At 38.6% G+C, this 57,671-nt stretch carries 49 protein-coding genes and 1 riboswitch (2 of these 50 cut by a window edge); of the genes, 20 read left to right on the top strand and 29 right to left on the bottom strand.

Annotation, left to right across the window (positions count from 1 at the left end; genetic code table 11):
- The 3 genes from carB to E0W68_RS09150 all read left to right on the top strand — a co-directional run.
- Window positions 1-897, top strand: partial view of a carbamoyl-phosphate synthase large subunit gene (gene carB / locus E0W68_RS09160; RefSeq protein WP_135219125.1) — the 3' end only. 1,956 nt of this gene lie to the left of the window's left edge; only the last 897 of its 2,853 coding nucleotides appear in the window; its start codon lies beyond the left edge, outside the window; its stop codon occupies window positions 895-897.
- A 115-nt stretch (window positions 898-1,012) separates the two neighbouring features.
- The gene (locus E0W68_RS09155; protein ID WP_135219124.1) at window positions 1,013-1,975 is read left to right on the top strand and encodes an ion channel; all 963 of its coding nucleotides are present in this window, start codon (window positions 1,013-1,015) and stop codon (window positions 1,973-1,975) included.
- A 118-nt stretch (window positions 1,976-2,093) separates the two neighbouring features.
- Window positions 2,094-2,669, top strand: a complete 576-nt coding sequence (locus E0W68_RS09150; RefSeq protein ID WP_135219123.1) for a T9SS type A sorting domain-containing protein — start codon at window positions 2,094-2,096, stop codon at window positions 2,667-2,669.
- An 82-nt stretch (window positions 2,670-2,751) separates the two neighbouring features.
- Here E0W68_RS09150 and E0W68_RS09145 read toward each other — a convergent pair whose 3' ends face one another.
- From E0W68_RS09145 to rmuC, 5 genes are all read right to left on the bottom strand, one after another.
- Entirely contained in the window at window positions 2,752-4,776 is a 2,025-nt protein-coding gene (locus E0W68_RS09145; protein WP_135219122.1) for an FG-GAP-like repeat-containing protein, read from the bottom strand.
- Window positions 4,777-4,815: 39 nt separating this feature from the next.
- Window positions 4,816-5,913, bottom strand: a complete 1,098-nt coding sequence (locus tag E0W68_RS09140; protein WP_135219121.1) for a hypothetical protein — start codon at window positions 5,911-5,913, stop codon at window positions 4,816-4,818.
- 132 nt (window positions 5,914-6,045) lie between these two features.
- Window positions 6,046-7,137 carry a hypothetical protein gene (locus E0W68_RS09135; RefSeq protein ID WP_135219120.1) on the bottom strand — a complete coding sequence of 364 codons (1,092 nt, stop codon included), beginning with the start codon at window positions 7,135-7,137 and terminating at the stop codon, window positions 6,046-6,048.
- A 58-nt stretch (window positions 7,138-7,195) separates the two neighbouring features.
- Window positions 7,196-7,747, bottom strand: a complete 552-nt coding sequence (locus tag E0W68_RS09130; protein ID WP_135219119.1) for an acyl-CoA thioesterase — start codon at window positions 7,745-7,747, stop codon at window positions 7,196-7,198.
- A 2-nt stretch (window positions 7,748-7,749) separates the two neighbouring features.
- Window positions 7,750-9,147 carry a DNA recombination protein RmuC gene (gene rmuC / locus E0W68_RS09125; protein WP_135219118.1) on the bottom strand — a complete coding sequence of 466 codons (1,398 nt, stop codon included), beginning with the start codon at window positions 9,145-9,147 and terminating at the stop codon, window positions 7,750-7,752.
- 109 nt (window positions 9,148-9,256) lie between these two features.
- On the opposite strand from rmuC, the gene E0W68_RS09120 reads away from it, so the two are divergent.
- The 3 genes from E0W68_RS09120 to E0W68_RS09110 all read left to right on the top strand — a co-directional run bounded on the left by E0W68_RS09120 (window position 9,257) and on the right by E0W68_RS09110 (window position 11,157).
- Entirely contained in the window at window positions 9,257-9,904 is a 648-nt protein-coding gene (locus E0W68_RS09120; RefSeq protein ID WP_135219117.1) for a hypothetical protein, read from the top strand.
- A 93-nt stretch (window positions 9,905-9,997) separates the two neighbouring features.
- Window positions 9,998-10,696 (top strand): HAD family hydrolase, encoded by a 699-nt coding sequence (locus tag E0W68_RS09115; protein ID WP_135219116.1) that lies wholly within the window; start codon window positions 9,998-10,000, stop codon window positions 10,694-10,696.
- Between the two features lie 20 nt (window positions 10,697-10,716).
- Window positions 10,717-11,157: a DUF6526 family protein gene (locus E0W68_RS09110; RefSeq protein ID WP_135219115.1), complete on the top strand. Its 441-nt coding sequence runs from the start codon at window positions 10,717-10,719 to the stop codon at window positions 11,155-11,157.
- A 10-nt stretch (window positions 11,158-11,167) separates the two neighbouring features.
- On the opposite strand, the gene E0W68_RS09105 is transcribed toward E0W68_RS09110, so the two are convergent.
- From E0W68_RS09105 to E0W68_RS09095, 3 genes are read right to left on the bottom strand one after another with little or no spacing between them, the layout of a single operon-like run.
- On the bottom strand, window positions 11,168-11,953 hold the full coding sequence (locus E0W68_RS09105; RefSeq protein ID WP_135219114.1) for an ABC transporter ATP-binding protein: 786 nt from the start codon (window positions 11,951-11,953) through the stop codon (window positions 11,168-11,170).
- A gap of 10 nt (window positions 11,954-11,963) precedes the next feature.
- Window positions 11,964-12,998, bottom strand: a complete 1,035-nt coding sequence (locus tag E0W68_RS09100; protein ID WP_135219113.1) for a FecCD family ABC transporter permease — start codon at window positions 12,996-12,998, stop codon at window positions 11,964-11,966.
- 6 nt (window positions 12,999-13,004) lie between these two features.
- Entirely contained in the window at window positions 13,005-14,144 is a 1,140-nt protein-coding gene (locus tag E0W68_RS09095) for an ABC transporter substrate-binding protein (RefSeq protein WP_135219112.1), read from the bottom strand.
- A gap of 54 nt (window positions 14,145-14,198) precedes the next feature.
- Window positions 14,199-14,403: riboswitch (cobalamin riboswitch) on the top strand.
- A gap of 32 nt (window positions 14,404-14,435) precedes the next feature.
- Between E0W68_RS09095 and E0W68_RS09090 the strand changes: the two genes are divergently transcribed.
- Complete coding sequence (locus E0W68_RS09090; RefSeq protein WP_135219111.1) at window positions 14,436-16,259, top strand: TonB-dependent receptor plug domain-containing protein; 1,824 nt, start codon at window positions 14,436-14,438, stop codon at window positions 16,257-16,259.
- A gap of 7 nt (window positions 16,260-16,266) precedes the next feature.
- A complete protein-coding gene (locus tag E0W68_RS09085; protein WP_135219110.1) occupies window positions 16,267-17,340 on the top strand; it encodes a DUF5074 domain-containing protein in 1,074 nt (357 codons plus the stop codon).
- Window positions 17,341-17,429: 89 nt separating this feature from the next.
- Here the strand turns inward: E0W68_RS09085 and E0W68_RS09080 are convergent, their stop codons facing one another.
- A complete protein-coding gene (locus tag E0W68_RS09080) occupies window positions 17,430-18,875 on the bottom strand; it encodes a S41 family peptidase (protein ID WP_135219109.1) in 1,446 nt (481 codons plus the stop codon).
- 121 nt (window positions 18,876-18,996) lie between these two features.
- Here E0W68_RS09080 and E0W68_RS09075 point away from each other — a divergent pair, with 121 nt between their 5' ends.
- From E0W68_RS09075 to E0W68_RS09055, 5 genes are read left to right on the top strand one after another with little or no spacing between them, the layout of a single operon-like run.
- Window positions 18,997-19,512 carry an RNA polymerase sigma factor gene (locus E0W68_RS09075; RefSeq protein WP_135219108.1) on the top strand — a complete coding sequence of 172 codons (516 nt, stop codon included), beginning with the start codon at window positions 18,997-18,999 and terminating at the stop codon, window positions 19,510-19,512.
- On the top strand, window positions 19,493-19,945 hold the full coding sequence (locus E0W68_RS09070) for a hypothetical protein (RefSeq protein ID WP_135219107.1): 453 nt from the start codon (window positions 19,493-19,495) through the stop codon (window positions 19,943-19,945). The genes E0W68_RS09075 and E0W68_RS09070 overlap by 20 nt, the downstream gene beginning before the upstream one ends.
- Window positions 19,942-20,409: a DUF4252 domain-containing protein gene (locus tag E0W68_RS09065; protein WP_135219106.1), complete on the top strand. Its 468-nt coding sequence runs from the start codon at window positions 19,942-19,944 to the stop codon at window positions 20,407-20,409. The genes E0W68_RS09070 and E0W68_RS09065 overlap by 4 nt, the downstream gene beginning before the upstream one ends.
- Window positions 20,410-20,443: 34 nt before the next feature.
- Window positions 20,444-20,968 (top strand): DUF4252 domain-containing protein, encoded by a 525-nt coding sequence (locus E0W68_RS09060; RefSeq protein WP_135219105.1) that lies wholly within the window; start codon window positions 20,444-20,446, stop codon window positions 20,966-20,968.
- Window positions 20,969-20,970: 2 nt separating this feature from the next.
- Window positions 20,971-21,507, top strand: a complete 537-nt coding sequence (locus E0W68_RS09055; protein ID WP_135219104.1) for a DUF4252 domain-containing protein — start codon at window positions 20,971-20,973, stop codon at window positions 21,505-21,507.
- A 76-nt stretch (window positions 21,508-21,583) separates the two neighbouring features.
- On the opposite strand, the gene E0W68_RS09050 is transcribed toward E0W68_RS09055, so the two are convergent.
- From E0W68_RS09050 to E0W68_RS09035, 4 genes are read right to left on the bottom strand one after another with little or no spacing between them, the layout of a single operon-like run.
- Window positions 21,584-22,033 (bottom strand): sterol desaturase family protein, encoded by a 450-nt coding sequence (locus E0W68_RS09050; protein ID WP_135219103.1) that lies wholly within the window; start codon window positions 22,031-22,033, stop codon window positions 21,584-21,586.
- A gap of 10 nt (window positions 22,034-22,043) precedes the next feature.
- A complete protein-coding gene (locus tag E0W68_RS09045) occupies window positions 22,044-22,883 on the bottom strand; it encodes a phytoene/squalene synthase family protein (protein WP_135219102.1) in 840 nt (279 codons plus the stop codon).
- Window positions 22,880-24,376: a phytoene desaturase family protein gene (locus E0W68_RS09040; protein WP_135219101.1), complete on the bottom strand. Its 1,497-nt coding sequence runs from the start codon at window positions 24,374-24,376 to the stop codon at window positions 22,880-22,882. Before E0W68_RS09040 ends, E0W68_RS09045 begins: the two co-directional genes overlap by 4 nt.
- Window positions 24,377-24,418: 42 nt before the next feature.
- Entirely contained in the window at window positions 24,419-25,318 is a 900-nt protein-coding gene (locus E0W68_RS09035; RefSeq protein WP_135219100.1) for a MerR family transcriptional regulator, read from the bottom strand.
- A 233-nt stretch (window positions 25,319-25,551) separates the two neighbouring features.
- On the opposite strand from E0W68_RS09035, the gene typA reads away from it, so the two are divergent.
- Window positions 25,552-27,351, top strand: coding sequence for a translational GTPase TypA (gene typA, locus E0W68_RS09030; RefSeq protein ID WP_135219099.1), 1,800 nt, complete (start codon window positions 25,552-25,554; stop codon window positions 27,349-27,351).
- A gap of 93 nt (window positions 27,352-27,444) precedes the next feature.
- Here the strand turns inward: typA and E0W68_RS09025 are convergent, their stop codons facing one another.
- The 11 genes from E0W68_RS09025 to E0W68_RS13975 all read right to left on the bottom strand — a co-directional run bounded on the left by E0W68_RS09025 (window position 27,445) and on the right by E0W68_RS13975 (window position 44,580).
- Window positions 27,445-27,810, bottom strand: coding sequence for a hypothetical protein (locus E0W68_RS09025; protein WP_135219098.1), 366 nt, complete (start codon window positions 27,808-27,810; stop codon window positions 27,445-27,447).
- Between the two features lie 7 nt (window positions 27,811-27,817).
- Window positions 27,818-31,168: a T9SS type B sorting domain-containing protein gene (locus E0W68_RS09020; protein WP_135219097.1), complete on the bottom strand. Its 3,351-nt coding sequence runs from the start codon at window positions 31,166-31,168 to the stop codon at window positions 27,818-27,820.
- 105 nt (window positions 31,169-31,273) lie between these two features.
- Complete coding sequence (locus tag E0W68_RS09015; RefSeq protein ID WP_135219096.1) at window positions 31,274-34,612, bottom strand: T9SS type B sorting domain-containing protein; 3,339 nt, start codon at window positions 34,610-34,612, stop codon at window positions 31,274-31,276.
- Window positions 34,613-34,650: 38 nt separating this feature from the next.
- Window positions 34,651-36,957, bottom strand: a complete 2,307-nt coding sequence (locus E0W68_RS09010) for a choice-of-anchor L domain-containing protein (protein WP_135219095.1) — start codon at window positions 36,955-36,957, stop codon at window positions 34,651-34,653.
- A gap of 16 nt (window positions 36,958-36,973) precedes the next feature.
- A complete protein-coding gene (locus E0W68_RS09005; protein WP_135219094.1) occupies window positions 36,974-37,813 on the bottom strand; it encodes an ABC transporter permease in 840 nt (279 codons plus the stop codon).
- A gap of 14 nt (window positions 37,814-37,827) precedes the next feature.
- The gene (locus tag E0W68_RS09000; RefSeq protein WP_135219093.1) at window positions 37,828-38,733 is read right to left on the bottom strand and encodes an ABC transporter ATP-binding protein; all 906 of its coding nucleotides are present in this window, start codon (window positions 38,731-38,733) and stop codon (window positions 37,828-37,830) included.
- A 97-nt stretch (window positions 38,734-38,830) separates the two neighbouring features.
- Window positions 38,831-40,678 carry a BamA/TamA family outer membrane protein gene (locus E0W68_RS08995; RefSeq protein WP_135219092.1) on the bottom strand — a complete coding sequence of 616 codons (1,848 nt, stop codon included), beginning with the start codon at window positions 40,676-40,678 and terminating at the stop codon, window positions 38,831-38,833.
- Window positions 40,679-40,819: 141 nt separating this feature from the next.
- Window positions 40,820-41,878 carry a nucleoid-associated protein gene (locus E0W68_RS08990; RefSeq protein WP_135219091.1) on the bottom strand — a complete coding sequence of 353 codons (1,059 nt, stop codon included), beginning with the start codon at window positions 41,876-41,878 and terminating at the stop codon, window positions 40,820-40,822.
- Window positions 41,879-41,946: 68 nt separating this feature from the next.
- Window positions 41,947-42,315, bottom strand: a complete 369-nt coding sequence (locus E0W68_RS08985) for a four helix bundle protein (RefSeq protein ID WP_135219090.1) — start codon at window positions 42,313-42,315, stop codon at window positions 41,947-41,949.
- A gap of 43 nt (window positions 42,316-42,358) precedes the next feature.
- Entirely contained in the window at window positions 42,359-42,895 is a 537-nt protein-coding gene (locus E0W68_RS08980; RefSeq protein WP_135219089.1) for an IS1096 element passenger TnpR family protein, read from the bottom strand.
- Window positions 42,896-42,987: 92 nt separating this feature from the next.
- Window positions 42,988-44,580, bottom strand: a complete 1,593-nt coding sequence (locus tag E0W68_RS13975) for a lipid A-modifier LpxR family protein (RefSeq protein WP_225990351.1) — start codon at window positions 44,578-44,580, stop codon at window positions 42,988-42,990.
- Window positions 44,581-44,683: 103 nt separating this feature from the next.
- Between E0W68_RS13975 and E0W68_RS08965 the strand changes: the two genes are divergently transcribed.
- Complete coding sequence (locus E0W68_RS08965; protein WP_135219088.1) at window positions 44,684-45,193, top strand: hypothetical protein; 510 nt, start codon at window positions 44,684-44,686, stop codon at window positions 45,191-45,193.
- 79 nt (window positions 45,194-45,272) lie between these two features.
- Here the strand turns inward: E0W68_RS08965 and E0W68_RS08960 are convergent, their stop codons facing one another.
- Window positions 45,273-45,536 (bottom strand): hypothetical protein, encoded by a 264-nt coding sequence (locus E0W68_RS08960; protein ID WP_135219087.1) that lies wholly within the window; start codon window positions 45,534-45,536, stop codon window positions 45,273-45,275.
- Window positions 45,537-45,884: 348 nt separating this feature from the next.
- Here E0W68_RS08960 and E0W68_RS08955 point away from each other — a divergent pair, with 348 nt between their 5' ends.
- The 4 genes from E0W68_RS08955 (at window position 45,885) to E0W68_RS08940 (ending at window position 51,268) form a co-directional block, all read left to right on the top strand.
- Window positions 45,885-48,074, top strand: a complete 2,190-nt coding sequence (locus E0W68_RS08955; protein ID WP_135219086.1) for a glutamine synthetase III family protein — start codon at window positions 45,885-45,887, stop codon at window positions 48,072-48,074.
- 100 nt (window positions 48,075-48,174) lie between these two features.
- Window positions 48,175-48,942, top strand: a complete 768-nt coding sequence (locus E0W68_RS08950) for an OmpA family protein (protein ID WP_162845820.1) — start codon at window positions 48,175-48,177, stop codon at window positions 48,940-48,942.
- A gap of 52 nt (window positions 48,943-48,994) precedes the next feature.
- The gene (locus E0W68_RS08945; RefSeq protein WP_135219084.1) at window positions 48,995-49,885 is read left to right on the top strand and encodes an OmpA family protein; all 891 of its coding nucleotides are present in this window, start codon (window positions 48,995-48,997) and stop codon (window positions 49,883-49,885) included.
- Window positions 49,886-50,074: 189 nt separating this feature from the next.
- Window positions 50,075-51,268, top strand: coding sequence for an AIR synthase related protein (locus E0W68_RS08940; RefSeq protein ID WP_135219083.1), 1,194 nt, complete (start codon window positions 50,075-50,077; stop codon window positions 51,266-51,268).
- Window positions 51,269-51,492: 224 nt separating this feature from the next.
- Here the strand turns inward: E0W68_RS08940 and E0W68_RS08935 are convergent, their stop codons facing one another.
- A complete protein-coding gene (locus tag E0W68_RS08935; RefSeq protein WP_135219082.1) occupies window positions 51,493-54,615 on the bottom strand; it encodes a choice-of-anchor Q domain-containing protein in 3,123 nt (1,040 codons plus the stop codon).
- 176 nt (window positions 54,616-54,791) lie between these two features.
- On the opposite strand from E0W68_RS08935, the gene E0W68_RS08930 reads away from it, so the two are divergent.
- Window positions 54,792-55,229, top strand: a complete 438-nt coding sequence (locus tag E0W68_RS08930; protein WP_135219081.1) for a hypothetical protein — start codon at window positions 54,792-54,794, stop codon at window positions 55,227-55,229.
- Between the two features lie 56 nt (window positions 55,230-55,285).
- Here E0W68_RS08930 and E0W68_RS08925 read toward each other — a convergent pair whose 3' ends face one another.
- From E0W68_RS08925 to E0W68_RS08915, 3 genes are all read right to left on the bottom strand, one after another.
- Window positions 55,286-55,822 carry a carboxymuconolactone decarboxylase family protein gene (locus tag E0W68_RS08925; protein WP_135219080.1) on the bottom strand — a complete coding sequence of 179 codons (537 nt, stop codon included), beginning with the start codon at window positions 55,820-55,822 and terminating at the stop codon, window positions 55,286-55,288.
- A 109-nt stretch (window positions 55,823-55,931) separates the two neighbouring features.
- Complete coding sequence (locus E0W68_RS08920; RefSeq protein WP_135219079.1) at window positions 55,932-56,780, bottom strand: helix-turn-helix domain-containing protein; 849 nt, start codon at window positions 56,778-56,780, stop codon at window positions 55,932-55,934.
- Between the two features lie 96 nt (window positions 56,781-56,876).
- A protein-coding gene (locus tag E0W68_RS08915; protein WP_135219078.1) for a peptidylprolyl isomerase crosses the window boundary here: on the bottom strand, window positions 56,877-57,671 show its 3' portion. 315 nt of this gene lie beyond the right edge of the window; the window shows 795 of its 1,110 coding nt (coding positions 316-1,110); its start codon lies off the right edge, out of view; the stop codon is at window positions 56,877-56,879.

Here is a 57,671-nt window from a genome sequence, read left to right as displayed (position 1 = left end):
GGACAAACCGCCCTTAAACTGGCTGAGAAATTAAACCGTTACGGTATCAAGATATTAGGAACAAGTTATGATGCCTTAGACCTTGCCGAGGACAGAGGGCGTTTTTCGGAGTTATTGAGGGAACTGCATATTCCTTTCCCTAAATTCGGGGTAGCCGAGAGCGCGGAAGAAGCAGTAAAGCTTTCTGACGAGCTTGATTTTCCATTACTGGTACGTCCTTCCTATGTATTGGGCGGGCAGGGTATGAAAATAGTTATCAACAAGGAAGAACTTGAAGAGCATGTTATTGACTTATTAAAAAATATACCGGGCAACAAGCTACTGTTAGACCATTACCTTGATGGCGCTATAGAGGCTGAAGCGGATGCTATATGTGATGGCGAAGATGTTTACATCATCGGTATTATGGAGCATATAGAGCCTTGTGGTGTACATTCCGGCGATAGTAATGCTACATTGCCACCGTTTAATCTTGGTGAGTTTGTAATGCAGCAGATAAAAGATCATACTAAGAAAATTGCACTGGCACTACGTACAGTAGGGCTTATCAATATACAATTTGCCATAAAAGATGATACGGTATATATTATAGAAGCCAACCCAAGGGCATCGCGTACTGTACCCTTTATCGCTAAGGCGTATGGAGAGCCGTATGTAAACTATGCTACAAAAGTTATGCTTGGCGAGAAAAAAGTAAAAGATTTTACTTTTAATCCGCAACTGAAAGGGTATGCAATCAAGCAACCGGTATTTTCTTTCAATAAATTCCCCGGTGTAAATAAAAAACTGGGACCTGAAATGAAGAGTACGGGTGAAAGCATCCTTTTTATAGAAGATTTGAAAGACGACCAGTTTTATGAGCTGTACTCACGCAGAAAAATGTACTTGAGCCGATAGTTAATATCGTACTTATATTTAAAGGAGCTGTCTAAAAAGTTAGACAGCTCCTTTCATTTTTATTAATGGAAAAAAATGAATTTTTATATTTGATGAATTAATTTTACGATAACCAATGAACGTATTTAAAAAAATAAACCCCAAAGCCAAAACCAGTAGCAGTACAGGATTTGGTACTAATCCGGGTAGTTACGGCGGACGCTTTATTAATAAAAACGGTACAGCCAATATAGAGAAACACGGCGTATCTTTTCTTGCCCGTACCAGTTGGTATCATACCATGCAGGGATTGCCTGCTTGGAAGTTTATAGGGATTCTTTTTCTGTTCTATGCAGGCATCAATTTTATATTTGCCGGGTTATATTATATCATAGGTATAGAATATCTTGATGGTATAGAGACAACCTCAAGCTCGGAATGGGTAAAGTTTGGGAAAGCCTACTTTTTTAGCGCTCAGACTTTTACTACGGTTGGGTATGGGCATATAAGCCCCAATGGTTTCTTTACCAGTGCGCTTGCCGCTACTGAGGCTTTAACAGGGCTGCTTAGCTTTGCGATAGCTACAGGCTTATTTTACGGCAGGTTTAGCCGACCTCGTGCTTTTTTAAAGTTTTCGCATAACGCGGTAATAGCTCCGTATAAAGGTATAACGGCGTTTATGATACGCATGGCTCCGTTTAAAAATACCAACCTGATTGATGCGGAAGCCCGTATGACACTGGGTATGAGTATTCAGGAAAACGGGGTTATGGTAAATAAATTTTATACGCTTGAGCTTGAATTGCAAAAAATAAATGCCCTTACGCTAAGCTGGACTTTGGTACATCCTATTACCGAAAACAGCCCCTTTTTTGGATTCACCAAAGAAGATTTTGAAACAACCGAAGGCGAGATTATTGTATATATAAAGGCTTTTGATGATGTTTTTAGCAGTACCGTTTCTACAGGGACTTCCTATGCCTTTGAGGAAATTATATACGGGGCGAAGTTTGATATGATGTATGAAGAAAATAAAGATAATACTAAAACATTGCTTCATTTAGATAGGATTGGTTCCATTAAAAAAGTTACGCTATAGCAAATACTTGGCTGTAACCTGTATATACTAACTGATAATGCTTTAATACTAAATAGCTGCAATTTCTTATTTGATTATAGGATTACTTTGTCATATAATTAAATAAAAAATAAAAGCTATGAAAGCAAAATTACTATTAGTATTATTATTGGCAGCCACAGGGCTTAGTGCACAAACTACGCATACGATAAGCTGGTTTATGGGAGTTCCGTCGAGTCAGACGACCATGACTATAGAGGTGGGCGATACTGTTAAATGGACTTGGGATGATACTGCGCCACATACAGTAACCAGCCAGGCAGGCGGAGCAGAATCGTTTAACAGTGGTACGCTTACGGGGAATGATAAAGAGTTTTCTCATACTTTTACAGTAGAAGGAAGCACCTCTTATCGTTGTAATATTCATGCTTCCATGCAAGGCACTATTACTGTACAAAGTGTTGCCGCAGTAGGTGATAACAAGGTTATTGATTTTCAATACTATCCTAATCCCGTTACTGATGTTTTAACGATAACTTCGGGTAATATTATAAACAAAGTTACTGTATATGATATGACAGGAAGAGTTATTATGACAAGTACTGCTGATACTCCTAATGTAAAAATATATATGGACTCTTTTGTAGCCGGTACTTATATTGTTACTGTAAACAGCGAAAAAGCATCAAAAAATATTACAGTAGTAAAAAAGTAAATAAATGTGTGTAATTCGAAAAAAGCCTGCTCTTTACTTTTAGAGCAGGCTTTTTGTTTTATACTATTTATTAAAGCGAAATTTATTCTTTAACAATTTTTGCAGCATGATGCCTGCCGCTTTCATCTTTTAGAATTAGCACATAAGTACCTGCCGAAAGTTCCTGTACAGGGATGCTTTTAGCAGTAACAGCCTGAGAAATTATCAATCTTCCTGAAAGGTCATAAACATAAGCATGTGTTATTGCTATGTTAGCATCAGTATTAAACTGTATTACATTTTTTACAGGGTTAGGATATATACTGAAGATGTTGCTGTTCACGTCATTTCTACCAAGTATAAAAGAACCTTCTGTTACCATTAAAGCCTCGTTAATATCAGGATTTTCAATAACATCTGTAATTCCCGAAGGCCATTTTACAACAACCCGGTCTATAGCGTCGGTTTGTCCAAGTCCAAAATGCGCATTCAGTGAGCCCATATATTCAAACCCGTCGCCACTCCTTATTTCCCGAATCATTTTATCATCTGGCGATGTATATACTTCTACACGCGCGCCAATACCGTTGCTGTTACTTTGCAATCCTTTAAGGTGAACTTTCAGCCAGTTGTTACCATTGTCATAGCCAAGGTGCAGTAAAGTACCATTCTGTATGTCAAGGAAACCGTCGTTGTTAAGGTCGCCTACAGGACCCGATCCCGGTGCTCCATCCGCGACAGTAAAAGTCATATCCCCATTGTTGTATAAAATATAATGACCGCCGCCAAGGATATCCAAATATCCGTCGTTGTTGAAATCGTGGGTTACATAATCCCTGCTGGTTCCGTTAAAAGTGTCCAGTCCTGATCCTTCGGTTATATTAGTAAACGTCCCGTCGCCATTATTTCTCATCAGTTTTTGGGAAAACAGCGATCCGTCAAGCCCGGCATTGCTGCCTACCAGTACGTCCATGTAGCCATCATTGTCAAAATCCCCCCATGCGCTCGACCACGCCTGGTGGTAGTCAGCAAAGTCCATTTCCTGAGCTACGTTCGTAAAGGTTCCGTCCCCGTTATTTCGGTGCAGTTCATCTTTGGCAGCATCATTATTTGCGCCCCTGCATTTTGCAATAAACAAATCCATGTCGCCATCATTGTCATAATCCGTCCATAACGAGGCATAATTGCCACCGGAAACATATGTTCCGAGGTCGGGCGAACCATCGAGGCCACTACGCTTAAACTCACCGCCTCCGGCGCCATCGTTCAAGAAATATACGTTAGGTGCATTATCATCGCATATAAAGGCATCCAGCTCGCCATCATTGTTTATGTCTACAAAGTTGGTACGCTGTGAAAGGAAACTGTCAGGTGTTTCAAGTTTTGTGCTAAATGCCGTTCCGGTATTGTTAGATATCATTATCGCTGCTCCGTTACCGCTGCCATACAGCAAGTCGTTATACCCATCCTTATTGTAGTCTCCCGCAGCTATGCTCCAGCTAGGCGAAATAACCGAGTTTTGGGCAGGAACATCTACAGGTGTAAAGCCACTCTCTGTCTGGTACAGTATGTGCACTACGCCGTCATCCACACCTACAATGTCATCAAGGTAGTCGCCATTCATGTCTGCCACACAACTCAGAGTTCCGCTTATCGTTACAGATTGCTGCGTAAAGGCCGGTGCAACGAACTCTGCTTCTGTAAGGGTAAATGAAAAGTTTGTACTGCTCCAGTTGTTGTCAAAAGCAATATAGTAGGTAACTCCGGCTTCAGCGGTAAAGGTGGCAATTGCACTATAGTCAGGAGCACCTCCGCTATCATCATCGCCGCCTACGCATGTTAAAGAGCCACAGGAGCCTGAATAAATGTGTACCCTGGTGTCCTCTCCCGATGCTGCCGTGCTTACAGTTACTGTATAAAGCTCCGTAGGGGTATAGGCAAACCATGCACCCATGTCCGGGTCGTTATTCTGCCCTGCAGTGCATATGGGTGTAGGGATCTGGCTACCTGCAGAAAATGACACTGCGGTCGTGCCGGCTTCTACCGATTGGGCATTCTGGCAGTTTTGTTGTGCCATTAATACAATCGGTCCCAGCAATAAGGAGACAAGGGTAAAAACTTTTTTCATATAGTTATTTTTTTTAGTAGTTAATGTTATTAGTTAATATTATGGGCAAGGGCTGTCCATAGAATTTATCCATTCGGTTATCATTGTTACTGCTTCTTCATGCATGATTGTCCTGCCTAATATTGGCATCCTTTCATTCGGGGCGACTGATTTTATTCTGTAGGCCAATGCTGAACGCAATGAGTTTTTCCTTGCAATAATATAGGTAAGCGACGGATTGATGTTATCCTGCGGCGGAACACAAATGCCAAGGTTCTGCGAATTGCCTGTTTCGCTGAATGCAAAGCGCATTGACATGTAGTCGCAGTGCGAATTTTCCCTGTGGCAGTGTGCGCAGTTAATGTCTATGTACGAGCGAACTCTTAACTCTAATGGTTGTGAGGTATCTGTCCAGTCTATAGTACTCACTATATCAGCGGGGAGGTTATCTTGCAGGTAGCCTTCCTGAATCCATTTGCTTAACTGATTAGCACTCCCATCGCTGTAAGTAAACATCTTGTTTAGGTTTTGGGGTTTAGGTCCAATAGGTATAGGCGTATCGTTGGTTTTATGGCAGGTAAGACACTCTGCTGCCGAAGGTATTTGGTAATCGGCGGACTTGGTTGTGCCGTTTTCGCTCCAAGATATGTTGGTGTAGCCGCCATCCATATCCAAAACAGCTTCGGTCTGATCCTCATTCCAAATGTAATTGGCAAAAATCCAGGCATCCCCTTTTTTTATCAGTAACCGGGTTTCAATAATACGTGTAGTGTTGGCAGGCAGTACATTGTCATAATAAAATGTTTTTATCAGTACCGTACCGACAGGAAAGTCAAGAATCTCTGAGTCGCCTGTATATGTTGCGCTTACTCCTTCCGGCATCCAAATAAAGCGCTTTTTGTGGGCATAATCTGTAAATAGTCCGCTGTTCAGGTCATAAGGCAATACTTTATAAGTCGGCTCCTGGTTTTTCATTTCCCCTTCAAAAAATTTATACTCAGATAATTTCTCGTAAGGAACGGTCGCAAGATCTACCACCACAGGCGATACAGGATCGGGTATTTCGGTATAATTATCGCCGTCGTCCGTTCCGCAAGAGGTAAGTAATATGAAAAAAGTTAAAAAAAGTAAAGTTTTTAAGTATTTGTGTTTTTTCATGTATTTATCCCATATTTTGTATTAAATGATAACAAATATAAAATAAAAAACCCTACTTTATTTTTTTTAACATAAAAAGATATGTTTGTTTTTTTTGCCGTATAATCAGGTAAAATGTTAAATTTAAAAGAATTATGGGCAAATTGTTTCCATGTTTTCAATCCAGTCTGTAATAAGCTGTAAACCTTCACGATGTGTTACAGTACGACCTAAAGGCGGCATCATTTCGGCTGCCGATGTTTCTTTTATTCTGAAGTGCATTAAAGAACTTCTTACATCCTGTCCGGATACAATATATTCTTGACCGCCACTTGCAAAATCTACAGGCTCGATGCAAACTCCCAAATTAGCAGGGAGCGCGCTTTGGCTGAACGACAGTTCCATAGGGGTATAGTCGCACGAAGCGCCTGCACTGTGGCAATGGGCACAATTAATATCAAGATAAGACCTTACTCTGATTTCGAGGGGATAGCTCTCGTCTGTCCAATCAACAGAGGAAACTATATTTTGAGGTTTGGTGTCCAGAAAACCTTCCTCAATCCATTTATCCAACTGGTTTTTTAGACCGTCGGTATAGTTAAATGATTTGTTAAGATTTTGAGGCTTTACACCTATCGGGGTATAAGTTTCGTTAATGGTATGGCACAAAGTACAATCTTCTGTAGATGGTATTTTGTAGTTGGTAGTTGTAACTGCACCGTTTTGATACCGGTTTATAGTAGTAGTTATACTTTGGGTATTTAATACAGCTTCCGTTTGCTCATCATTCCACACATAATTAACAAATATCCAGCCTTCTGCTTTTTTTATCATTATGCGCGTTTCTATTATCCGGGTAGTATTATCGGGAGCAACGCCATCATAATAAAAATTCTTTATCAACACTGTGCCAACGGGAAATATAGGTATTTTTCCATCGGCTGTATAAGTAGCTTTTGTGCCTTTAGGCATCCAGATGAATCTTTTTTTCTCGGCATAGTCAGTAAAAAGGCTACTGTTAAGGTCATAAGGTATCACCTTATATACAGGTTGTAAATTTTTAAGTTCGCCTTCAAAAAAGTTATATTCTGATAGGGTAGTATAGGGTACAGCATTAAGGTCTAACACTACGGGAGACTCTTCGGGTATCTCAATATAGGTATCGGAATCATCAGACCCGCAGGAAGATAATGTAGTTGTGAGGACAACGAATAATAGTGATATGAAGAAGTAGTTGTGTTTCATGGTTTACAATATAACAGAAACAAATATAAAATAATTTAACAACTATAGTATATTATTACTACCTCTCTATCTCAATCATTACATTCAGTACTTTTAATGCTTCATAAGCTTCGGGAGAGGTATGGTCAAAATTCTCTGTGTTTTCGTAATGTCGTTTTCTGGAATCAATACGTTTTATCGCTTTATGAAACCTGCGAATTTCTTCCATAGATGTTATAAGCGGGCGCGGTACATTAACGCTTACCCCTTTATCATCTTTGGCTACCATAGTAAAATAGGATGAGTTGCAATGTTTTATTTTACCGGTTTGTATGTTCTCAGAGGTTACCCGTATGCCTACTACCATAGAGCTGTTACCCACATAGTTAACCGATGCTTTCATAGTTACCAGTTCGCCCACATCTATAGGGTTTAAAAAATCTACTTTATCTACTGATGCGGTAACGCAGTACTTACCGGAGTATTTAGATGCTGAAGCAAATGCTATCTGATCCATCAGCATCAGGATATACCCTCCGTGTATCTTACCGCTGAAGTTGGTATGCGAAGGCAGCATCAATTCGGATATTGTTATGCGTGATGTGCTTAGTTTTTTGTAGCCATTATCCATTTTTATGGGTTTAATAGGTTATCGGTATCATCTTCCGTGCTTTGCTCATCATTTTGCAAGGCACGGTTCACTATATTTTCGGGTAGCGATTTTTTTGCTTTTGCTCCCATTTTTTTCAGTTTGCCTATACTGGTTATAATGTTGCCACGTCCGCCTACCAGCTTACCCATAGCCCCTTCATAGGCTTTTTTACCTTCGTCCATACGTTTGCCTACCATGATAAGATCTTCGGTAAACCCGACAAATTTGTCATATAGTGCCCCTGCTTGTCGTGCTATCTCGTAGGCATTTTCCTGTTGTTTTTGGTTGGTCCACATACTATCTATAGTACGCAGGGTAGCCAGCAGGGTACTTGGCGTTACTATTACAATATTGCGTTCAAAGGCTTTATTGTACAATGTGGTATCTTCATTCAGCGCACTGGCAAAAGCCGATTCTATAGGAATGAAAAGCAATACAAAATCAGGGCTTTCCATTTTATATAAATCCTGATAATTTTTTTCGCCCAGCTGGTCTATATGGCGTTTTATAGAGTTTACGTGCTCTTTTAAATAAACCAATCGCAATGGGTCGTCCTCTTCATTCACATAGCGTTCATAAGCCACAAGCGACACTTTGCTATCTACTACCATTTTTTTGCCGTCGGGCAGGTTTATCACTACATCGGGCAGTACACGCGCGCCTTCTTCGTTAGTATGGCTTTGCTGTACAAAATATTCGCGGTCTTTTTCCAGTCCCGATTTTTCCAGTACACGTTCCAGTATCAACTCGCCCCAGTTACCCTGCATTTTACTGTCACCTTTTAATGCTTTGGTAAGGTTGAGTGTTTCGCGGCTCATTTGCTCGTTCATTTTACTAAGTCCCACTATTTGTTCGCGCAGCGCGGCATGGTAGTCAATACTTTCTTTGTGGGTGCTTTCTACTTTACTTTCAAAAAGCTGTATTTTTTCCTGTAATGGCGATAGTATATTTTTTATGTTTTCGCGGTTTTGTTCGGTAAATTTGGTCGATTTCTCGTCCAGTATTTTGTTGGCAAGATTTTCAAATTCTTTGGTGAATTTTTCACGCAGTTCTTCGGTTTCCTGACGCTGTTCTCTAACGCGCTCCATCAGGTTGTCAAAATCCGTTTCCTTTTTAGTGAGTTGTATAGCAAGAGAGTCTTTTGCCATACGCAGGTCATTGCGCTCTTCCTGTAGTTGTAGTATTTGTTTTTCTATTATTAGCTTTTCATTCGTAAACTGCTGTTTCAGTTGTTCTATCTGTAAGCTAAGGCTGTTGTTGCGCTCTTCGAGTACTTTTTTATCGGAAGCCGATTTTGAGGAAAAAACAATTTTGCCAATAAAAGTTCCTATGGCAAGGGCTATTACAAAAGCGAGTAGTAAGGTTATGGTTTCGGGCATTGATGAAGTTTTTGCTGAAGTGTAAAAATAAGCAAAATATCGGAAAGGAATTTATATCATTAATGGTAAGAAGTATTTTATATATTTGGATAATACTTAATCATATTTAATGAGCGATAATTTTACTTCTTTCAGGAAATATCCTGATGCATCTCAAGCCAAAGGATTGGAGCAGTTTTTGAGCGATAACAATATTGAGTGTCTTTATATTGATAATTCGCCCCGCTTAGGTACTGCTTTTGGTGGGGAAATGCAAAAAGAATATGAAATTCAGATACAACAACCTGATTTTGAAAAAGCTACATTACTACTCGAAGAACTGGCTAAGGAAGAAGTTAACCAGCTCCCGGATGATTACTATCTGCTGGAGTTTACGGATGAGGAATTGATTGATGTTGTAGTAAAGAAGGATGAGTGGAACGAGTTTGATTATTTACTGGCTATACGACTGCTTAAAGAGCGCGGTAAAACAATAGATGAAGAACTTATAACCTCATTAAACAAAAGGCGTATTGAAGACCTTGCTAAACCGGAAAGTGACCAAACCGCATGGATAATTGCAGGTTATGCATTTGCCCTTATGGGTGGACTTTTAGGCTTGATAACGGGTTATGTAATTTGGACTGCTGATAAGACACTTCCTAATGGTGAAAAAGTTTATACTTATTCTAAGTGCGACAGGAAACATGGTAAGCGCATTGTGATACTGTCAGTGATTGTATTACCGGTTTTAGTTGCCTATAGAGTATTTAAATAATAGAATATGATTAAAACATTATACATCTATTAACATACAGCTTTCTTTCATATCACTATTCTTTATTAGATTTGTAAATAAACTCTTAAATTTATGAATCTGAAAGTAATAGCATTTGATGCAGATGACACCCTATTTATAAACGAACCTTACTTTGAAGAAACCGAAAAAAAATTCTGCGGTATTATGGAAGACTACCTGTCGCACCAAAGTATATCGCAGGAGCTTTTTACTACTCAAATAAACAATTTACCCTTATACGGTTATGGTATTAAGGGGTATATACTTAGTATGATAGAAGCTGCCGTAAAAATTTCGGAAGGTACTTTGACTGTAAACAGCATACAAAAAATAATAAACCTCGGTAAAGAACTAACTCAAAAACCCATTGTACTACTCGAAGGGGTAGAACAAACCCTTAGTGCATTACAAGGGCATTATAAACTGGTAGTAGCAACAAAAGGCGACCTAAAGGACCAACACCGAAAACTGCACGACTCCGGGTTAGGGCATTATTTTCACCATATTGAAGTGATGTCTGATAAAAAGGCAATAGATTACCGAAAACTAATAAAAAGGCTGGATATTGTTCCTGAAGAGTTTTATATGATAGGCAATTCATTAAAATCGGATGTTTTACCTGTATTGGAAATTGGCGGTCATGCCTGCCATGTGCCTTTCCATACCACATGGGCACACGAGATGATTGACCACAATGTTGAACATGAAAACTTTAGTGAAATAGCGAATATAACCGAAGTGCTGTCATTATTATTGCCCAAAAGTGCCTAACAAGTAAATGCTTAGTAAATATGTCACAAAAACAGAATTATAAAAACCACATACGGTTTTATCCGCCGCATCACTTTGTATTTTATCCGTTGATGCTGATTTTGCTTGCTGCAACAGCTTATTACGCATCAAAAAGTGAAGAGTATAAGCAGCTATGGTTGTTTATGGGAATGCTTACGGTTGCGGTTATTTGGTTGTCATTTATGTTACGACAGCATTATGCTCTAACATTGCAAAACCGGCTGGTAATGCTCGAAATGCGCTACCGTTACTTTGTTTTAACGGGAAAACGTTTAGAACTTTTGGAAGATAAATTATCACAAGGTCAGATTTTTGCACTGCGTTTTGCTCCTGATGAAGAACTTGTTATACTGATTGATAAAGCAGTAAACGAAAACCTTTCGCCCAATGCGATTAAAAAGTCAATTAAAAACTGGCGGGCTGATAACCGTAGAGTATAAGGCAATGGTTTTACAGTACTGTAAAACCATTTTTGTTTTTATCGAACACAATACTGCTATCTGTAAATAGTGTATCGAATACATTACTTTCTATAAGTTTTTCAGGAGTGTTTTGTACAGTACCTTCGGGTGTCATTACAATAATTTCGTCACTAAGCTGTAACGCAAGGTCAAGGTCGTGCGTAGAGTAAAGAATACTTTTACCTGTTTTCTCGGTAAGCTGTTTTAACAGTCGCAGCAGGCTCACTTTGTGCAACAGGTCGAGGTGGGTGGTAGGTTCGTCCAGTATTATTACGGGAGTATCCTGCGCTAATGCGCGTGCAATAAGCACGCTCTGTAACTGCCCGTCACTAACTTCATAATGTTTCTTATCCGCCAATGCTGTTAGCTGAGTCAGTGCTAAGGCTTCGTTTACTTTACTATCATCTTCGGGAGATAGCGTACCCAGCCAGTTCGTATAAGGCTGCCTGCCTAATGCGACCAATTCGTAAACAGTAAGGTTGCTTGGCGGTAAACCTTCTGTTAATACAATGCTGAGGTTTTGCGCCAGTTCTTTAGCCGTATAATTATTTATATTTTTTCCATTCAGGATTACTTCGCCTTTTAGCGGAAGTTGTATGCCCGTAAGGGTTCGTAACAATGTAGATTTACCAATACCATTTGCCCCGATAAGCGCAGTGAAACTGCCTGCTTTCAGGTTAATAGTCACGTCATTGGCAATTACCGTTTTAACTTTTTTATTAGTATAGCCAATACTTATTCCGTTTGCCGATACTATGATGTTATCTTTCTCCATAGCGATTGGTTTAACTGTATATTCCTTTTCTTTTTCGCAACAATAACCATATTACTATTGGCGCGCCTATTATAGAGGTTACTGCATTAATAGGCAACGTCAGGTCGCTGCCCGGTAGTTGTGTTATGGTATCGCACAGCAGCATTATCATTGCTCCGCATAATAATGTACCCCAAAATAATATTAAGTGATTGCTTGTCCTGAAAATCAACTTCACTATATGCGGTACGGCAAGCCCTATAAAGGCTATAGGCCCTGCAAAAGCCGTTATGCTTCCTGCCAACAGGCTGGTTGCCAGTATGATGATAAATCGTGTTTTGCTAAAGTTAATACCTAAACTTTTAGCATAGCGTTCGCCCAGCAGTAAAGCATTTAGAGGCTTTATACAAGCTGCTGCCAATATGATTCCCACGAAACAGACTATAGCTAAAATAGCTATGTTTTTCCATGAGATGCTGCCCAAACTGCCCATAGCCCAAAAGGTAAATTTTTGTAGCTGTTGTGCGGTACTAAAGTAGGTAAGCACACTTACTATAGCACCGGTAAAACTGCCGAACATTAAGCCTACTATTAATATTGCCATAGTATCTTTAAGCCGTTGGGCTACCAGCAATACTGCAAGCAGCACGGCAAAACTGCCCAATGTAGCCGCTATTATTATCCCATATGACGAGATGAATATACTGCCTAAAAATCCGGGCAATATCCCTGCACCCAATATAATAAAAGCTACCCCAAGGCTTGCGCCAGAGCTTAGCCCCAACACATAGGGCCCTGCCAGCGGGTTACGGAAAAGCGTTTGCATCAACAGTCCGCTTAATGATAAACCCATACCCACTATAATGGCGGTTATGGCTTTGGGCAGGCGGTAGTTGAGGATAATGTATTCCCAACTGTTTTTGGCAGCTTCGCCTCCCGCTAAGGTTTGTATCACATCTTTAAAAGGGATGTTTACCGACCCCAAGCTGAGATTGGCTAAAAAGAGGAGTACTAAGCCAATGCCCAGTGCCAAAAATAAAAATCGATATGGCTTTGTGTACTGCAATATGCTTTATTTTAGTTTTTCAAAAAAATGAAGTTCATAATCCGGCAACAATTCGGGGTGCAGTATTTTTACAAGATCTTTCAGTACCAGGTCGGGGCGGTTAGGGGCAACTTCATAATACAGTAAACCTCCAGTAGCTCCTGTTTTGGTAGCAAAAGAATATACCTGTTTATCCTGAAATGCTTTAAACTGCGCATAGTGCGGATTGTCGTTCACCATTTCGTGTAAGGATGTAAATTGAGAAGGACCAACCCAGTAATCAGCATTTTGGGCTTTATCCAATACCGTTTCGAATGATAGGGTATGGCTGCCTGTTCCGTCAGAATCTGCCCAAAGGTACTCTGCATGCGCATCTTTCATAAACAATGCGCCCCAACTTCCGCCTTGCGGCAAATACCAATGATCCTGATACATTGCCCCGCTAAGCACAGTAGGGGTATTTTTTGCATTTTTTGCTATGTTTTGCGCATATTTATAATCTTTTTCAATTGTATTGAATATGCTGTCCGCTTTTTCCTGTAAACCGTATAGCTCTCCGAAAAATTTAATCCACTCGGCTTTCCCTAATGGCGATTGCTCTGTCCAGTCGCCGTTATATAATACTTTTGTGCCTGTTTCTTCCAGAGTACTCAGGGTTTTATTATCACCACTTATACTAAATCCTACCACCGCATCGGGCGAGAGGTCTATCATTACTTCGGTATTCAGGCTTTCGTTAGCTCCCGCTTCGCGTACCTTGCCGGCATCAATTCGCGCCCTTGTTTTTTCAGATGAAATATAATTCGTTCCGGGAAAGCCTACCAATGAGTTTTCAACGCCCAACATTTCTAAAGATGGTATGTGTGTAGTTGAGGTTACCACTACGGTTTTTATAGGTACAGGTATGATACTATATTGGCTGAGGCTGTCGGGTATTGTTACCCCTTTTTGCTGCATTACATAGGTAAAACCTTTTTCGGCATCAGGCCAAGGGGCGGTTACTTTTACTACAGAATAACCATCATACCGATAAATCTCTAATCCGCTGGCATGCGTTACAATGTTAGTAGCTGTTGTTATGTTGTCTGTCTTGTCGTTTTGCTGCTTTTTACAACCAAAGGCAGTTAGCAATACAATAATCAGTAATGTAGTAGTAAGCTTTTTCATAAAAAATATTCAACAGTTGCAAATGTATAAATTAAATATTTCAATATAAATCCTATATTTGTGCCGACTTTAGGTTGTGGCGGTTTTTCATTTCGTCACATTAAAAGGGAATCAGGTTAAACACCTGAGCTGTTCCCGCAACTGTAAGCTTATCCCGATAAGGGAGGCTGTTGTTAACTGCATACCACTGTAGCGCAAGCTATGGGAAGGTGAACAACAGTACGCAAGCCAGGAGACCTGCCTTTAGTTATAACGAATATCGAACCTTCGGGAAAAAAGGTTCTGCGATTTATGACTTTAAAAAAATTATTTTTCATTGCTCCGCTACTGTTGTGCCAATACCTTTGTGCGCAAAACGATACTATTACCCAATTGCAGGAGGTAGTACTATCCGACACGCAACTGCGCGATTATTCCAACTCACAATCGGTACAACAACTTAACGATTCGGTTATTGCCTTAAATCCTGCTTCGCTGGGAGCGTTACTCAACTATAATACGGTTATTTATTTTAAAGAAAACGGGCTGGGCATGGTGTCTTCGCCCTCGTTTCGCGGCACTACGGCACAGCAAACGGCGGTACTATGGAACGGTATCAACATCAACTCGCAACTGAATGGGCAAACTGACTTTAATATTATCAATGCAACCGACTTCAACTCGGTTAGCGTTAGGGCAGGAGGAGGCAGTGTTATTTATGGTAGCAGTGCTATTGGGGGTAGTATTCATTTGAATAACGATTTATCTTTTGATAATACAATACACAACACGCTTTTAGTAAAGTATGGAAGCTACAATACCGTAAATGCCAATTATAACTTTAAGGCTTCTACCCGTAAATTCAGCAGTGATGTAAGCATCAGCCGAAACAATTCCGATAACGATTATGAGTATCCTGATTCGGATATAAAAAACGAAAACGGGCAGTATTATAATACCAGCTATAATGCCGCTTTTGGGTATAAAATCAACGAAAAGAATATATTACGCCTGTATAGTTTTGTGTATGATGGCGAAAGGCATTTTTCGCGTACGCTTGTCGCGCCTTCGCATAGTAAATATCGTGATATCAATTCGAGAAACTTACTGGAGTGGTTAGGGCTATACGGGCGTTTTACGTCTAAGCTAAAAGCAGCTTTGCTTACCGAGCATTATAAGTATTATGCGCGAGGTAATGCCAATTATACTTTCGGCAAGGTAAACACATGGCTGGGAACGTATGATTTGGCTTACAATATTACAGATAACTTAAAAATAAACACATTACTTAACTATACCCATAACAAAGGCGATGGTTCGGATATTGAGGCTAAGGAGCGTAACATCGGCTCGGGAAGTGTGTTGTTACAACATAGCGTTACCGAAAAGCTCCAATATGAAGTAGGCGTTCGCAAAGAGATTACCGATGTTTATGAAAGTCCTGTACTATTTTCGTTTGGAGGGAGCTATGATGTGGCTGAATTTTATACCGTAAAAGTAAACACCTCACGCAATTTCCGCATCCCTACTTTTAATGACCTGTACTGGCAGGGTAGTGGTAATCCTGACTTAAAGCCTGAAAGTTCGTATCAGGCAGAGGTAGGAAATGAATTCAAGGCTAAAAACTTCAAATTTACCCTTACGGGATATTATATAAAGCTACGCGATATGCTGCGCTGGATACCTGTAAATAATGTGTGGCGACCTGAAAATGTAGGTAAAGTAAATACCTATGGCGCAGAATCTCTTATAAACTGGCAAAAAACTATTGGCAATAGCCGTTTCGTTTTTGACGGTACGTATGCCTATACCGTTTCGCGTGAAGATGGCAATAGCAACCAACTTATTTATGTGCCGTTTCATAAAGCTACGGCTTCATTGGCATATTCTTATAAAAATATCTCGGCATACTATCGCCATTTGTACAATGGTAAAGTGTTTTATACCTCTGATAACAGTTCCCAAATTGATGCTTATAACGTTTCCACACTTGGTGCGGAATATCATTTTAAACTGATGCGGGGGCTGGATATAGGCGCGCAGGTGCATAACCTATGGGACAAGGCTTACCAAAATGTAACCATGCGCCCCATGCCGGGACGAAATTATACTATGTACCTTAATTTTAAATTCTAATCATAACATGAAACTTAACAAACTAATTGTAACAGTATTTGCAGGAGCATTCTTTTTCGCTTCTTGTAGTAGTGATGATGATTCATCTGACAATGAGCCGAAAGGGGCTTATGATAACGGCTTATTAATACTAAACGAAGGCGGTTTTAATGCCGGCAATGCATCGGTATCATTCCTTTCAGAGGCTAACGAATTGGAAAATAATGTATTTTCTACCGTTAACGGTGGTGCGCTGTTGGGCGATACAGGGCAGGATATAGGCTTGCATGGCGACTATGCTTACATTGTGGTAAACAACTCACACAAAATTGAAGTAGTAAACCGTTATACTTTTGAGAAAGTAGTAACAGTTACCGCAGGGCTTGACAACCCGAGATATATTGCTTTTTCGGGTAATAAAGGGTATGTAACCAACTGGGGCGATCCTACTGATGCAACAGATGACTATGTTGCGGTATTAGATTTATCTACTAATACAATTACATCAAATATTGGTGTAGCAGAAGGTCCTGAAGTTATTACTGAAAATAACGGTAAGCTATATGTAGCTCACAAAGGGGGCTATGGTTTTGGTAATACGGTTAGTGTAATAAACGCTTCGAGCAATACTTTTGAAATTGCCGTAACGGTAGGCGATGTGCCCAACAGCCTTGCAGTTGAAGACGACAGACTATATGTAATGAGCGAAGGGTTACCATCATGGGCAGGTACGGAGACAGGCGGGGAGCTAACGGTTGTTAACCTGTCTAATAACACCGTTTCAGGAAACTACACTTTTGCAGATACAGCACATCCTGCTAATCTTGTTATAGAGGATGATAAATTATATTATACTGTAGATGACGGTATTTATAGCATGGATGTTACTGCTGCCGCTTTGCCAACTGCGCCGTTATTTACTACAACAGCACAGGGTGTATATGGCGTATATTCTTTTGAGGTAAAAGACGATAAAGTATATGTAGGCGATGCTATGGATTATAATTCTAACGGTAAAGTGTATGTCTACTCTATTACAGGATCGATAGAACAATCATTTACCGTAGGGGTAATACCGGCAGGCTTTTATTTTAATGATTAATTGTTTTGTTTAAGTAAGTATCCTGTATAATACATCCACATACAGGTGAAAATGAAAAGAGTGGCGAAAGCCACTCTTTTTTATTGTAATTATTGTAAATTCTTTATCAGATTAAAGCCTCCTTCAGGAACATCATCTACATACATTTCAGTACCAAAACGACGTATGCTTTTAGAGTCTTTAATTAATTTATGGGTATCATCGGTATATAGTGTAAACCTGCCGTTACCTGTTATATCGGCTATTGCTGCTGCAAATAGAGGCTCATTAGGGTTGCCTATCATACCCAAATTTCCAAAATCTTCCCTAATTTCTATATTAGGATTTATACCCTGCTCATAGTCGCCAAAATTATTTTTGTTTACTATTTTCAGTACAATAGGCTGCATGGCATAGGTATGCACACCGCTGCGGTCGTTTCTTGAAAAATCCCGAGAATCGTATAAGGTAACCGATCCTACATTTTTACCGGTAGTAACATCGCCTATAACCACTACGTCGATATAAGGTTTAAGGCAGTTTATAATTAACTCACTTGCCGAAGCGGTAGAGCGCGTAGTAAGTATATATACCCTGTTAAGATTAAGACTGTTTATTGCAGCGCCGTTAGATAATTTATCGGTAAAATTGTTTACTAATACTCCCGGATTACTGCTTTCATAATATTCCTGCAGTTTAGAATTCCATTGCTCTTTAGAAAATAACTCTCCGTTAAATTGTCCTGTAATCATGCTGGCAAGGTAGGTAGCTGTTTGTACAGATCCGCCAGAGTTATATCGTAAATCCAGTACCAATTCATTAACACCTTGCCCTGCCAGTTGTCCAAAGGCTGCATTAAGCTCTTCATCATAGTTACTGAAAAAACCGTTGTACATAAAGTAGCCTATTACATGCTCATCTTCGGTAACAACATTGGTAGTATATACCGGGTTTTCTGCATATTCGGTTTTTATCAGGGCAACCTCTTCGCCGTTCGGTACAATTTGTCCATCAACATAATCCGCAAGGTTCAGGGTATAAGAGTTTTCACTTAGCAACGCCTGATAATTACTCTCGTTTAGCGGAGTACCGTTTATGGCATAAAAAATATCCCCACGCTGTATATCCTTTGTCGATGCATCCGAGTTAGGCAGTATATAACGAACATATCCAAAAATACTGGTTTGGCTTTCATCAGTATATACAAGTCCAAACTCTACACCATTACTTGTAGAAACGCCTTGCAGTGCATTTTCTAAAACCCTGTAATCAGGAAACAGCACACTAAAACGGTCTGTAGTTCCGGGCTCGTACAGCAGATTTTGAAACAGCGACTCCGGGCTGGAAAAACCTTCAAGGTATGTGTTGAGTTGTGCCTGATTCCCGAAACGGTCATCATCAAGTTCCGGCACTTGTTCCTGCCATAAGTAATATAAGTTTAAGCCTTTCCATATAAAATCGTTAACAGGAACGGCATTATCATCCATATCTTCACAACTCTGAAAGGTTAACGATGTAACCATGAGTAGAGCCAGCAGTAATCCTATCTTTTTCATTAATTGCAATTATTGTTTCTTAATATAAAAACGTAAATTTAATATATTTAATATAATATGTAACAAAAAATTATACCGTTCGTCTTCCTTTTGTTAACGGTAAACAAACCACGCCCGATAAATGAATCAGTCAGAGTTCATAAAAGTAACAAATACCTTTAAAGATAGGATGTTTCGATTGGCAAAACGCCTTTTGATAAGTACCGAAGAGGCTGAGGATGCCACACAGGAGGTATTGGTGAGGCTTTGGAAGAACAGGGGTAAGCTGGATACCTATTCGAGTGTGGAGGCATTGGCAATAACGATAACAAAAAATTATTGTTTGGATCAGTTGAAATCAAAACGGGCTACAGAGATGCGTATAGTGCATTCTAATTTTACTGACAGGCAAGCCGGTTTGGAAAAACAGGCTGAAGATCGTGATAGCTGGAGTTGGGTAGAAAAAATTATGGAAACCCTGCCTGAACAGCAAAAAATAATAATACAAATGCGCGATGTGGAACAATATGAGTTTGAAGAAATCGCCAAAATGATGGATATGACCGAAACGGCTGTGCGAGTAGCCCTTTCGAGAGCAAGAAAAACGATTAGAGAAGAGCTTACAAAAAAACATAGCTATGGAATTGAAAGAAATTGAAAAATTACTGGAAAAATATTTTGATGCAGCAACCAGTACTGCCGAGGAGAATAGACTTAAAAACTATTTTTCATCTCCTGATGTGGCGCCCCATTTGGAGCAGTACCGACCTATGTTTGGATATTTTGCCCGGCAGGCAACAGAAAAATTTGAGAAAACCGTACCACTAAAACCCGGAAAACGATATGTAGCGTGGTTATCGGTAGCAGCAAGTTTTATTGTTATGCTTGGTCTTTATACACTATTCCTTACTCCGCAAACTCCTAAAGCAGGAGAGCTGGGTACTTATGATGATCCTGAAGTAGCTTTCAGAGAAACTCAAAAAGCACTTAACATGCTTTCCAGACAGATTAATGTGGGGGTAACAGGTGCAGCGTATTTAGGCGAATATGAGAAATCTAAAAACAGAATTTTTAAAGACAACAAAAAATGAAAAAAATTATAATTACAGCAATACTGGCAGCCATGCCGTTTGCTACCTTTGCCCAGACAGATTTTGATAAATTTCAGGATCAGGAAGGCATTGACGGATTAGTGATTAATGAAAACCTGATAAACATCCTTAACTATATAAAAATTTCGGATGGCGTGAAGCAGGCAGAGCCTTATCTGAACAACATAAAGGAAACAGAAAGTTTTAGGGTGTTTACCACATCAGAAAAAAAGCATTCTAAAGAAATGAAGAAAACGGTAAAATCGTATCTTAAGAAGCATCCTATGGAGCAAGTTGTAGCTGTAAATGATAAAGGTACAAAAGTGAATGTTTACATGACCACCAGTGAAAAGAGCTCACAAATAAGAGAGTTGATTGTTTTTACCGAAAATGAGAAGGATGATGAGGTTGTACTTGTCTCTTTTATAGGAAATGTAGATTTGGAGGATAAAAAAGTAAATTAGTAAATTAACAAAACACAGAATAAAGATAATAAAGATGAAAAAGATATTAATTGCATTTGTACTACTACTTATGCCTTCACTATTCTTTGCACAGTCAGCATTCGACAAGTTTGATGGTAAGGATGGCGTGACAGCTATTATAGTGAGCAAAAAAATGTTTGAATTGATGGGCAATGTAGAGATGGATAAAAACAATAAGGATGCCCAACAATATTTTGACCTGATTAAAAAGCTGGATAACCTGAAGATATTTACCACATCTGACGGTAAAGCCATAGCCGATATGAAAACGACTGTAGCGGCTTACCTGAAAAAGTACCCGCTGGAGGAGTTGATGCGTGTTAACGACAGCGGTAAGATTATCAAAATATACGTTAAATCGGGCAGTACGTCATCGCAGGTAAAAGAGCTATTGATGTTCATAGAAGGCGGAGGTAAGGATGAAACAGTGTTAATGACACTTACAGGTAATTTTGACTTGAGTGAAATAACGATACTTACTGATAAAATGAATTTACCAGGAGGTAACCACCTCAGGAAAGCATCTAAAAAATCGTAACTATGAAAAAGGTATTTTTTATAGCCGGTTTGCTATTAGTAATGTTGTCATCTTGTGATAATAAACCATCACTGCAAAAATATTTTGTAGAAAAGTCGCAAACTAAAAACTTTGTAGCACTTGATATTGCACCAAATTTTGTAGATACCGACAGTATTAAGCTCTCAGCCGATGAGAAAGCAGCACTGCAATCGCTAAAAAAACTGAATATACTTATTTTTGAAAACGATTCTTTAAATACTCAGTTGTATAAAACAGAGCAAAACAATGTAAAGAATTTATTGAAAGATGAGCAGTATGAAGAGTTGATGCGCTACGGCTCTAACAACGAAGGTGTTTGCATATATGCCGTTGGTAAAGATGTACATATTGATGAGTTTGTATTGTTTATGCACCGGCAAGATAATGGCTTTGGCGTAGTACGCCTGTTGGGCGATGACATGAATCCTAATAATATCATGACAATGATGCAGTTATTGCAAAAAGGAAATTTAAACCTGGAGCAGCTTGAGCCATTGAAGGATATAATGAAGAAATAATCAGAAAATAATAAAGGTTAATTGTAAGTTTATCCCCGAAAGAATTTTTCTTTCGGGGATGTTTTTTTACAGTATATTATTTCTTAAAATATTTAAAAGGCACAATGAGCATCCCGAAGCATTCGCCCTTATTTTTGCCCAAATGCTTATGGTGCATTTTGTGTGCCCTGCGTACTGCTTTGGCATATCGGTTATTGGCGTTTCGAAATATTTTAAAACGCTGGTGTATAAAAATATCATGCACTAAAAAGTAGGTAAGCCCATAGGCAAAAATGCCCAGCCCGATGGCAAGACCAATCTCTAAGATATTGTTTTGCCATAGTAAAAAGAAGCCGATACTTACCACTGCATAAAATATAAAAAAAGTATCGTTACGCTCAAACCAAGAGTCGTGGTCTTTACGGTGATGATCTTTATGCAAACTCCATAAAAAACCATGCATAACGTATTTATGGGTAAACCACGCCATAAATTCCATCATAAAAAATGTGAGGATAAAAACTATTATGTGAATGTAAAGTGCCATAAATTGTAAACTATATAATATTAAACCTGTAGTCGATATAACATTTTGCCAACAGCCCTAATTTTTGATAATCGGGTACACGAATGCGTGTTGATTTAATTTTGACCGAAGGTGTACTTTTCATTTTTTTTAGTAATTTCTTATAATATACATAGGCTGTATAAACGCCAAATTTAGCCTCGGTTGGCAGTTTTATAATTCCTTTAAACCCTTCATTCAGATCCGCTTCTATCTCTTCTACAATTTGTCTTTTTACCACATCATCCATTTCCTGAATATTCAAAGCAGGAAAATAGTTTCTGTCCAGTCCTTCGGTATCATCTTTCAGGTCGCGCAAAAAGTTTATTTTTTGGAATGCCGAACCCAGTCGCATTGCCGGTTGTTTCAGTTCTTCATATTTAGAATTATCGTTGCCCGTAAATACTTTAAGGCACATAAGCCCCACAACATCTGCCGATCCATAAATATAATCATTATATTCCGTAACACTCTTATAGTCTTTTTTGTATAAGTCCATTTTCATGCTGTCCATAAAACTGTTTATCAGTTCTCTCGGTATGTTATATTTGCTAGCAGTGTGCTGAAAGGCATTCAATACAGGATTTAGGCTGATACCGTCCTGCAATGCATTATCCAGGTCATTTTCAAAAAGTGAAAACAGTTTCTCTTTGTCATAATCATGAAAAGTATCGACTATCTCATCTGCAAAACGTACAAACCCGTATATATTATATATGTCCTGGCGTATGCGCGGTGAAAGCATCTTTACGGCAGAAGAAAAAGAAGTGCTGTATGCTTTGGTTACATTACGGCTGCACTGGCGGGATATTTCGTCAAAAATAGATTTCATATTGTTTCCTTTACGGTTACTTTTAGTTCTTTATTTAGTTGTTTCGCAATCAATCCGGCTACCAGCTTGCCCGAAATGAGCGCCGGTGGCACACCGGGTCCCGGTACGGTAAGCTGTCCTGTAAAGTAAAGGTTCTTTACTTTTGGGCTTTTTAGCTTAGGTCTTAAAAAAGCAGTTTGCAACAGCGTGTTAGCCAACCCGTATGCATTACCTTTATATGAATTGTAATCTTTTACAAAATCATTCACACAGTATGATTCGTTAAACAATATACTGCTTTTAACCTCTTGTCCCGTCAGTTTTTCTAACCGAGTTATTATTTTATCAAAATATTTTTTTCTTAACGCTTCATTATCCTCTATACCCGGGGCGAGCGGAATAAGGAATATGCCTGCCTCTTTGGTTAGTGGTGCGCTGTTCTCATCTGTTTTTGATGGGAAACTGGCATAAAACAAAGGCTCATCAGGCCACTTCGGGTTGTCGTATATATCCTGCGCGTGCACATCAAAATCAGTATCAAAAAATAATGTATGATGCTCAGCATTCTCAATTTTTTTATTAAAACCTACATAAAACAGTAATGAAGATGGTGCAAAAGTGCACTTGTTCCAATACTCCTCGCTGTATGTCCTGTAAGGCTTGTCGAGCAACGTTTCGGTATGATGATAGTCAGCGCCGCTCACAATAATATCGGCAGTAATCCTTTCACCATTTATTATCATCCATTTAGCTGTACCGCCTTCTATTCCTATTTTTTCTATTGTTGCATTGGTTTGTATAGTTACCCCCAGTGATTTAGCCAAGTTTTCCATGCCCTGTACCACACTATACATACCTCCTTCAGGATGCCATGTGCCCAATCCAAAATCAGCATAGTTCATAAAACTGTAAAACGAAGGCGTGTCAGACGGTTTTGCCCCAAGAAAAAGTACGGGAAATTCCAGTATCTGGATTAGTTTTTTACTTTTAAACTTCTTTCTTACATCGCGGGATATGTTACTGAAAAACTGCCCCAGTTTCATCATAGTTTTTGGAGTAACCAACTCTAATGGCGATTCTCCGGGTCTGTAAACCAAGTCTTTTATAGCAATATTATAATTGCTTTTTGCCTCGTTAAGAAAATCTTGCAGTGCTTTGCCGCTGCCCGGCTCTATAGCTTCAAAAGTATTGATGATGTTGTTAGGGTTATTCGCAATATCTACATAATCGTTTTGCCCGAAATATACCCGGTATGCCGGCGATAATTTTTTTATATTGTAATAATCATGTGGCTTTTTGCCAAAATCGGCAAAGAAACGCTCAAAAACATCGGGCATCCAGTACCAGGTAGGACCCATATCGAAAGTAAAGCCATCTTTTTTTAGTTGTCTTGCCCTTCCGCCTATGGTCATGTTTTTTTCATATATCGTTACATTGTGCCCTGCTTTGGCAAGATAGCATGCTGCGGATAGTGACGAAAAACCTGAACCTATTATTTTTATTTCTTTGCTCATTTGTTTATTAAAAATTCAAAATGATTAAACAATTAAAAGTTTTTATAAACTGTTTGAAAAATCATTTATGGTTTGGAATATTGATATTTTCGGATTTAATTTTGACTTATCTATGTAATTGCTGTTTCTCCCGAATATATACAATCTGGTGTTATTATCGTTCATAAGTTCTTCTTTTAAATCGTCTATATAATCGTTTATCTCTTCTATCGAAGGTTCTACTGTAATATAAGTTACATAAGTTATATTATCAAAGTGATTTTTAATGTCTTTGAGGCTGCTTATAGGAACACTCTCTCCAAGAAAAACAGATTTGCAACCATTCAATGCCAGTTCATAATTTATAAACATTAGTCCCAGTTCATGTATCTCATTTTCAGGTAAGTAAAGCACATAAGTTATATCTGTTTTTACCGGTGGTTGCAGTAGCAGCTTTTCAATATTCGATGCCAGTTTTTGTTTGATTAGGAAACTTATAAAATGCTCATGGGCAGGTGTTATAGTATTGGTTTGCCACAAAATACCTATTTCGGTAAGCAACGGAATAAAATATTCATAAAAAATATCTCTAAATGATTTTTCCTGCAACACTGCATTATAAGTGTTTAAAAAAAGCGCCTGATCGAAATTCATCATTGCCAGCTTAAAATTGTTCAACACATGGTTGGACATGTTTTTTTCTGAAAGCACTTCTTTTACCAGTATAGGCAGCCTTTCTTCCGGCATTTTTGATATGACGGATATTTTATACCCAAAATTGTGTAATGTGGATATATTAAGCAGTTTCTGCAAATTTTCAATATCATAAAAGCGAATATTTGTCTCGGTACGCATGGGTTCAAGAATATTATATCTTTTTTCCCAAATGCGAATGGTATGCGCTTTTATACCTGAAAGGTTTTCCAGATCGCGGATATTGAATTTTGTTTTTACTTTGTTCATTGTTTTTGTAAAAAGATTAAACAAATTTAGTTTAAAAAGTAATATGAATTTCCTTTTTTTACAAAAACTTATGATTATTTGTACTTTAACTATTTAAGGGTTATCATTTTTCGATATACCAGCCTGTATTTGTTATTAAATTTCGCGATGATGTTAATAAAAGCTAAACCCTTAATAACGAATGTTTTTTTTGTCGAAATAAAGTGTATTTTTGCAGCTTCAAAAAAAGAGAGATGACATCTATTAGAAACATTGCTATTATTGCTCACGTTGACCACGGTAAGACTACATTGGTTGACAAGATTATGTACCATTGCCAACTGTTTCGTGAAAACGAAAACACGGGCGATCTTATTCTGGATAACAACGACTTGGAGCGCGAGCGTGGTATAACCATTACTTCGAAAAACGTTTCGGTAATGTATAAGGGAACTAAAATTAATATCATAGATACTCCCGGTCACGCCGACTTTGGGGGAGAGGTAGAGCGCGTATTGAATATGGCAGACGGTGTTTGCCTTTTGGTTGATGCTTTTGAAGGACCAATGCCACAAACACGTTTTGTACTGCAAAAAGCTATTGACCTTGGTTTAAAGCCATGTGTGGTTATCAATAAGGTAGATAAAGAGAATTGTACTCCGGAAGAGGTACACGAAAAAGTGTTTGACCTTATGTTTGAATTGGGTGCAGAGGAGTGGCAACTTGATTTTCCGACTGTTTACGGTTCGGCAAAACAAAACTGGATGTCAACCGACTGGAAAGACAAAACCGAAAATATAGAGCCTTTACTGGATATGGTTGTAGCGCATGTACCTGCACCAAAAGTATCCGAAGGTACGCCGCAAATGCTTATTACATCACTTGACTTTTCGAGCTTTACAGGACGTATTGCCATAGGTCGTTTACAAAGAGGTGTGCTGAAAGAAGGAATGAACATATCGTTAGTAAAACGTGACGGTAAAATAATAAAATCTAAAATAAAAGAACTTCACACTTTTGAAGGTCTCGGACGTTTAAAAGTAAGCGAAGTAATAGCAGGAGACATTTGTGCTATTGTAGGTCTTGAAAGTTTTGAAATTGGTGATACGGTTGCCGATTTCGAAAATCCCGAGGCGCTTACTGCCATAGCCATTGATGAGCCTACCATGAGTATGCTTTTTACGATTAATGATTCGCCTTTCTTTGGTAAAGAAGGTAAATTCGTAACATCGCGCCACATTAAAGACAGGTTGGCGAAAGAACTTGAAAAAAACCTTGCACTTCGTGTTGCCGAAACGGACAGCGCAGATAAATTTATGGTATTTGGTCGTGGTGTACTGCACTTATCAGTACTTATAGAAACGATGAGAAGGGAAGGATATGAGTTACAAATAGGTCAGCCACAGGTTATCATCAAAGAAATTGACGGTAAAAAATGTGAACCTATTGAAGAGCTTACTATTGACTTGCCTGAAAATCTTTCCGGTCGTGCCGTAGAGTTTGTAACCATGAGAAAAGGGGAGATGCTGAGTATGGAGCCTAAAGGCGAGCGTATGATAGTTAAATTCCTTATCCCATCGCGTGGTATCATCGGGTTACGTAACCAGTTGCTTACTGCTACAGCAGGTGAGGCGATTATGACACACCGTTTTTTAGAATACCAACCCTTTAAAGGTGAGATACCGGGACGTATAAGCGGTTCGCTCATCTCTATGGAGAACGGTAAGGCAATACCTTATTCTATTGATAAATTACAGGACAGGGGTAAATTTTTTGTTGACCCTAATGAGGAAATTTATGAAGGACAGGTTATTGGTGAAAATTCACGTGGTGATGATATGACGGTAAACGTAACCAAAACTAAAAAGTTAAGTAACGTTCGTTCGTCAGGAGCTGATGATAAAGCAAGGATTATCCCTGCGGTTAAATTCTCACTGGAAGAAGCATTGGAGTATATACAAAAAGATGAATATGTAGAGGTTACACCAAAAAGCCTTCGTCTTCGTAAAATATACCTGAACGAAACTGACAGAAAGCGTTTTAAAATAGCGTAATTAATATAGTTAACAGTTTCCTGTTGACAGTTATTAAATAAAAATCCCCTTGCTTTTGGCAAGGGGATTTTTTTATAGATTAAAATCCTGTAATTATAACTTTTCTAAATTTTTATACCAATTACTATACCGGTCAAAATTATACTCTTTTAGGTACAAATAGGCATGATCCAACATGGTGTGAAAATCTGTTTCGGTACAATTTTTAAACTTTTCGGAGATACGCTTACCACCCCTGAAATAATCAAAATGCATAATACCGTTTTCAAAAATTTCAATGTTTACAGGGATATTACCAAAGTTTAGAAACACTTTCAAAAAAGCAATGTCATCATTTTTACCATAGCTATACAGATAATCAATACCTAAAGATTCAAATTTTGAAGAAAGTGTATCCTGAAATTTTTCGAAACCTTTATTAAAAATAAGGTTATGCAGGTTGTTGTTTTCTGTTTCCATAAATAAATTATCGCACCAAACTAAAATGTCCTTTCACGGTTCTGCCATCTTCAAGGTTAATAACATACCAGTAGTCGGTGGCAGGCAGTTTACGTCCGTTATAAATACCATCCCACCCAATACCGCCCGGATTTACGCCGGCAAGGAACTTACCGTAACGGTCTAAAATATAAACACGGCTGTTTGCATAAATTTCGGCACTGATGCCTATTATCTGCCAGGTTTCGTTTATACCGTCGCCATTGGGAGTAAAAAACTTAGGTATTGCCAGTACAGATATATCCTGCTCTACTATACCACATCCGTTAGTGTCATATACATATACGGTATGAAGTCCGGGCTCAACATTCTCAAAAAAGTTAGATTCTGTAAAAGGTCCGTTTGGCATGTCAATGCTATACAGGTAAGTAGTGTTTACTCCGCCTGTGGGCGAAACCATTATCATTACAGTATTATTATCAACAAGGTCGGTAACAATAACACTGTCTATAATTGCCACATCAGAAGGCGATACGGTAATGGTACGCACTTTTTCGCACCCGTTCGGGTTCGTAACAGTTACGGTATATACCCCTGCTTCGTTTACCTGAATTGAGTTGGTTATTGCTCCTGTTGACCATAAATAACTGAATCCCGGAGGGGTACCGGTAACGCCTGATGAAAGCAATATGTATTCCTGTGTGTTGTTACATACTATAGCTTCATCTTCGATATCAATATCGGGCAGCGCATATACCACAAGCTGAATTTCCTGAATGAGTGTACAGTCATTATTGTTTTCTATACGGGCATAAGCGCTTTGTTCATAGGGTGTTGTGTTAGTATAATCTGTACCTACGGGGTTTTGTTCTAAAAGGGCATCAATGGCACTGGCATAATATATTATTGTATCTGTACCATTTTCCAGTCCCGCGTCGGTAAGGTCAAAAAGATACAACCCGTCTTCAACACCATCATCGTCACAATGTGTTAAAGTAATAGCAGGTGTGGTATTAACATTTACTTGCAGTATCAAAGGGAGCAATCTGGAGCAGCCTGTTACTGTATTGGTTACTTTAGCAGTAATGGTTTGCGGATTTTCGGCATTTGTATATGCTCCCGTAATATTATTTGTATCGGCAGTAGCATTGGCATCATTGGGATAATAAGTCATTGTAAGGTCGGGATTACCGGCGGTAAAGAAATCATTAGCCTCTTCTAAGTTAAATTGAGTAATGCCATCGGGCGATACGCCCAAATCGCATTGTATTAATGCCACATTATTTACTACAGGGGGTAACGGGTTTACAATTAGTGTAACGGGTGCTATAATAAAGCAATCGGCAAAAGTATTATTTACCACACGTGCAAAAACAACTTGGCTGTTAGGCGTGGTGTTATAAAAATTTTGCGGCAGCGGATTTGTTTCTGCTTCTGCATTGCCTTGTGTAGCATAATAAAGTGTCGTATAGTCGTCAGTATCCTGTACTAATGCAGCAGTAACTTCGGTAAGGTCAAAAGTTGCTTGCCCATTAATATCATCGCCATCAACGGCATCATCACATATACTAAAGCTATCATCATTAAAAGTAGGTGTGTTGGATACATTTATTTGAAATGAAGTAGTGGCATAACAGCTTGTATTATTTCTGTTTTGTACTCTCGCATACAGTGTTTGCGGATTTGAAGTGTTAGTATAAGCTGTGGCATTTATAGCTGCAATATTAGCGTCGGCATCTGCCTGTGTTTCAAAATATTTTACTTCGTAGCCCGCAACACTTTGCGTTCCTAATATAGCACTGTTATTACCGGTAAGGTTAAAAATAGTAACTCCATTATTGTCAGGGTCACATTCCGTTAACGTAAGAGCTGTATTGGCAACAGGTACATTATGTATAGTAATATCATTTGTAATGTTATACACTTCACCGTTTCGCGTTATATCCGCGCTAACCGGATAAATTCCTATCGCAGTATAGGTATGTGACGGATTTGTTTCTGTAGAAGTAGTGCCGTCGCCAAAATTCCACAGGATGTTGTCAAAATTACCCAAAGCATTCACTTCAAATTCTGTAACATCGCCAAGACAAGTATTTTGAGCAATAATTTCGGCAGAGAATATAGAAGTGATAAAAGGCGGCAATCCAAATGTTGACTGCATTCCGGCAGATAAAGAAACTCCGTTTGCCACATAATTACAATCTAAGCCATCTTCTTCAGGATTATTAATTACATCTAATGAAGAGATAAATGTAGCACGATATATTTTACCGTTAGGACCTAATTGTAATGCAGTAGAGTTACTTGAAAGAGGGGCTATAACAACTTCGGAGGCAGCAATATTGGCTGATTCAAGGTTGTATTGGGTAATACTCCCTGAATCTGCATTGACAGAAAAAGTCATGTATAATTTTTTGGATTCCGCTGAAAATTCAATACCATACGGATTAATATTGTTTTTTATTATAACAGGATTGGAAATAATCCCTGTTGTGTTATCAAAGTCATAGAGGTATGCTGAGCCGTTTATAACAGAGCCTCCCTCTACACTTCCAATCTGGTTGTGTGCAATAGCCAGCTTTTCGCCATTGGGCGAAGCTTTCAGATAACCTATGGCATTACGCCTGTAACCCGAAGTAGGTATAGCCGGGGTGATTTGTGTAATTACAGGAGTTTCGTTTACACCATCGTTAGTAACTTCAAAAGCATAAAATTTATTAACAAAATGGGTAATAACCCAAAACCCTGTGTTATCACCATTTTTTACGGCAGTAATTTTTTCCGAACATTGATATTTAATTTCTTCAGTATCATCCGGGTCATAAGTTACCAGATGTACGTTGCGGGTGGTAACATCACCAATACTTCCGTTTGTTCCTGTAACCGATAAATCTACAATAGAGTAATTGAATCCGTTATTAAACCCATCGTCAGCCACAGGCACGCCTTGATTAGTATCAAAATAAATACCTGTAAACTGATTAGGATATACATTGGCATTTTCATGATGAGGCTCATCAACAGTAAAAATATAATAGATATTAGGGTCACCCTTTTTAGGGACTATTATACCTGATTGCGTACTTGAAGGATCGCCCAGCAGCCCTGTCCCGCCATTATAATTACCATTTGGCATAATCACGTGGTTTTTGTCCCACACATTACGACCATCGGTATAAAAAAGTAAATTACCTTCAGGGTCAGATATACTGCTACAGCCCTCATTTGTTTGTATTGCTCCGCCCGGAAGGGTAACCACAGTACCGTCTTCAAGAAACTGAATACCTGCATTGTTACCAAAGTACCAATTATTGGCTTCGCCTTGTCCTAAAGCTGAAAATGAAATGAAAAGGAATAGCAAGGGGGTAAAATATTTCATGATAAAAAATTAATCTTTCAAAATTAACAAATTGTTACCACAAATATTGTGGTAAAGTATTAATTGTTAACTTTAAATGAGTATTTCCCGATAAAGATTTAGAATCTACCTTACAAGTGAAAAATGGCTTTTAATTACCCGACCATTGTTAAACTCTAATTTAAACCAGTAGTCCGTAGCCGGCAGGTTATATCCATTATAGGTTCCGTCCCATCCCGGTTGTTTGCCCAAGTAGCTTTTTATGATTTTGCCATACCTGTCAAAAATAGTTACCCTTGCATCAGGAAAGAAGTATAGGAAGTTTACATTCCATACCTCATTAGTACCATCGCCGTTTGGCGTAAAAAATTTAGGGTAGTTTAGTATAGGTACTTCTACCTCAATGGTTTTACAATTATCTTTTGATCGTATGTAAACGGTATATAAGCCCGGGGTAAGGTTCTCAAAAGTTGCAATATCAGTAAATATCTGACCATCCATCGAAAATTCATATCCTTCGTGATTTTCATTTATTATAACTGTAATAGCATTATCTGTAGCTGTAAAATCGACAACATTTAGTGTATAGTCTATTTCCGGCAAAGGCAATATGCCAATAGTGAAGGATGTTATTCCGTAACCAAAACAACCCGAAGTATTTTCGAGCCTTGCCCAAATGGTTTGATTAATATAGGGCATAGTGTTTGTGTATAAACCTATAATAGGATTAACTTCATTTTCAGCATCTTCCTGACTTGTGTAGTACGTAACAACAGCATCAGAATTTCCGTTACTGATTAAATAAGAATTTTCAGTTAAGTCAAATTGTTGAAAGCCATCTTCTTCAAAATCGCAAAGTAATAAGTCTTTCGGTTCGCCTGTAGGCAATGTATAATCAATATTTACAGAGAAGCTCTCGCCGGTATAACACCCTGCTATTGTATTGGTAAGGCGAATGTATATAGCTTGCGGATTAGATGTATTTGTAAAAGCCTCAGGGTTGGTAATAGCATTTTCGCCATTTGCCATATCTTCGGGCGTTAAATGGTAGGATATTTCTATATCGGTTTGATTGCCAATGAACATTTCGGCATGTTCGGTAAGGTCAAATAGTGTAGATACATCATCAATACCATCATCATCACACTTCGTGATATTAATGTCAATATTTTCAGGATTGTTTAATACAGGCTCTTGCAGTATATGTATAGTAAATGGTGCTATATCAAAACAATTACCATTCAGCACATCACTGCGTGCCCACAGTTGTTCGCTTTCATACGGCAATGTGTTTTCATATAAGTTTCCAATAGGGTTTGTTCCATTTAGAGCATCTTCTTCACTTGCATAATAGCTTATAACGGCATTGGTGTTTCCGTTAGCTACAGCAGTATCGTTTACCGATAAATCAAACTCCGCTATGCCGTTGGCATTACATAAATATAAATCTTCGGGAACGCCTGCGCCCGGTATAACAATAAGATGAAAACTGCTGGTTGCAGAACACCCTGTGAGTGTATTGGTCATAGTAACATGAATCACTTGCGGGTTTAGCATATTGTTATACATTTCAGGTATTGCTATTGGTGTAGCTACAGGTGTTCCGTTATCATCTTCATAGTAAGTAAATACTATATCCTGCTGTGCTCCCTGTAACATAGCTTCGTTTACGGTAAGGTCAAAAATTACAAGTCCGTCATCAACACCGTCATTATCACACAAAGTCAGGTCAGGAGGTATATTGTTTGTTGCTGTAAATTCGGGAGGTGCAATTGCCGTTATGCTAAAGTTAGTATAATCCGTACATCCTTCATCTGTTTTATCAAGCCTTGCCCATATTATCTCGCTGGTATAAGGGGTTTCGTTTTCATAAAGCATGTCCAGTGCATTATCTTCATTTTCGGCATCCGGTTGTGTTCGGTAATAAGTTACTACTGCCTCGTCATTACCGTTGGCAATAGCATCGGTATTAACTGAAAGATTGAATGTTGCAACACCATCGTCATCACAAATAGTTAAATCTTCGGGTTCTCCCGCACCCGGAGTTACATGAAGCATAAAAGTACCCATACTGTAACACCCTGTAAGAGTGTTTTCCATTTTTACATGAATCACTTGTGGGTTGGGTACGTTGTTATAACTTTCAGGAAAAGCTATTGGGTTTAATTCAGGTTCGCCTGCCGCTATATCTTCATAATAGGTAAAAACTATATTTTCCTGACTTCCTTTTAACAATGCTTCATTAACAGTAAGATCAAACATTACTGATTCATCGGGAATACCATCATTATCACAAAGGGTAATATCCGGTGGCGTAGCATTGGGAGTGTTAAATACAGGGAGCTGGAATACATTTATAATGAAAGAGGCATACTCAACACAGCCTTCTTCTTCTTTTTCCAGTCTTGCCCATATTTGCTCGCTTTGGTAGGGCAGTTGGTTTTGGTATAACGTTTCTATTGCATTGGTTGCATTTTGTGCCTCCTCTTCCGATGTATAGTAGGTTATTACAGCATTGTTGCTTCCGTTGGCTAATGGTAAGTCATTAACCGATAAATCAAATTCGGCAATACCATCGTCATCACAAATGGTTATATCCTGCGGAACGCCTATGCCCGGTGTTACAAATACCGTAAAGATTTCGTTAGAATAACACCCTGTAACCACATCCGTCATTTTCATATATATGGTTTGCGGATTGGTATCGTTAACAAAGGCTTCGGGCGACTCCATCGGGTTTTCTCCTGTAGTCATATCATTTTCATTTAAATGATAGGTAAGCGATACACCGGTTTGGTTTGCAATAAACATATCGGCATATACGGTAAGGTCAAATGTAGTTTTATCATCGGCAATACCGTCATTATCGCACTGCACAATATCCAGCGGTATCTCATCGGGGTTATTAAAAACAGGTATGTCATGAAAAATGGCAGAGCCTGTCCATTCCAACGAAAAGTTGGATGCGCCGTGAGGTCTGTCTATAATCAGGTAATAAATATCTCCATCTTCTACTTCGATCCATTGTATGAACGAATTTCCATCCGCTCCTAATCCTTCGGATGTATCGGTTTCTGTTTCATTCATCCCTGTAGTATTGTAATCCAATCCGGCGGCTAAGGGGTTGGTGGTAGAGCAACGTATAGCAGTGCCTAAGTTATCGCAGGCAACATTGGGACCAAATATCCAAAAGTCGAAATCGACTACCAAATCATCTATTTCTTCGGGAGTAATAACAAAGCCGAGCGTACCGCCTTCTTTTATCATTATTTTCAGCCAAAGACTATTATTTTCTTGGCTGAAACAGGCATTTGGACCGAGTTCCTGAAAACCGATGCCTGTTGCGTTGAGACCATAGTAGTCGTGGTTACCACATACTACAATAGCATCAGGGCAGTCGCTTTGAGCGTAAAGACCTGCGGTAAATAGGAAGGTTGATAATATTGCCCTGAAAATACCTTTCACGGAAAAATAGCGTTAATTTTTTTATAAATATATAAAAATTAACGCACTAGCGCAAAATGTCCTCTGATAATTCTTCCGTTTTCGAGTGTTATTAAAAACCAATAATCGGTGGCAGGGAGTTTTCTTCCGTTTAAATTCCCGTCCCATCCGTTGCTGTTTCCGTTAAAACCGGATATAATTTTACCGAATCGGTCAAAAATGGTAACCGTTATTTCAGGTCGGCTGTTCATATAGGGTATGCGCCAGGTTTCATTTTCACCATCACCGTTTGGTGTAAAGAACTTAGGATAGTCTAATACAAAAACCGTATCGGTATATACAGGGTTACAGCCGTTTTTATCACGTATGTAAATAGTATATTCGCCGGCTGTTAATTCTTCAAAAGTATCAGAATCCTGATATCTTAAGCCATCCAGTGAATATTCATAATCTCCCAAACCTTCGGGTATAATGGTTATTGAGTTGTTATTTCCTGTAAAATCATGTATCAGTATCTCTGCATTCATTGCTATACCTGATTGTAATACGGTATAGGTTTTACTGCCTTCGCAGCCAAAATTATTAGTTACCGTTACGGTATAGTTACCCGGCTCGGTTACGGTTATAGTTTGGGTTGTTTGCTCGGGTGCGGTATCCCATTTGTATGATGCATATCCGCTGCCGGGGTTAAGCACAAGCGGGTTATCATCACAGAGGTAGATGTCTTCAACAGCAAAACTGTCACCAAATGTATATATGATAAGTTCCAGTTCGGCAATGCCATAACACTCGCTGCCGTTATAAATTCGGGCATATACCGTTTGTCCTCCCAAAACTGTATTGGTAAAACCGGTAGGATCAGGAATAGGGTTTATCGCTTCTAAAGCATCCTCTACCGAAAGGTAGTACAGCAGTTCTAAGTTAGGAGGAAGCCCTTGCAGTATTTCGGCATCTCTCTGAGTTAAATCCAGTGCAAAAAAGCCATCATCTGTACCGTCTTCGTCACAACTGGCAATAGGGGCGGGGTTGGTAACGCCATTTGCCGATGTGGTGAGTATAACAGTACTGATGGTATAACAGGCATACCGGTTTTGTACTCTTGCATATATTTCCTGATTGGGTATGGTATTTTGATATGATGTGGTATTTGCAATAACGTCTATACCGTTTTCGGCATTCTCGTAGCTCTCATAATAATTTACTATCAGGTCAGGATTATTATCAGTAACAAGCGGTGTGCCGAGTTGAAGGTTAAATGTGGTAAGCCCATCGTTATTATCATCACACTGTATTAGTGTTCGGGTTACAGGCTCAGGGTTAGCGGCATACTCTATGGTTATCTCTCCGTTAGAAAAACAATCGGTCGTTATTTGTACCGCTACACTATATACTCCTGCTGATGTTACTGTAAAAGTAGGGTTGTTTTCGCCTGTAATAGGCGTTCCGTTTTTATACCACTGGTATCCGATAGCAGTGGGGAAAGTGGCATCCAATGTTAGCGTTCTTCCATCGCAAACAGGGTTGTCTCTCGCCAGTAGCCTGTCACGACCAAGATCGGTAATAACTTCAAAGCTGCCTCCGCCTATAAATATTGCGGAATCATATCGGTAGTTGCCTTCATCGGCAATAACCAGTTTAATGTGATATTGTATGCCGGGAATTACATCTGCTTGTGCCTGCATTACTTTAGTTTGCCCGTTAAAGTTGGTAGGGTGCGAGTTACCGTTAAATGCATCAAAATACTCTTCGTTTTCCGGACCGCAGGCTCCGGGTATATTGGGGCGTACAGAGGTTACTTTTACAGGTATATCAGTGTTGGGCACAACGGCTAAATTTTGGTATGGGGCATCGCTGTTTGCTTCTTTAAGCAGAAAAGCAAAACCGTCAGAGTAGCTGCATGGTGCGGTATCATGGTATTCTTCTGAAGACAGCATATAATTGAAACTTATTTTATTGCCTAACGGAACAAAATCAAATTCCAGTATTGTACTGTTTATTGAATTATTTATGTTGAGTGCCTGTTCTAAATCCTGATCGCCCGGCCAGTTCATTCCTGCGCCGTCATCCAGCAATGAGTTGTTAGGTCCTTGAGCGGCAACTGCTCTTCCGGTGCTTAAAACAATACCGTTTTCGAACGGAAAAGATGTACCTGCTGCCGTAAAATAACCATAGCTTTGAGCACCTGATTCGAAGTTACCGCCCGATACCGAAAAGTTAGATACTGAAGCGCAAGGGCTGTTAACCAGAACGTCTTCTACAAGCTGCTGTGCGGTATAGTTATCGTTTACCTGTATATACTGTGCTGATGTTGATGCCGTTATTAACAGCAATAAAAGAGTAGTGTAATATGCTAACCGTATTTTCATAGCGGTCGCAAAGATACTACAAATCCCTCTTTTTTAGTATTCTGTAAGACATAAAAATAAAAAAAGCTGTCCAAACTAATGCTGTTACTATTTCATACCAGTGCGTTCCGTAAAACTTTTCGTTCACAATACCTGTATTCATGTTTTCCAATGCTTTATAGGTTTGGAATTTAGTAAAAGGTTCTTTTATGAGATTGCCAATAGATTGTAATGGGAAAAAATCGAATATTTTGTTGGTTATATCAGCATCTTTTATAACCAGCCAGCGTAATATGGCAATAATTATAATTTCGACGATATACCACAGAATTATAAATCCGAATGCAAAAGCTGATCGTTTTACCAATATACCGGCAAACAGGCAGAAAGAGAAAAAAGCTACTAATTTTAAAAAATAATAACCAATATATTCAAGATCGGAAAATACTATAGAGGTCTCTGTATAGGATGAAAAACAATATCCCAGTATTAGCGACATCAGGAATACAAAAATAGTAGAGCCTACTGCAAACAACAGTACCGTAAGGAACTTAGATTGTATGAATTCCTTTTTACTCATACCATCTATAAGGTTTTGCTTTAATGTGCCGTAGGTATATTCATTCGCCATCATAGATACTATAACCAATGCAAGGAAGAATTTTAATATAGCAGCAATATAGGTATTAAAGTGCCATATATAAGGGAAGTTAAATATTCCCTGATCGGCAAGGCGGAAATCAATACCTATTATTTTAAAGTTTACTGATGCCAGCAGGGCTATAAAGGATAACAGTACAAAGTAGCTTATTATCAATACTTTGCTTGATCTGTTTTTCCATAATTTTTGGAGTTCTATATTTAAAAGACGTTTCATATTGCGGGGACTGGTTAGTTGGATGATTTTTTTGCGGTTAGCTGAATAAACTGTTCTTCAAGGCTGTTTTGTTTCAGTACCATATGATTTATACAAATACCTTTATCAAAAAGATAACGGTTTAGCGCGCCTCCCTCTATAGGGGTGTTTGGGTAAACTAATATTTTATCTCCGCTTTCTTCAATTTTTTCTATATCAGGATGTACTGCTAAAGCTTCTTTAAGCGCGTTATTATTATCAGTCTGCAACTCAAAAAAGCCTTCATTTGCGGTCATTGCGTTTACGCTGCCCACATACAAAATTTCGCCTTTTCGTAATACTATGGCGTGGCTGCATACTTTTTCTACTTCATCTAAAAGGTGCGAGGCAAGCAGTATGGTAGTACCCAGTGATGCAATTTGTTTAATAATATCCCGTATCTGCCTAATGCCTTGCGGGTCAAGCCCGTTAGTAGGTTCATCCAGTATTAATATTTCAGGATCATTAAGCAGTGCCGAGGCTATGGCAAGACGCTGTTTCATACCCAGTGAGTAGGTGCGAAATTTACTGTCTTTTCTGTCAAGTAACTCCACAAGTTCCAGTTTTTCTTCTATTTTACGGTAGTTTATCCCTTTAATATCGCATACCAGTTTCAGGTTTTGGTATGCCGTCATATACGGGTAAAAATTAGGGCGCTCTATAATAGCTCCCACTTTTTTTAGTGCTTCGTGTGTGTTGATTGTACCGCCAAACCAACTGTAGTTGCCGGAGGTTTTATTTACTACATTTAATATAATGCCCAGTGTAGTTGATTTTCCGCTACCGTTGGGGCCTAATATGCCATATACATTGCCTTTTTTTATTTCGAAAGAGATGTTTTTTACAGCATGTACGTTTCCATACTTTTTGTCGAGGTTATTGATGCTTAATATGGTTTCCAAGGTGTGAAGGAATTAAGGTTTGTTATCTATTTTGACGAGGATATACCAATATTGTTACTGGAAAGGATAACAAACTTTAAATTTTAGTGCAGAAATATTATTTATAGGGAACAATAACAGGCTTATCAATTCGGAAATTAGGCAGTGTGATGTCAGTATTTTTAAAAGTATTGCTTTTAAAAATGTTAGTACCCTCGCCCGGTATATCCGGATAAAAGGCAAATGAAATCTGCACGCTGTTAAAAACAAGGTAATCGTTATATATAAGCAGCCCTACTCCAATTTTTGTATAGGTTTTACTTTGAAATAATGTACGTGCTTCATCTCCAATAACACCCATTGTAAAACTGGCAAAAGGGTTAAGGCGGAAGCCTAAAAGATTCCATGGGGAGTAGGATTGTGTTTGTAATGTGAGGAGTGCTTTTTTTGTACCTACTATTGTTCTGTTATTAAACCCCTGTATGCCGTTTTCTTCATTAATATTAAGCAAATCGGTTATTATGGGCTGGCGGTTATCGCCAAATACCAGTGTTGGTTTTATAAAATGCCTGAACCTCCATTTACCCCATTTTTTAATCTTACTAAAATATAAGATGTCAAAACGCATTACGGTTTCTTCTGTTTTGCCTTCATGAAAGAAAGATCCTGCTTGGGCATTAATACTTAAAAACCCCCATTTATAGTTATGCCCAAATGCATAACGCGCGCCCAGATACAATCGGTTTTGATTATTTTTATCCTGAATACCGAATGTTGTTGAATATACACGTCCTACAGGTACGTCTTCGATAATATCGTAATTGAAAAGAAATTTATCCTGAATAAATTTTTGTGAAGTGATGCCCACACTGGCAAGATATAGCCTTTCGTCGCTATAATAGCCGACAGAGTCGTACTCTACAGATGGCGATTCTTTATATACCTGATTAAAAAACCTGCCCGTTGTTACTAAGTTTGTAGTACGGTATCTTTCTTTAAAGCCTTTAAATATTTTAAAGGAATAGCCTGCCCAGAAATCCTGTGCTTCTGATTTTCGGTTTTGCCTTGCCCACCGGTTTTGAGTATCGGGTAGTGAGTCGCGAACCAACCGTTCTTCAAAATAAATACCTCCTGCCCAGCGTGTATAGGGGGAGAAAAAAATACGTTGGAGCCCAACACTTTTTAATGATCTTTCTGATTCTAAGGTTTGGTAGTTCAGCTCAGCATCTATAAATGTATTTTTTATATTAGCTACTTTATATTGTGCCAGGTAAGAAGTTTCGCCTGTGTTGAAGTTTTTATCAATGCTGTTTCCAAACTGGTGTCCCCAACCAAAAAGATTACGCTCTGTAACCTCTACATTAGTACCCGAATTTGATGCTGAAAGATTTGGTGTAAGACTCCAGGAATCCAGTACCCGAATATATACATCTACCGAATCGTTACTGTTAGGGATGGGTACAGGTGTTATTAATACCCTGCGGGTATAACGTTCGGCACGTATTAAACGTGCCGATTCTTTAACGAGTAATGAATCTAAACGGTCGTTCTTTTTAAATAATAAACGATTTCTTATAGTGAATTGTTTGGTTTTTATATGTACAGTATTCCCTGACCTTTCAATCCAATTCTTAGGCTTTCGCATAGTGTCTGATACCGAGTAACCAAATGGGTCGAGTGTTTCAATTTTTATATTTCTGATAATTTTATCTTGAGATTCTCTGTATATATCCTGTATTTCGGTAATACTTGTTTTTGATTTTTGGATATTATTATTGGATACAGACTTAAAAATCAGTTTGTGCAAAATTTTAGTAAACTTACTTCTTTTAGAGTAGTTCTCTATGCCTTTGTATATTTCCTGTTGTTGCTTACCTTTTACGGTATCATTTTTTTTGGGCTTGTCTTGTGCGGTAGCCGAGCCAATTCCCAAAAAGAGCAGTAGTAACAATAATTTTATTCTCACATGCATCTGTCTTCTCCTCTTGTTCTTCGGTTTTAGAATACTAAATAACGCTAAATATAGTATTTTACTACAGGGTTTATATCTCTATTAACAAAAAAGAGGCTTTAAAGCCTCTTTTTTGGTTGATATGCAGTTGTTATATCAGCTTTTTTGTTCTTTATTAAAATATACTAAGTAGTAATACATTTGTTTCTCCTCGTCCCATCCTTTTTCTACAAATTTTTCGGCACTCTCAGGGTTTATAAAATCCAGTTTTATCTGGATGTTGGTGTCGAGGTTTATTACATTCTTCATTTTCTTGCGGGCATCTGTTACCGCAGCATTGGCAATGGGGAAGTTTGTAACATCTTCAATACTGTATTTTGGTGCTTTTTCGGTTTTGTAGTGTTTAAATTCCGGAATCAAGTCAGGATTATCCAATACTTCGTTTAAAAAATTAGTTTCTTCAAACTCGTCGTTCTTGGCAAAATAGTTTACCGAACGGTTCATAAACATTACTTCTTCTTTTTTATCTTCGGCAGGCAGCACTACATCTTTGGCAAAATCCTGAACAAACTTCATGTATTTTTTTGTCATAAAGTTTTCGTCCTGAAATGCATCTACCGAAAGGAAATGCTCCAGCCAGTAGCGCGCATCATAGCGGTTACTGTCTATGGTAAGTATTTTATAACCTTCTTCTTTTTTATAATTAAAGATAAGGCAGCCTTTATCCAGTTTATTAAGATTGATACCTTGTTGCAATATCATTTCCAGATGCGAACCTTTTTCTTCAAATTGAAGAAAGTCGGTTTTTATCTCGCTTTTAAAAATGCCTATGGCATCGGTTACATTATTATCAATACTCACATTAGTAAGGTAAGCAACATATACTTCACCATTTTTTATATGCGGATGATTGGACTGTTCAAAAAGGTGTTTGGTTATTTTCTTGGAAATCTCATGTGCTTCGCTTGGGTTATCAAACATTTCCGTTGCCAGTTTATACATATCATGATAATCCAAATCAACATCATGGGCAAACTGAAAGTAATTTTCTTCTTTATCCCTAAAAGGCTTAAAGAAGTATTCTTTTAAGAGCGGTACAATTTCATCATTAAGCCCATAAGGCTGTTCCGAAAGGAATATAGCCTCATTTCGGCTTTTATTACCCACCCTGTGTATCGATAGGGTTTCGATGTGTGTATTAAAAAGATTGATCATTTTTTTAAAAGGTTCTTAGGTGTTGAGCTTCTAAGATACTTAGATTCTTAGCAACTAAGGGTGTTTAGTTATTTTATAATACTACGTTCTTTTACTTTTTTTATGAAGCTTACCAACATGATTTCAACTTCACGAGTGTCATCATATAATTCTTTAAAGACAGCTTCTTCAAGGTAGTGTATGTTGTTTGCTATTTCTAATTGTGTTTGTAACTCAAATAAAGAGCCTGACGAAATGTTTAGGAATCTTAATAATTCATTATCAGTATTTCTTCCGCACCCTTCGGCAATGTTACTGGGTATAGAAATGCTGCAACGCCTTATTTGTGATGTAAGCCCGAATAGTTCATCTTTAGGAAATTCTTTTGTAACTTGATAAAGTTTGGTTACCAGAACCATAGATTTTTGCCATATTATCAAGTTTCTGAAATTTCTCATATTCTCAGCTTCTTAGGTACTTAGATTCTTAGCAGCTAAGGTATTAATTCCAGTTTCCGTCATCAAGACCAAGATCGCCAAAGTTATCATCGTCAAACATATCCAGGTCATCGTCATCATAATCATCGTCAAATTCGCTGAACATATCATTCTCATTGCCACTAAAATCTTTATCAGGAGCACTGTTTGGCATTTCGCCATGCGAGAATAAAAGTTCAGGATAACTCGCATCGATTTCGGGTTCTTCTATAGCACCAAGCTCTACTAAAAAAGTCCACATGTTCAAAAAATCGTACACATAAATTATCTTGGTATTATCACTATCTAAAATAGTGATCAAGGGGTAGTCAGCCATTGTTTTTTGTTCGCCAAGTACCTCGCCGGTATCAAAAAGCGGAATTTCGTCTTCTTGATTCCATTCATCATCACAGGTATAAAAAGAGGCAATCTCCAATCCGTCAAAACCAAAAGCATTTACAATGGCATTGTGCAAATCTTCCAGTGTATCCTCTTCCCGGATGGCAATATCTCTAAAGACATCCTCTTCCGCATCAAGTATCACTCTGAATTTGTAAATCATAAATCTAGTTATTTTTATAAAGCCCAAAGGTAAACCATTAATTCGGAAATTTACTTTTTGGATTTTTATAAATTTTAAATATAAAGTGTTTTTTAAAGTTTAAAACCTATTTTAAAACCGCCCCATTTATGCGAGTGCCCTGTAGTAAACTCGCGTGTAAGCAGGGCCTGCGAATATTCTAAAAACAGGCTTTGGTATTGTAAAACAATTCCGTAATTATACTGTGCCGTAAGTTTTTCTATATCGCTATAAGGTAGTTTGTAAGGGCTGTTTTTGTTGAAAATGCCTCCCTGCAATGTGGCATCATAACCTACAGCGGTTATCATGGGCTGACCGTAAAGATAGACTTGTAACTTATTTGTTTGTTTAGTACTTGCAAACGGTGCGTTAATAAGCCCAAGCCTGAAAGTAAGCCCTGTTGCTACATTGGTATTTAATGTTCCCAGCCTTGCCTTTGCTTTGCCTGTTACGGCAAAATAGTCTTTAAATCGAAACAGTTGTTTTTCATACGCTAACTCATAATCCAGTATAATATCATTTTTTATCTGATATTTCCACCCCTGTGGCAAGTCATCATCAATCCATTTGTGTATGCCTGTCTGCATTTCGTCACCCAGTGCCGCAGGACCTATCATTCCTGTGGTTAATGATGTTGTGAGTCGTGATTTATGAATCGTATCGGTAACGATTACAAAACTTTTAAGGGCTATGGTAGCAGCATAGGGTCTGTCGCCATACAAAATTTCGTCAGCGCTAATGCTGGCAGGCGTAAAACCCGTTTGCTCAAAACTGATACCATAACGGGTTTCACTTTCCTTAAGTTTTGGGAACAGGGTATTTACGGGGTTTCTTTTCAGCCAAGGGGTTACGAGTTCAAAAGTATAACCCTGTGTATAGTTGAGATCTGTACTTGTAAAAAAGTCATTATCATAATGAAACCGAAAGTAATTATCGTCTTTTATATCCAGCCAGGATGCGGTATTGTCTATACGTTGAGCAAAGATATTAAGTGACAGTAGTAGTAAATATATAAAGGCAATATTGTTTTTCATAGGGATACGGCAGTTGATAAGGCAACTATATATACCTACGCTTTTAGGGGTTACTACGGTTTTATAGGTACAATAATTAACGCATATGCCTATTTTCAAATAGCCAATGTGCAGTACGTCTTCTGTAGTTAGGGTGGCAGGGCTTATCTTTATGGTATATTGTTGCTGTAGGTTTGGCAGTAATATATCCTGTACATGGTGCAGGTCATCGGCATCCAGCGCATATTTATCATCAATGTGTGATACTGCACCTTCAAAACCATAGTGTTTATAAAAGGCAGATGCTTTAGCTTCTTTAACGGCTTCGCCCATTGTTTGGGCTATGGCAAGGGTTTTATAATGATATTCCTCAAAATCGCCGGGTTTGTAGCCACCCATATTAATAAAGAAAAGTTTTTCATCTTGTAGTTCCGTAGTTTTAGGAATAATGTTTATTTGATAATTGCCTACTTGGGTAACCTCGCGCCAGGCATCTATGTGTAACCTGCCACCATCTGCCCAAAAAGTGTACATATCAGGTATAAGCTCTTGTACAGATTTGCCTATCCCGAAAAAAATATCATGCTGCTCGGTAAGCCTTCCTTTGGGCGTGCAGCCCAGTAAAACCATATATAATTTTAAATTTGCTTCCATACAGAACAAAGGTATATCAAAAATAATTTAATAAAATTAGTGTTAAAACGTTTTTTGGTTCAGTTTTTGAAAATACATAAGCAAAACAATAAAATATTAAAACATGAGAAAGATATTCTTACTTTTATCTGTAGTGGGTACACTTGCTTTTACATCGTGCAATAACGATGACGATGTTGTATATGTAGATAATGATACCATAAGCGAGGTATTTGAAGTGGCAAACGTGAATTTTATCGAAACAGGCGATTATACTGTTACTATTCCTTTAGAACCTCAAATTTATTCTTCGGATGTGGTGTTGGTATATAGATTGAGCGGTATTGACCCGCTTGGTGCTGACATTTGGGAACAAGTACCTACAAGATATTACCTTGCAGAGGGAACATTGGATTATTTTACAGATTTCTCTGTAAACAGTGTTTCAATTTATCTTGATGCGGATTTTGATCCTATGTTAAGACAGGATTTCTCGCTTAATCAGGTATTCAGGATTGTTATTGTACCGGGTTATTTCTCTGATACGGTAAATGTAAATGATTATGATGCGGTTATGAGCGCCTTGAGTGCAAGCGGAGGTAATCAGGAAATTCAGGTTATCGAAACAAGATAATTTCTAAAATAGACTATAAAAAAACAAAGCGTTGTGTATATACACAACGCTTTGTTTTTTTATTTTGCAGAGCATGCTATTATGCATTGGCTGCTTTTGTCCATTCGTTAGCTCTTTCTTTAGCCGTGTTTACTGCTGTTTTTGTTTCTTCCGTTGTGTTTTTAATTTCTTTCTCTGCCTTTCTTTGCAAAGAATTCAATTTACCTTTCATAGCATCTTTAGCTTCCTCTACCTGCGCCCTGAAAGCCGTTTTTTTAGCATTTCTCCGGTAAATTAATATTCCGGCTGTTGTTAAGGCTGCTACTCCCGCAGCAATACCTATTATTCGTTTTGTATTACTCATAGTTATTTGTTTTTAAAGTTAAACTTACAGTGCTAAATTAGTGAATTGTTATACTAAAGTTGTTTTTGTTGTAAAATGTTTAACAAAAACTTTTTTATTTGCTATTTTTTATATTTTTATTAACGTTTTTTATTTTTTTAAAAAACAAGGTAAGAAAATCATGAGCTTTTTAGTGAATATATATGTGATACTGCTATATATACTGTTTAAACTATGGGGTAAGGTTTTGTAATATTCATTTTTCTTAAAAACACCCCTGTAAAAATAGGGGTGTTTTATTTTTTAAATATATATTTTATATATTTGCACTATATTTAAATAACTATTAACAAATAAATATACAGTTTCATGTCAACATTACGTTTTCAAGCTTTGAAAGAAACCTCCCGCAGAAAGCCTGTTGAGGTTGAAGAACTCGATAGAAAATCAGCTATTTTTGGAAGTAACGTGTTCAATGATAAAGCAATGCGTCAATTTTTAACGCCGGAAGCTTACAAGGCGGTAAGAAACGCAGTGCAGCATGGAACAAAAATAGATCGTAAACTTGCCGATTATATCGCCATGGGTATGAAAGAGTGGGCATTATCAAAAGGCGTTACCCATTACACCCACTGGTTTCAGCCTCTTACAGGTACTACTGCCGAAAAGCACGATGCCTTTTTTGAAACATCACCGGACGGTAGCGAGCCAGTAGAGAAATTTGGCGGAAGCCAACTGGTACAGCAGGAGCCGGATGCCTCAAGTTTTCCTAACGGAGGTATCAGAAACACATTTGAAGCACGAGGCTATACCGCCTGGGATCCTACATCGCCTGCATTTATATTTGGTACAACATTATGTATCCCTACCATATTTGTATCCTACACAGGAGAGGCGTTAGACTATAAAACACCTTTACTAAGAGCACTTGCCGCTGTTGACGAAGCGGCTACGGATGTATGCCGTTATTTTGATAAAAACGTTAAAAAAGTTACTGCAACCTTAGGCTGGGAGCAGGAGTACTTCCTTATAGATGCTGCTTTAGCCAATTCAAGACCTGATATTATGCTTACAGGGCGCACGCTTTTGGGGCATACATCGGCAAAAGGGCAACAGCTTGACGACCACTATTTTGGTTCTATACCCACCAGAGCATTGAACTACATGAGGGATCTGGAGAACGAGTGTATGCTGTTGGGCATTCCTGTAAAAACCCGTCATAACGAAGTAGCGCCAAACCAGTTTGAGTTAGCTCCTATATTTGAAGAAGCCAACCTTGCCGTTGACCACAATTCGCTAATTATGGATGTGATGCAAAAGGTTGCCGAGCGTCATGATTTTAAAGTATTGTTACACGAAAAACCATTTAAGGGCGTAAACGGTTCGGGTAAACACAACAACTGGTCTATGGCTACAGACACAGGTGTTAACCTTTTAGGTCCGGGTAAAACCCCGATGAGCAACCTGCAATTCCTTACCTTCTTTATCAACACCATTAAGGCCGTATATACTAATGAGGAATTGATGAGAGCAGGTATTGCCACAGCATCAAACGATCACAGGCTTGGGGCTAACGAAGCACCACCCGCTATTATATCAGTATTCATAGGTCAGCAGCTTACCAAAGTGCTGGAAGAACTTGAAGGAGTATCGTCGGGCAAACTTTCTCCGCAGGAGAAAACAGATCTTAAGCTGAACGTAGTAGGTAAAATTCCGGATGTATTACTGGATAATACCGATAGAAACAGAACTTCGCCATTTGCCTTTACAGGAAATAAATTTGAGTTTAGAGCAGTAGGTTCAACAGCCAATTGTGCCAATGCCATGACTATAGTGAATGCCATTGTTGCCAAACAGCTAAAAGACTTTAAGAAAGAAGTTGATGCACTTATTGCCGATAAAGGCATGAAAAAAGATGATGCTATCTTTAATATACTAAGAGAGTACATAAAAGAAACTAAAGCTATTCTTTTTGAAGGTGACGGCTACAGCGAAGAGTGGGAAAAGGAAGCTGCAAAGCGCGGACTTAGTAACCACAAAACTACACCACCGGCACTTAAAGCAAAAGTATCTAAAAAGACTTTAGACTTATTTGAAGAGCTTAACATAATGAACCATGTAGAAATGGAAGCCCGTTATGAAATAGAGCTTGAAGAGTATGCTAAGAAAATACAGATAGAAGGCAGGGTACTGGGCGACATTGCCCGCAATCATGTAGTGCCAACCGCTATTCGTTATCAAAATGTACTTATAGAAAACGTAAAGGGACTCAAAGAAATATTTGGTAAAGAATATGAAACCATTGGTAAAGAGCAAATAGCACTGATAAGAGAAATTTCTGAGCACATTGCAGGAATCAATACCAAAGTGGAAGCAATGATTGAGGAGCGCAAGAAAGCCAATGAGCTTGATACAGCCGAAGCAATGGCAGCCGCATACTGTGACAACGTTAAACCTTATTTTGACACCATCAGAAACCACTGTGACAAACTGGAACTTTTGGTAGATGACGAAATTTGGACACTTACCAAATACAGAGAATTACTGTTTACAAGATAATAAACACTAACTTGTGTTGTTTTAAGCCCGCCTTTATGGCGGGCTTTATTGTGTGTACTAAAATCGGTGGTTTTAGCGTTAAATGTTAAAATATAGTATAATGAAGAAATTATTACTTCTGTTTTTGCTAACAATTAATACAGCATGGTCACAAGATGTTTTTACCGTTTATTTTGATTTTGCTCTCGACGAAATTAACACCAACTCACAGCATAACTTATTAGAGTGGATAGCCAAAAATAAGGAAGCTGAAATTCAAAAAATATATGGTTACACCGATGCTGCAGATACCGATGCTTATAATGTAAAACTATCTAAACGTCGTGCTTATACTGTTTTAAATACATTGAAAGCTAATGGATTGTCTATTTTAAATAGTGTAGAAATAAAGGCTTTTGGCGAAAATTTTGAACAAGAAAAAAATGATGCCGATAACCGCCGAGTAGAAATATATTATACCACAAAACCACCCAAAGGAGAGAAAGAAGATCCTTTTGTAAAAGTGGTAAAGGAGGCTAAAAAGGGAGATGTGCTTAAAGTACCTAATCTTCATTTTTATGATAATTCGGATATCATATTACAAGAGTCTTATCCGGTATTAAAAACACTTTTAAAAATACTACAAGAAAACCCTAAACTTAAAATAGACATACAAGGACACATTTGTTGCCAAAATAAAGAACAAAATAACATATCATTAAAAAGAGCCGTTGCCATATACAAATATCTTATAGGTAATGGTATTGATGCCAATCGACTTACGTATCAAAGTTTTGGCAGCAGCAAACCTGTTTATCCATTGCCCGAAAAAAATGAAGAAGAGCGTGTGGCTAATCGGCGTGTAGAAATAGAAATTGTAGATAATTAATATTTTAGCGTTAAGTTTGCTATATAACTTGCAAACTATAACGAAGAGCATAATGAAAAAGCTGGTTTTTTATACTGTATTACTACTATTTTCCATTCTAACTACGGCACAGGAACAATTCTCGGTATATTTTGACACCAACAAGCATGAGCTTACAAAAGCTGAAACCGACCGCCTTTATACATGGATGAAAGCCAATGCAACATCTAAAATACTGGCTATAAACGGTTATACCGATGAAGATGGCTCAACAGGGCTAAACGATACACTGGCACAACGCAGAGTAAGTTATGTATTTGGTATTATAAAAGGTAATGTACCCACTCGCGAAGATTTTAAAACCCGAAGTTTTGGCGAACTGCACAAAATGTCGCCTGTAAAAGCCGAGAACCGAAAAGTAACATTATACTACTTGCAGGAAAAAGACCTTGCCAAAGAAAATGAGATACTGGGTATAAAAGAAGAGCCGAAACCCATAAAGAAAAAAGCCCCGATAAATTATCCTGATAGGGTATATGTAACCGACCCGCGTGGCGGCAGGCAAGAAATTCCGCTGGATGTGGAGTTTATGAAGCGGGTAGGGGAAGCCAAAGCAGGAGAAAAATTACAAATTCAAAACCTGAATTTCCAACTTAATACCTTTGCCATAGTACCCGAATCTCGCCCGCGATTATTTGAGTTATTGGAAATCATGAAGGCGAACCCCAACCTGAAAATAAAACTGTTGGGGCACATTTGCTGTATAGACGGCGACCCGCGCAAGCTGTCTTACGACCGTGCCAAAGCAGTAGCAATGTTTCTGCGCCAAAATGGTATCGAAAAAGAGCGTACCGCTTTTGAAGGGCTTGGTACTACCGACCCAATATACCCCTTACCCGAAAAAACAGAAGAAGAACGCGCGGCTAACCGCAGGGTAGAGGTATTGGTTGTTGAGAACCCTTAAGTCCAATTTACCAATGTAATAATAGTTTAATGTAGCAATTATCTCATATTGTGTCATTGTGAGGAGGTACGAAGAAACAATCCCTTCCCCTCTTAAGGATGGGGTGGTTGCCTTAATATTGCTACTTATAAAATTGTTACATTAAGCCATTAGCATTATCTTTGCGTTTTACAACACAAACTACACTACATGAGTTCTGATACCAGTAAACGCTACAGCCAAAGAGGGGTTTCGGCTTCTAAAGAGGATGTACACAATGCCATAAAAAATATAGATAAGGGCTTGTTCCCAAAAGCATTCTGTAAAATAGTACCCGATTACTTAACCAACGATGAGGAGTATTGCCTTATTATGCATGCCGATGGTGCAGGTACAAAATCGTCACTTGCCTATATGTACTGGAAAGAAACAGGCGATATATCGGTATGGAAAGGTATAGCACAGGATGCATTGATTATGAATATAGACGACCTGCTTTGTGTGGGTGCAACCGATAATATCATGCTTTCTTCTACTATTGGCAGGAATAAAAACCTTGTTCCGGGCGAGGTAATTTCGGCTATTATTAACGGTACGGAAGAACTTATTGAGGAATTGAAAAACTTTAGTGTAACCATACATTCCACAGGTGGCGAAACTGCCGATGTAGGCGATTTAGTCCGTACCATAATTGTCGATTCTACCGTAACGGCACGCATGAAGCGCAGCGATGTAGTGGATAACGCCAATATTCAGGCAGGCGATGTAATTGTAGGTTTAGCATCATTCGGGCAGGCAAGTTATGAGAAAGGCTATAATGGCGGAATGGGCAGTAACGGGCTTACTTCGGCACGCCATGATGTGTTTAGCAAATACCTCGCTGTAAAGTACCCTGAAAGTTTTGATGCTTCCGTACCCGATGAGTTGGTGTATTCCGGTAATGTAAAACTGACTGATGAAGTAGCAGACAGCCCTATAGATGCCGGTAAACTGGTACTTTCGCCAACACGTACCTATGCACCTATCATCAAAAAAATACTGGAAAAATATACCCCAAACGATATTCATGGTATGGTACATTGTAGCGGTGGTGCGCAAACTAAAGTGCTTCACTTTACAGATAATGTACACGTAATAAAAGACAACCTTTTCCCTGTTCCGCCATTGTTTAAATTGATACAGGAACAAAGTGGCACCGACTGGAAAGAAATGTATCAGGTATTTAATTGTGGTCATCGTATGGAGTTATATGTACCCGAAAACATAGCACAAGATATCATAGCCATTTCAAAATCCTTTAATGTAGAAGCACAAATTGTGGGAAGGGTAAGCCCCCTGACCCCCGAAGGGGGAAAATCAAAACAGCTTACCATACAAAGCGAATACGGTACTTTTATATATTAAATTTCAAAGGAGCTGTCTCAAAAGTGTCATTCTGAACGCAATGTAATGGAGTGAAGAATCTCAATTATTTGATAAATCAGAGATTCTTCCTTCGTCAGAATGACAAAGATGCTTGTTTAAGCACTTTTGAGACAGCCCTTTTTAATAGCAATAAAAATAGATACGCTATATAAAAAGCAAAGCTCCCACAAGGGGAGCTTTACCAACAATCTCAAAAAGCAACATTAGTTTGCGATTACTACCTTGTGTGTTTCGGTAGCTTTATCAGAAATGATTTGGAGGATGTACGTACCCGAAGCGTAGCCATTCATCGGAATAGCTATACTCATATTTTCGGCTTTCATTTGTTTCACTAATTTACCGGTACCAATTTCATAAATCAATACATCTGCACCTGCTGTATGATTAGCAGCCAGCTCTATGTTAAAGAATCCGTTTACTGATGGGTTAGGGTAAATAACACTTTCTATGTTACCTGCTGTAAAGTTTTCATTGGCAAGTACACAAGGCTCTTGTGCTTCATATGCCCCTATATCACGTCTGCCGTTAAATACAGAAGCTCCCGTTTGGTCATCAAAATTGTCATTGGGGTCACCCATATCCGCAGCCACGCTTGGGCAGTTTAACATGTGAGTAAATGTCGGTCCGCCGTTATCTGCCAAAGCTAATAGTCCTGCATCAATCGGACTTCCTGCTGTACCTACCATATCATCTTCATTGGCATCAAAAGCATCTGAACCATCAAGTCCGATAAGGTTATAACCGTTTGAAGAAATCATACCTTCATCACTAAAAACATCGGCACCCGATACAACAGCAATGTTGCCTGCTATAATAGAGTTTTTTATTATTGGCGACATTGCAGAACTGTTTGAGATACCGCCCCCGCTTATAGTAGCACTATTAAGCGTTATAGTATTAGCATTTACATTAAGTTCGGCATTGTTGAATATACCACCACCATTAGTTAATGCTGTATTACCCGAAATAGTAGTAAGCATCACATTCGCAGTACCGGCATTCACGTGAATACCACCACCTCTGCCCAGTAATCCTGTAGCGGCATTATTAGATAAGGTAGAACCGTTTACATTTAATGTACCTCCGTTATTAAATATGGCACCACCACCATCATCCGATGCGCCACCTGCTGCAGTATTACCATCAAGGGTAACATTGTTTACAGTCATAACACTGCCTGTTTGGTTCCATAAACCGCCACCTTCGCGAGCTGCCATATTGTTGTTTACCACACCGCCGTTAAACACTATAGTTGCAGCACCACTTACGTGTAATGCACCTCCGTTACCGGGGTTTGGTGTTCCTGCACCGCCATCAACATCGTTGCCTGAAAGTTCGGAATCGTTAACGGTAAGTGTGCCTGCTATAATTTCGATAGCACCTCCTGCACGGTTGGCACTGTTGTTCATAATATCGGTATTTACGATGGTTACATCGCCTGCTGCGCTGAATATACCACCACCGTTACCCGATGTACCGTTTGCAATATTATTGGTTATAGTACTGTTTTCTACAATCAAAGTACCGTTTGTATTAAAAATACCGCCACCGCCATCAGTTGCTGCTGCCCCCGATGCCGTATTGCCGTCTATCATTACATTGCTTACCGTCATTGTTCCTGTACCGTTCCACAATCCACCACCTTGCAATGCTGCTGTATTGTTGGTTACGCTACCACCGCTGATTATTGCGCTTCCGCTACCTGTTATGTGAAGCCCGCCACCATTACCGGGAGCTGCCGAAGTAATGTTTCCGTTAAGTATTACGTTGGTAAGCATTATGGTACTTGTACCGGAGTTATCCTCTATACCGCCACCGGCTCTCATTGCTGTATTGCCTGATATTTCAGTATCAGTAACAGTAAGCATAGAACCTACATCATTTAATATTCCTCCTCCGCTTCCCGCAGCACCATCTGCTACGTTATTGCTTATTGTTGCATTCATTATGGTGAGTGTACCTCCGTTAAGGTTATATATACCTCCACCACCTTGGTCGGCACCTGCACCGCTGGCAGTATTTCCGGATATTACAGTACCGTCTATATTCATAGTCCCTGTACCGTTCCAAAGTCCGCCGCCTTCCGCTCCGGCAGTATTATCGTTTACCATACCGCCCGAAATAGTTACGGTACCCATACCTGTTACGTGAAGCCCGCCACCATTACCGGGTGCGTTATTCGTTGTATTTCCGTTAAGCATTATGTTGTTTAGTGTTACGCTTCCCATTGCTCCTGAGTTATCTTCGATACCACCGCCTGCACGGTTGGATGTATTACCGGTTATCTCGGCACCGTTTACGGTAAGCATTCCGTTTACATCGTTAAGGATACCTCCGCCACTGCCCGCAGTACCATTGGCTATATTACCCATTATCACAGTTCCGGCATTAACTTCAAGCATACCGCTCAGGTTATATATACCGCCACCGCCTTGGTCAGCTCCATTACCACTTGCAGTATTCATATTTATTGTTGTTCCTGTTACAGTCATAGTACCCGAACCGTTCCATAAGCCTCCGCCTTCGGCTGCTGCCACATTATTATTTACTGTACCGCCACTTATGGTTGCATTACCTGCACCTGTTATATGCAGTCCGCCACCATTACCCGGGTTAGCCCCTGTTTCGTTAGCATCCAGGTTTACATTGGTTAAGGTTACAGTTCCCATAGCTCCTGAGTTGCTTTCTATACCCCCGCCGGCACGACTTGCCATGTTGTCAGTAATAGTGCTGCCTACAATTGTAACATTACCACCTGTACCAACTAATATAGCACCGCCACTACCTGATGTGCCTGATGCAGTGTTATTTGAAAAAGTGGAGTTGTTTGCAGTAAGCATTCCGCCCATCAGGTATATAGCACCACCACCTTGGTCAGCATTATTTCCTGCTGCATCGGATGATGTTATAGTTACATCGTTAAGGGTTAGCATACTGTTTAAAGATGAAATAGCTCCGCCATTATCAACTGCGGAGCCATTAGTTAAAGTAAGGTTATTAACGGTAATATTTTCAGTATCGGTAATAGAGAATATTCTTGTGGTATTCCCACCGCTTATCATGGTTTGGTCTTCACCGTTACCGCTTATTGTCAGGTTTTTATCGATTGTTACCGCTGATGTTAGCATGATAGTAGTGCCGTTTACAGCGGCATCAAAAACAATAGTGCTGCCTGCTGATGCATCTATAACGGCTTGCCTGAACGAGCCCGCTCCGCTATCGTTGCTGTTCATTACGGTTACTGTCTGCGCATTTGCCATGAAGGTAAAGCCTGACAGAAAAAATAAAAACATAACGCTTTTAAAAAAGGTAGATTTTTTTTTCATAATATTTGATTTTTAATAGGTTTATATATGATTACGGGCATTTTCAGGTATCGGTTTTTATTTTTTAGTTAAAAAAAACTTAAACAATTTTATAAATCTTTATTAATGCTCCTGTGTATTAACGTGCTGATAAAACTGTAACTTTGTTATTAGTAAACAACCAAAACTGTTTAATTATGAAAATAAATTTTAGAGAAGGTATCGGAGAATTGCTTTTTGGAATGAAACAAAAAGACGTTGAAGCATTATACGGAAAACCCGACAGGGAGTATAAAGATGATGACAAAAACATTATCTATCTGTATAATGACAGAAAGTTACGCCTCACTTTTTATGAGGATGAAGATTTTATGTTAGGATACATGATTGCTTCGCATCCTGAACTGGAAGTGTTTTCTGTTCCTGTTATTGGTAAAGAATGGGAGGCTCTGCATTCCATGTTAAAAGAAAATGGTATTGGCGAGTTTGAAAATGAGGTTTTCGACTCATTAGATAATTATTTTAACGAAGATAACTGGGTTATTTTTGTAGTAGAGTTTGGTGAAGTTGTGCGGGTTGAGCTTGGAGCAATTATTACTGATGAAGATGAGTTTGAATGGAAATTTAATGTATAAATAAAAAAAGCGGGCATCCTAAAAGATGCCCGCTTTTTTGTTATATAACGGGATGATTATGATAAAGCCGGTGCGACAGGAAAATCAATAGGGAACTGGGTTGCACCGTGAAGAAAGTTGGATATCATCTTATCGCCTATCACAATTATAATATCTACAAGATTCGCCTCGGTATAACCTGCTTCAAAAAGAGCTTTTGTAGCTGTTGCAGAGGGTTTACTTCTGTTAAGGGCAATATCTTTAGTAAATTTGGCGAGTGCATCCAGTTTGCTGTCAAAGCTAACCTCACCTTTTCGTATTTCTAATATTTGCCCGTCTGTAAATCCGTTCATTTTACCAACAACGGTATGTGCGGCAAGACAGTAGTCACATGAGTTAACCTGACTTACTACGAGGTTTATTACTTCTTTTTCTTTTGCTCTTAATGATGTTTTTCGGTTTTGTAAAGTAAGGTAATCTCCTAATGCTGTTTCGCTTTTTGTAAAATAGGCATACAAGTTAGGAACCATACCTAAGCCTTTGGTAAGGTTGTCAAAAATTGCCTGATTGTTTTCAGATACTTCTTCTCTTGTGGGAACTGTGAAATTTTTCATATTGCTCGTTTAATTTGTTGTATGTCATTATTGACAGTACAAAGATGCTGCGAATGGCAATGCTGAAAAATGGTTAAAGTTCCCGATGTATGTGCAATATTTCCTTAAACTACTTTTTTATGGTATTTTTAAATTCGGTAGGGGTAGTAGAGGTTTGTTTTTTAAAAAAACGACTGAAGTGTGAGGTATCTTCAAATCCGGTTTCGGCAGCAATTTCTTTCATCGATTTATCGGTATAATACATTAATCTTTTGGCTTCGGTTATCACCCTTTCCTGAATGATTTGCAAAGGTGTTTTTTTGCCATATAATGCAAATACATTAGCCAATGTTTTTGGCGATTTATTCAGCGCAGCGGCATAAAACTGTACATCGTGATGGGTACGGTAGTTTTGTTCTACCATTATATTATACTCTCGGTATAAATTAAACTTGGTGTCATCTTCATTTTCAGGGGCTATATACTGTTGTTTTGCCAATCTTGTAATGGTAATAATGAGCCTTACCAATAGCAGTCGAAGCATTTCGCCTTGTATAGTATCTGTAGTTTCAAATTCGTCCTCAAAAATTTGTAACAAGGACGTTATTTTATCTTGCTCTTTTTCATCGAGTTGTATAAACATCATTTGAGATGAGCCGTAGAATATAAACCCCACGCAGCTTACTTCTTTGTCGTGGTCTATTATACAGTAAAAATCACGGTTAAACTGCCAGGCAACAATATCTTTGGCATTTTCAAACCGAAAAGTTTGGTTTACCATTAGTGGTAAAATTGAGTTGGCAGGAAAATCATATTCCGCTTCATCAATCATTATTTTTTGTGCGCTCCCCCTGTTCCAGGCAATAGTAAGTAACTTATCCTTCCTGTCACGCGTAAAGAACAGCCTGTCAAACTCTTCATTTCCGTCTATAATACGAAAATCGGCATTGGTTTTATTATCTTTAAAAGTTAAATTCATATAAGCCCAAAAAAGTTATAATACTACTTAGTGGTATAAACTAATAAAAGGATTTGTGTAGCAAATCCTTTTATTAGTTTATTATTATTTTAAAATTTAATTGCCGGGCTGCGCACTCTCCAGCATTTCTATTTCAAATATCAGGTTAGCATTTCCGGGTATTTTACCTCTTGGGTTTCCTCTTTCTCCATACCCTAAATGTGCCGGTATAAATATAATGGCTTTATCTCCTATAGACATTTGCTCGATACCTTCTATAAAGCCTGGTATCATTCCTGCTTTTGCTCCTGTTTTAAAAGGTATGGGTTTATAAAAACCTCCGGCATCTTTTTCGGGAATATAGTTACCAAATTTTTTGGCTACCTCTACGATACTTGAATCGAACAGAAAACCATTATCCAGAAAACCTGAATATTCTAAATTAACTGTTGATCCGACAGCAGGTTTTTCGCCAGTGCCTTTTTCTGTAATAATATAAGTTAATCCTGAGTTGGTCGTAATACCTTTGGCTTTCATTTCGCTGAAGTAGGCCATTTTCTCGGCTTTTACCTTATTAAAAGCTTCTTCTTTTTTCTTTTGCTCTTCTATAGCTTCTTCAAGTGTTTTTTTGAATATTTTTGAAGCTTTGAAATTTTTGGCATCGCGCCCTACACGGATTATTTCAACCGATTTCATATCATCGCCTTGCTCTATCAGGTTTACCACATCCATACCGCTTATTACATGCCCGAAAACAGTATGCTTTCCGTCAAGGTGGGGGGTAGCTTTGTGTGTAATGAAAAACTGGCTGCCGTTTGTGGCAGGACCGGCGTTAGCCATTGACAGGATACCGCCTTTATCATGCTTTAAATCAGTTATTTCATCAGGAAATTTATAGCCAGGCCCGCCTGA

It is taken from the genome of Flavobacterium salilacus subsp. salilacus (genome assembly GCF_004634195.1).
Lineage (GTDB): Bacteria > Bacteroidota > Bacteroidia > Flavobacteriales > Flavobacteriaceae > Flavobacterium > Flavobacterium salilacus.
Note: the sequence above shows the minus strand (reverse complement) of the source record. Positions and strands in the feature narration are given on the sequence as shown.

Bases quoted from the DNA above. Each gene is read 5' to 3' on its own strand.
- E0W68_RS09155 (WP_135219124.1), top strand. From the start codon at position 1,013: ATGAACGTATTTAAAAAAATAAACCCCAAAGCCAAAACCAGTAGCAGT.
- E0W68_RS09150 (WP_135219123.1), top strand. From the start codon at position 2,094: ATGAAAGCAAAATTACTATTAGTATTATTATTGGCAGCCACAGGGCTT.
- E0W68_RS09145 (WP_135219122.1), bottom strand. From the start codon at position 4,776: ATGAAAAAAGTTTTTACCCTTGTCTCCTTATTGCTGGGACCGATTGTA.
- E0W68_RS09140 (WP_135219121.1), bottom strand. From the start codon at position 5,913: ATGAAAAAACACAAATACTTAAAAACTTTACTTTTTTTAACTTTTTTC.
- E0W68_RS09135 (WP_135219120.1), bottom strand. From the start codon at position 7,137: ATGAAACACAACTACTTCTTCATATCACTATTATTCGTTGTCCTCACA.
- E0W68_RS09130 (WP_135219119.1), bottom strand. From the start codon at position 7,747: ATGGATAATGGCTACAAAAAACTAAGCACATCACGCATAACAATATCC.
- rmuC (WP_135219118.1), bottom strand. From the start codon at position 9,147: ATGCCCGAAACCATAACCTTACTACTCGCTTTTGTAATAGCCCTTGCC.
- E0W68_RS09120 (WP_135219117.1), top strand. From the start codon at position 9,257: ATGAGCGATAATTTTACTTCTTTCAGGAAATATCCTGATGCATCTCAA.
- E0W68_RS09115 (WP_135219116.1), top strand. From the start codon at position 9,998: ATGAATCTGAAAGTAATAGCATTTGATGCAGATGACACCCTATTTATA.
- E0W68_RS09110 (WP_135219115.1), top strand. From the start codon at position 10,717: ATGTCACAAAAACAGAATTATAAAAACCACATACGGTTTTATCCGCCG.
- E0W68_RS09105 (WP_135219114.1), bottom strand. From the start codon at position 11,953: ATGGAGAAAGATAACATCATAGTATCGGCAAACGGAATAAGTATTGGC.
- E0W68_RS09095 (WP_135219112.1), bottom strand. From the start codon at position 14,144: ATGAAAAAGCTTACTACTACATTACTGATTATTGTATTGCTAACTGCC.
- E0W68_RS09090 (WP_135219111.1), top strand. From the start codon at position 14,436: ATGACTTTAAAAAAATTATTTTTCATTGCTCCGCTACTGTTGTGCCAA.
- E0W68_RS09085 (WP_135219110.1), top strand. From the start codon at position 16,267: ATGAAACTTAACAAACTAATTGTAACAGTATTTGCAGGAGCATTCTTT.
- E0W68_RS09080 (WP_135219109.1), bottom strand. From the start codon at position 18,875: ATGAAAAAGATAGGATTACTGCTGGCTCTACTCATGGTTACATCGTTA.
- E0W68_RS09075 (WP_135219108.1), top strand. From the start codon at position 18,997: ATGAATCAGTCAGAGTTCATAAAAGTAACAAATACCTTTAAAGATAGG.
- E0W68_RS09070 (WP_135219107.1), top strand. From the start codon at position 19,493: ATGGAATTGAAAGAAATTGAAAAATTACTGGAAAAATATTTTGATGCA.
- E0W68_RS09065 (WP_135219106.1), top strand. From the start codon at position 19,942: ATGAAAAAAATTATAATTACAGCAATACTGGCAGCCATGCCGTTTGCT.
- E0W68_RS09060 (WP_135219105.1), top strand. From the start codon at position 20,444: ATGAAAAAGATATTAATTGCATTTGTACTACTACTTATGCCTTCACTA.
- E0W68_RS09055 (WP_135219104.1), top strand. From the start codon at position 20,971: ATGAAAAAGGTATTTTTTATAGCCGGTTTGCTATTAGTAATGTTGTCA.
- E0W68_RS09050 (WP_135219103.1), bottom strand. From the start codon at position 22,033: ATGGCACTTTACATTCACATAATAGTTTTTATCCTCACATTTTTTATG.
- E0W68_RS09045 (WP_135219102.1), bottom strand. From the start codon at position 22,883: ATGAAATCTATTTTTGACGAAATATCCCGCCAGTGCAGCCGTAATGTA.
- E0W68_RS09040 (WP_135219101.1), bottom strand. From the start codon at position 24,376: ATGAGCAAAGAAATAAAAATAATAGGTTCAGGTTTTTCGTCACTATCC.
- E0W68_RS09035 (WP_135219100.1), bottom strand. From the start codon at position 25,318: ATGAACAAAGTAAAAACAAAATTCAATATCCGCGATCTGGAAAACCTT.
- typA (WP_135219099.1), top strand. From the start codon at position 25,552: ATGACATCTATTAGAAACATTGCTATTATTGCTCACGTTGACCACGGT.
- E0W68_RS09025 (WP_135219098.1), bottom strand. From the start codon at position 27,810: ATGGAAACAGAAAACAACAACCTGCATAACCTTATTTTTAATAAAGGT.
- E0W68_RS09020 (WP_135219097.1), bottom strand. From the start codon at position 31,168: ATGAAATATTTTACCCCCTTGCTATTCCTTTTCATTTCATTTTCAGCT.
- E0W68_RS09010 (WP_135219095.1), bottom strand. From the start codon at position 36,957: ATGAAAATACGGTTAGCATATTACACTACTCTTTTATTGCTGTTAATA.
- E0W68_RS09005 (WP_135219094.1), bottom strand. From the start codon at position 37,813: ATGAAACGTCTTTTAAATATAGAACTCCAAAAATTATGGAAAAACAGA.
- E0W68_RS08990 (WP_135219091.1), bottom strand. From the start codon at position 41,878: ATGATCAATCTTTTTAATACACACATCGAAACCCTATCGATACACAGG.
- E0W68_RS08985 (WP_135219090.1), bottom strand. From the start codon at position 42,315: ATGAGAAATTTCAGAAACTTGATAATATGGCAAAAATCTATGGTTCTG.
- E0W68_RS08980 (WP_135219089.1), bottom strand. From the start codon at position 42,895: ATGATTTACAAATTCAGAGTGATACTTGATGCGGAAGAGGATGTCTTT.
- E0W68_RS13975 (WP_225990351.1), bottom strand. From the start codon at position 44,580: ATGGAAGCAAATTTAAAATTATATATGGTTTTACTGGGCTGCACGCCC.
- E0W68_RS08965 (WP_135219088.1), top strand. From the start codon at position 44,684: ATGAGAAAGATATTCTTACTTTTATCTGTAGTGGGTACACTTGCTTTT.
- E0W68_RS08960 (WP_135219087.1), bottom strand. From the start codon at position 45,536: ATGAGTAATACAAAACGAATAATAGGTATTGCTGCGGGAGTAGCAGCC.
- E0W68_RS08955 (WP_135219086.1), top strand. From the start codon at position 45,885: ATGTCAACATTACGTTTTCAAGCTTTGAAAGAAACCTCCCGCAGAAAG.
- E0W68_RS08950 (WP_162845820.1), top strand. From the start codon at position 48,175: ATGAAGAAATTATTACTTCTGTTTTTGCTAACAATTAATACAGCATGG.
- E0W68_RS08945 (WP_135219084.1), top strand. From the start codon at position 48,995: ATGAAAAAGCTGGTTTTTTATACTGTATTACTACTATTTTCCATTCTA.
- E0W68_RS08940 (WP_135219083.1), top strand. From the start codon at position 50,075: ATGAGTTCTGATACCAGTAAACGCTACAGCCAAAGAGGGGTTTCGGCT.
- E0W68_RS08935 (WP_135219082.1), bottom strand. From the start codon at position 54,615: ATGAAAAAAAAATCTACCTTTTTTAAAAGCGTTATGTTTTTATTTTTT.
- E0W68_RS08930 (WP_135219081.1), top strand. From the start codon at position 54,792: ATGAAAATAAATTTTAGAGAAGGTATCGGAGAATTGCTTTTTGGAATG.
- E0W68_RS08925 (WP_135219080.1), bottom strand. From the start codon at position 55,822: ATGAAAAATTTCACAGTTCCCACAAGAGAAGAAGTATCTGAAAACAAT.
- E0W68_RS08920 (WP_135219079.1), bottom strand. From the start codon at position 56,780: ATGAATTTAACTTTTAAAGATAATAAAACCAATGCCGATTTTCGTATT.